General features: G+C 49.8%; 43 protein-coding genes, 1 tRNA gene and 1 pseudogene (1 of these 45 cut by a window edge). 26 read left to right on the top strand and 19 right to left on the bottom strand.

Annotated elements, in window-relative coordinates; all coding sequences use genetic code 11:
• The 10 genes from thrS to accD all read left to right on the top strand — a co-directional run.
• Positions 1-1,865, top strand: the 3' portion of a protein-coding gene (gene thrS, locus HMPREF2865_RS01045) for a threonine--tRNA ligase (protein WP_070645189.1). The gene continues 49 nt to the left of window position 1, outside the view; only the last 1,865 of its 1,914 coding nucleotides appear in the window; its start codon lies off the left edge, out of view; its stop codon occupies positions 1,863-1,865.
• A 17-nt stretch (positions 1,866-1,882) separates the two neighbouring features.
• A complete protein-coding gene (infC, locus tag HMPREF2865_RS01040) occupies positions 1,883-2,404 on the top strand; it encodes a translation initiation factor IF-3 (protein WP_079453677.1) in 522 nt (173 codons plus the stop codon).
• A 142-nt stretch (positions 2,405-2,546) separates the two neighbouring features.
• Positions 2,547-2,744: a 50S ribosomal protein L35 gene (gene rpmI / locus HMPREF2865_RS01035; protein ID WP_003675505.1), complete on the top strand. Its 198-nt coding sequence runs from the start codon at positions 2,547-2,549 to the stop codon at positions 2,742-2,744.
• Positions 2,745-2,756: 12 nt separating this feature from the next.
• Complete coding sequence (gene rplT, locus HMPREF2865_RS01030; protein WP_070645019.1) at positions 2,757-3,116, top strand: 50S ribosomal protein L20; 360 nt, start codon at positions 2,757-2,759, stop codon at positions 3,114-3,116.
• A gap of 248 nt (positions 3,117-3,364) precedes the next feature.
• Complete coding sequence (gene pheS / locus HMPREF2865_RS01025) at positions 3,365-4,354, top strand: phenylalanine--tRNA ligase subunit alpha (RefSeq protein WP_003683075.1); 990 nt, start codon at positions 3,365-3,367, stop codon at positions 4,352-4,354.
• A 104-nt stretch (positions 4,355-4,458) separates the two neighbouring features.
• A complete protein-coding gene (gene pheT / locus HMPREF2865_RS01020; RefSeq protein ID WP_070645017.1) occupies positions 4,459-6,822 on the top strand; it encodes a phenylalanine--tRNA ligase subunit beta in 2,364 nt (787 codons plus the stop codon).
• Positions 6,823-6,936: 114 nt separating this feature from the next.
• Positions 6,937-7,239: an integration host factor subunit alpha gene (locus HMPREF2865_RS01015; protein WP_003680933.1), complete on the top strand. Its 303-nt coding sequence runs from the start codon at positions 6,937-6,939 to the stop codon at positions 7,237-7,239.
• On the top strand, positions 7,223-7,570 hold the full coding sequence (locus HMPREF2865_RS01010; protein ID WP_070645014.1) for a hypothetical protein: 348 nt from the start codon (positions 7,223-7,225) through the stop codon (positions 7,568-7,570). The genes HMPREF2865_RS01015 and HMPREF2865_RS01010 overlap by 17 nt, the downstream gene beginning before the upstream one ends.
• Before the next feature lie 326 nt (positions 7,571-7,896).
• The gene (gene trpA, locus HMPREF2865_RS01005) at positions 7,897-8,682 is read left to right on the top strand and encodes a tryptophan synthase subunit alpha (protein ID WP_070645012.1); all 786 of its coding nucleotides are present in this window, start codon (positions 7,897-7,899) and stop codon (positions 8,680-8,682) included.
• A gap of 75 nt (positions 8,683-8,757) precedes the next feature.
• Positions 8,758-9,624: an acetyl-CoA carboxylase, carboxyltransferase subunit beta gene (gene accD / locus HMPREF2865_RS01000; RefSeq protein ID WP_070585790.1), complete on the top strand. Its 867-nt coding sequence runs from the start codon at positions 8,758-8,760 to the stop codon at positions 9,622-9,624.
• A gap of 63 nt (positions 9,625-9,687) precedes the next feature.
• Here the strand turns inward: accD and HMPREF2865_RS00995 are convergent, their stop codons facing one another.
• From HMPREF2865_RS00995 to HMPREF2865_RS00970, 6 genes are all read right to left on the bottom strand, one after another.
• Positions 9,688-10,134, bottom strand: coding sequence for a GatB/YqeY domain-containing protein (locus HMPREF2865_RS00995; RefSeq protein ID WP_070645009.1), 447 nt, complete (start codon positions 10,132-10,134; stop codon positions 9,688-9,690).
• A gap of 102 nt (positions 10,135-10,236) precedes the next feature.
• Positions 10,237-10,449, bottom strand: a complete 213-nt coding sequence (rpsU, locus tag HMPREF2865_RS00990) for a 30S ribosomal protein S21 (protein WP_003680926.1) — start codon at positions 10,447-10,449, stop codon at positions 10,237-10,239.
• Positions 10,450-10,726: 277 nt separating this feature from the next.
• Complete coding sequence (locus HMPREF2865_RS00985; protein ID WP_036490298.1) at positions 10,727-12,574, bottom strand: lytic transglycosylase domain-containing protein; 1,848 nt, start codon at positions 12,572-12,574, stop codon at positions 10,727-10,729.
• A 177-nt stretch (positions 12,575-12,751) separates the two neighbouring features.
• Positions 12,752-13,219: an FxsA family protein gene (locus tag HMPREF2865_RS00980; protein ID WP_036490296.1), complete on the bottom strand. Its 468-nt coding sequence runs from the start codon at positions 13,217-13,219 to the stop codon at positions 12,752-12,754.
• 165 nt (positions 13,220-13,384) lie between these two features.
• Positions 13,385-14,899, bottom strand: a complete 1,515-nt coding sequence (locus HMPREF2865_RS00975) for a polyamine aminopropyltransferase (protein WP_070645006.1) — start codon at positions 14,897-14,899, stop codon at positions 13,385-13,387.
• A 127-nt stretch (positions 14,900-15,026) separates the two neighbouring features.
• Positions 15,027-16,097: a porin gene (locus HMPREF2865_RS00970; RefSeq protein ID WP_070645004.1), complete on the bottom strand. Its 1,071-nt coding sequence runs from the start codon at positions 16,095-16,097 to the stop codon at positions 15,027-15,029.
• 325 nt (positions 16,098-16,422) lie between these two features.
• Here HMPREF2865_RS00970 and HMPREF2865_RS00965 point away from each other — a divergent pair, with 325 nt between their 5' ends.
• The 5 genes from HMPREF2865_RS00965 to HMPREF2865_RS00945 all read left to right on the top strand — a co-directional run bounded on the left by HMPREF2865_RS00965 (position 16,423) and on the right by HMPREF2865_RS00945 (position 23,676).
• Positions 16,423-18,042, top strand: a complete 1,620-nt coding sequence (locus tag HMPREF2865_RS00965) for an ABC transporter substrate-binding protein (protein WP_070645001.1) — start codon at positions 16,423-16,425, stop codon at positions 18,040-18,042.
• 75 nt (positions 18,043-18,117) lie between these two features.
• Positions 18,118-19,914 (top strand): aminopeptidase P family protein, encoded by a 1,797-nt coding sequence (locus HMPREF2865_RS00960; RefSeq protein ID WP_049331283.1) that lies wholly within the window; start codon positions 18,118-18,120, stop codon positions 19,912-19,914.
• A gap of 231 nt (positions 19,915-20,145) precedes the next feature.
• Positions 20,146-21,066, top strand: coding sequence for an oligopeptide ABC transporter permease OppB (gene oppB, locus HMPREF2865_RS00955; protein WP_036472303.1), 921 nt, complete (start codon positions 20,146-20,148; stop codon positions 21,064-21,066).
• 72 nt (positions 21,067-21,138) lie between these two features.
• Complete coding sequence (oppC, locus tag HMPREF2865_RS00950) at positions 21,139-22,047, top strand: oligopeptide ABC transporter permease OppC (protein WP_003683112.1); 909 nt, start codon at positions 21,139-21,141, stop codon at positions 22,045-22,047.
• Positions 22,048-22,071: 24 nt separating this feature from the next.
• Positions 22,072-23,676 carry an ABC transporter ATP-binding protein gene (locus HMPREF2865_RS00945; protein WP_070645000.1) on the top strand — a complete coding sequence of 535 codons (1,605 nt, stop codon included), beginning with the start codon at positions 22,072-22,074 and terminating at the stop codon, positions 23,674-23,676.
• Positions 23,677-23,754: 78 nt separating this feature from the next.
• Here the strand turns inward: HMPREF2865_RS00945 and HMPREF2865_RS00940 are convergent, their stop codons facing one another.
• On the bottom strand, positions 23,755-25,032 hold the full coding sequence (locus HMPREF2865_RS00940) for an O-acetylhomoserine aminocarboxypropyltransferase/cysteine synthase family protein (protein WP_070644998.1): 1,278 nt from the start codon (positions 25,030-25,032) through the stop codon (positions 23,755-23,757).
• 199 nt (positions 25,033-25,231) lie between these two features.
• Here HMPREF2865_RS00940 and HMPREF2865_RS12300 point away from each other — a divergent pair.
• Positions 25,232-25,442 (top strand): annotated as a pseudogene (locus tag HMPREF2865_RS12300) (IS30 family transposase); the annotation flags it as partial.
• Between the two features lie 246 nt (positions 25,443-25,688).
• Here the strand turns inward: HMPREF2865_RS12300 and HMPREF2865_RS00935 are convergent.
• Positions 25,689-25,779 (bottom strand) — tRNA-Ser (locus HMPREF2865_RS00935).
• 79 nt (positions 25,780-25,858) lie between these two features.
• Positions 25,859-26,638, bottom strand: coding sequence for a peroxide stress protein YaaA (yaaA, locus tag HMPREF2865_RS00930; protein ID WP_070645186.1), 780 nt, complete (start codon positions 26,636-26,638; stop codon positions 25,859-25,861).
• Between the two features lie 170 nt (positions 26,639-26,808).
• Here yaaA and HMPREF2865_RS00925 point away from each other — a divergent pair, with 170 nt between their 5' ends.
• Positions 26,809-27,198, top strand: coding sequence for a RidA family protein (locus tag HMPREF2865_RS00925; RefSeq protein ID WP_003746001.1), 390 nt, complete (start codon positions 26,809-26,811; stop codon positions 27,196-27,198).
• A 70-nt stretch (positions 27,199-27,268) separates the two neighbouring features.
• A complete protein-coding gene (locus HMPREF2865_RS00920; RefSeq protein WP_070644996.1) occupies positions 27,269-28,099 on the top strand; it encodes a symmetrical bis(5'-nucleosyl)-tetraphosphatase in 831 nt (276 codons plus the stop codon).
• A 54-nt stretch (positions 28,100-28,153) separates the two neighbouring features.
• On the opposite strand, the gene HMPREF2865_RS00915 is transcribed toward HMPREF2865_RS00920, so the two are convergent.
• Both HMPREF2865_RS00915 and HMPREF2865_RS00910 read right to left on the bottom strand, forming a co-directional pair.
• Positions 28,154-29,527 carry an FAD-binding oxidoreductase gene (locus tag HMPREF2865_RS00915; protein ID WP_070644994.1) on the bottom strand — a complete coding sequence of 458 codons (1,374 nt, stop codon included), beginning with the start codon at positions 29,525-29,527 and terminating at the stop codon, positions 28,154-28,156.
• Between the two features lie 95 nt (positions 29,528-29,622).
• The gene (locus tag HMPREF2865_RS00910; protein ID WP_070644992.1) at positions 29,623-29,898 is read right to left on the bottom strand and encodes a hypothetical protein; all 276 of its coding nucleotides are present in this window, start codon (positions 29,896-29,898) and stop codon (positions 29,623-29,625) included.
• Positions 29,899-30,406: 508 nt separating this feature from the next.
• Between HMPREF2865_RS00910 and HMPREF2865_RS00905 the strand changes: the two genes are divergently transcribed.
• The 4 genes from HMPREF2865_RS00905 to HMPREF2865_RS00890 all read left to right on the top strand — a co-directional run bounded on the left by HMPREF2865_RS00905 (position 30,407) and on the right by HMPREF2865_RS00890 (position 40,319).
• Complete coding sequence (locus HMPREF2865_RS00905; RefSeq protein ID WP_070461453.1) at positions 30,407-30,889, top strand: FKBP-type peptidyl-prolyl cis-trans isomerase; 483 nt, start codon at positions 30,407-30,409, stop codon at positions 30,887-30,889.
• Between the two features lie 217 nt (positions 30,890-31,106).
• Positions 31,107-35,393, top strand: coding sequence for a 1,4-alpha-glucan branching protein GlgB (gene glgB / locus HMPREF2865_RS00900; RefSeq protein WP_070644990.1), 4,287 nt, complete (start codon positions 31,107-31,109; stop codon positions 35,391-35,393).
• Positions 35,394-35,538: 145 nt separating this feature from the next.
• Positions 35,539-37,524 (top strand): glycogen debranching protein GlgX, encoded by a 1,986-nt coding sequence (gene glgX / locus HMPREF2865_RS00895; RefSeq protein WP_070644988.1) that lies wholly within the window; start codon positions 35,539-35,541, stop codon positions 37,522-37,524.
• A 314-nt stretch (positions 37,525-37,838) separates the two neighbouring features.
• Positions 37,839-40,319, top strand: a complete 2,481-nt coding sequence (locus HMPREF2865_RS00890) for a glycogen/starch/alpha-glucan phosphorylase (RefSeq protein WP_070644985.1) — start codon at positions 37,839-37,841, stop codon at positions 40,317-40,319.
• Between the two features lie 128 nt (positions 40,320-40,447).
• Here the strand turns inward: HMPREF2865_RS00890 and HMPREF2865_RS00885 are convergent, their stop codons facing one another.
• The 4 genes from HMPREF2865_RS00885 to ribBA all read right to left on the bottom strand — a co-directional run bounded on the left by HMPREF2865_RS00885 (position 40,448) and on the right by ribBA (position 48,489).
• Positions 40,448-41,941 carry a surface lipoprotein assembly modifier gene (locus HMPREF2865_RS00885; RefSeq protein ID WP_070461456.1) on the bottom strand — a complete coding sequence of 498 codons (1,494 nt, stop codon included), beginning with the start codon at positions 41,939-41,941 and terminating at the stop codon, positions 40,448-40,450.
• 220 nt (positions 41,942-42,161) lie between these two features.
• Complete coding sequence (locus HMPREF2865_RS00880) at positions 42,162-43,118, bottom strand: Slam-dependent surface lipoprotein (protein WP_070461457.1); 957 nt, start codon at positions 43,116-43,118, stop codon at positions 42,162-42,164.
• A gap of 152 nt (positions 43,119-43,270) precedes the next feature.
• Positions 43,271-46,891, bottom strand: a complete 3,621-nt coding sequence (gene tdfG, locus HMPREF2865_RS00875; protein WP_070461458.1) for a TonB-dependent receptor TdfG — start codon at positions 46,889-46,891, stop codon at positions 43,271-43,273.
• Positions 46,892-47,145: 254 nt separating this feature from the next.
• A complete protein-coding gene (gene ribBA / locus HMPREF2865_RS00870) occupies positions 47,146-48,489 on the bottom strand; it encodes a bifunctional 3,4-dihydroxy-2-butanone-4-phosphate synthase/GTP cyclohydrolase II (protein WP_193388907.1) in 1,344 nt (447 codons plus the stop codon).
• A gap of 195 nt (positions 48,490-48,684) precedes the next feature.
• Here ribBA and HMPREF2865_RS00865 point away from each other — a divergent pair, with 195 nt between their 5' ends.
• Positions 48,685-49,287, top strand: coding sequence for a DUF4230 domain-containing protein (locus HMPREF2865_RS00865; RefSeq protein WP_070644984.1), 603 nt, complete (start codon positions 48,685-48,687; stop codon positions 49,285-49,287).
• Between the two features lie 65 nt (positions 49,288-49,352).
• On the opposite strand, the gene HMPREF2865_RS00860 is transcribed toward HMPREF2865_RS00865, so the two are convergent.
• Both HMPREF2865_RS00860 and tsaE read right to left on the bottom strand, forming a co-directional pair.
• Positions 49,353-50,600 (bottom strand): N-acetylmuramoyl-L-alanine amidase, encoded by a 1,248-nt coding sequence (locus HMPREF2865_RS00860; RefSeq protein WP_070644982.1) that lies wholly within the window; start codon positions 50,598-50,600, stop codon positions 49,353-49,355.
• Positions 50,588-51,058 (bottom strand): tRNA (adenosine(37)-N6)-threonylcarbamoyltransferase complex ATPase subunit type 1 TsaE, encoded by a 471-nt coding sequence (tsaE, locus tag HMPREF2865_RS00855; protein ID WP_063076419.1) that lies wholly within the window; start codon positions 51,056-51,058, stop codon positions 50,588-50,590. Before tsaE ends, HMPREF2865_RS00860 begins: the two co-directional genes overlap by 13 nt.
• Before the next feature lie 171 nt (positions 51,059-51,229).
• Between tsaE and pheA the strand changes: the two genes are divergently transcribed.
• From pheA to prfH, 3 genes are all read left to right on the top strand, one after another.
• On the top strand, positions 51,230-52,318 hold the full coding sequence (pheA, locus tag HMPREF2865_RS00850; RefSeq protein WP_070644980.1) for a prephenate dehydratase: 1,089 nt from the start codon (positions 51,230-51,232) through the stop codon (positions 52,316-52,318).
• A 396-nt stretch (positions 52,319-52,714) separates the two neighbouring features.
• Positions 52,715-53,848, top strand: coding sequence for an RNA ligase RtcB family protein (locus HMPREF2865_RS00840; protein WP_070644976.1), 1,134 nt, complete (start codon positions 52,715-52,717; stop codon positions 53,846-53,848).
• Positions 53,849-53,850: 2 nt separating this feature from the next.
• Positions 53,851-54,489 (top strand): peptide chain release factor H, encoded by a 639-nt coding sequence (gene prfH, locus HMPREF2865_RS00835; RefSeq protein WP_083309534.1) that lies wholly within the window; start codon positions 53,851-53,853, stop codon positions 54,487-54,489.
• An 83-nt stretch (positions 54,490-54,572) separates the two neighbouring features.
• Here prfH and HMPREF2865_RS00830 read toward each other — a convergent pair whose 3' ends face one another.
• Positions 54,573-55,802: an HlyD family type I secretion periplasmic adaptor subunit gene (locus tag HMPREF2865_RS00830; protein ID WP_070644974.1), complete on the bottom strand. Its 1,230-nt coding sequence runs from the start codon at positions 55,800-55,802 to the stop codon at positions 54,573-54,575.
• Positions 55,803-55,890: 88 nt separating this feature from the next.
• Positions 55,891-57,671, bottom strand: a 1,781-nt coding sequence (locus HMPREF2865_RS00825; protein WP_070644972.1) for a type I secretion system permease/ATPase, incomplete at its 5' end; no start/stop codon positions are given.

The following is a 57,671-nucleotide window of genomic DNA, read 5'->3' as shown; positions in this document are numbered from 1 at the left end:
CCGTTACCGTGGCGCAAATTGCAGCGTCTATCGGTGCAGGTTTGGCAAAGGCAACGGTAGCGGGCAAGGTTAACGGTAAATTGGTGGATGCTTGCGATCCGATTACCGAAGATGCTCATGTTCAAATCATTACGCCTAAAGACAAAGAGGGCGTGGAAATTATCCGCCACTCCTGCGCGCACTTGGTCGGTCATGCGGTCAAGCAGCTCTACCCAGATGCAAAAATGGTTATCGGCCCGGTGATTGAAGACGGGTTCTATTACGATATTGCGACTGAAAAACCGTTTACGCCTGATGATGTGGCTGCTATCGAAGCGCGCATGAAAGAGTTGATTGCACAAGACTATGACGTTATTAAAGTAATGACGCCTCGTGCAGAAACCATCAAAATTTTCCAAGATCGCGGCGAAGAGTACAAATTGCGTCTGATTGAAGATATGCCTGAAGTGGAAGCAATGGGTATGTATCATCATCAAGAATACGTCGATATGTGCCGCGGTCCTCACGTTCCCAATACCCGTTTCTTGAAAAACTTTAAGCTGACCAAGCTGGCAGGCGCATACTGGCGCGGCGACAGCAACAATGAAATGTTGCAACGTGTTTACGGTACGGCTTGGGCAAGTAAAGACGAATTGAAAGCCTATATCCAACGCATCGAGGAAGCGGAAAAACGCGACCACCGTAAGCTGGGTAAACAATTGGATTTGTTCCACCTGCAAGATGAAGCACCGGGCATGGTGTTCTGGCATCCTAAAGGCTGGGCTTTGTGGCAAGTGATTGAGCAGCATATGCGTAAAGAGCTGAATGCTGCCGGTTATAAAGAGGTTAAAACGCCTCAGATTATGGATAAAACCTTCTGGGAAAAATCCGGCCACTGGGAAAACTATAAAGACAATATGTTCGTGACCAGTTCAGAAAAACGCGAATACGCGGTTAAACCGATGAACTGTCCGGGTCATGTGCAAATTTTCAATAACGGTTTGCGCTCATATCGCGATTTGCCAATGCGTTTGGCTGAGTTCGGTTCTTGCCATCGCAATGAACCAAGCGGTGCATTGCATGGTCTGATGCGTGTTCGCGGTTTTGTGCAAGATGATGCGCATATCTTCTGTACCGAAGATCAAATCGTTGATGAAGCACGTGCATTCAATGAATTGCTTGTTCGCATTTACAAACAATTCGGCTTCCATGATGTTGCTGTGAAGTTGTCCCTCCGCCCTGAGCAACGTGCAGGTTCTGACGAAGTTTGGGATAAGGCCGAACAAGGTTTGCGTGATGCATTGACCGCTTGCGGTGTAGAGTGGGAAGAGTTACCTGGCGAAGGTGCATTCTACGGTCCTAAGATTGAGTATCATGTCAAAGATGCCTTGGGTCGCTCTTGGCAGTGCGGTACCCTGCAGTTGGACTTTGTATTGCCAGAGCGTTTGAATGCCGAATATGTAACAGAAAACAACGATCGTGCGCGTCCTGTAATGTTGCACCGTGCTATTTTGGGTTCTTTGGAGCGCTTCATCGGTATTCTGATTGAAAACCATGCAGGCTCATTCCCATTGTGGCTTGCTCCGGTTCAAATGGTGATTATGAATATTACCGAGAACCAGGCAGATTATTGTCGTGAAGTGGCTGCCAAATTGCAGGAGGCAGGCTTCCGTGTCGAATTGGATTTGCGTAACGAAAAAATCGGTTACAAAATCCGTGACAACAGCCAATACCGTTTCCCTTATCAAATTGTTGTCGGCGATAAAGAGAAACAAGAAAACAAAGTTGCGGTACGCCGCAAAGCAGAAGACTTGGGTTCTTTGAATGTAGATGATTTTATTGCACAATTGCAGCAAGAAATCACTGATGCCCTCGTCAATCATTAATTTTTATAGGAGTATTCATCATCGCTCAAGAACGCGAAGCACGAATCAATGGTGAAATTACCGCCAAAGAAGTGCGATTAATCAGTGAGTCAGGCGATCAGCTTGGTGTCGTTTCAGTTCGTGAAGCTCTGGCTATGGCCGAAGAGCAAGATGTCGATTTGGTAGAAATTTCCCCGACTGCCAAACCGCCCGTTTGCAAACTGATGGATTACGGTAAATACAAATACCAACAAGCCAAGAAGCGCGACGAAGCTAAGAAAAACCAAAAGCAGGTACAAATCAAGGAAATTAAATTCCGTCCGGGTACTGATGAAGGCGACTATCAAATCAAGATGCGCAATATCAACCGTTTCCTTGCCGATGGTGACAAAGTCAAAGTGACATTGCGTTTCCGCGGTCGTGAGATGGCCCACCAACAATTGGGCGCCCAATTGCTTGAACGCGTAAAAGAAGAGTTGGCTGAAGTGGCACAAATAGAGTCTTTCCCTAAAATGGAAGGCCGCCAAATGGTGATGATGATTGCGCCTAAGAAAAAATAAAGCTATAATACAAGGCTTATTTCGATTGCCGCTCGGAATAAGGTTTAATTAGCGGCAAAAACCGTGGTATTTTGGGTTCCAAGTGTTTGAAATTTATTTCAAAACCCCTTATACCTTATCTAATAACGAATGGAGTTTTCCAATGCCTAAAATGAAAACCAAGTCTAGCGCGAAAAAACGCTTTAAAGTACTGGGTAACGGTGGTGTAAAACGCGGTCATGCGTTCAAAAGTCACATCCTAACCAAAAAAACCACTAAAACTAAACGTCAATTGCGCGGCACCGCTATGGTAGATTCACGCGATTTGGCTTCTGTTGCTAAAATGTTGCCCTACGCTTAAGGAGTTTAGAATATGCCACGCGTAAAACGCGGTGTTACCGCTCGTGCTCGTCACCAAAAAGTCTTCGCGTTAGCCAAAGGCTACCGCGGTCGTCGTAAAAACGTTTACCGTGTTGCCAAACAAGCGGTAATGAAAGCCGGTCAATACGCATACCGTGACCGTCGCCAACGCAAACGTCAATTCCGTCAACTGTGGATCGTTCGTATCAACGCAGGTGCCCGTGAAAATGGTCTGTCTTACAGCAAATTTATGAACGGCCTGAAACGCGCTACTATCGAAATCGACCGCAAAGTATTGGCTGATTTGGCTGTATTCGACAAAGCTGCATTTGCACAATTGGTTGAAAAAGCTAAAGCTGCTTTGGCTGCTTAATTCGATAAGATTATTTAAAAAGGAAGCTTATGCTTCCTTTTTTCTTTTCTTAAAGAAATCCTATGTAGTTGATTTTCTTTCTTTAAACTCTATTTTTTTATACTGATTTGCGATAAAATAGGCCCCTCTTATCAAACGGATTGGCCGCAGTAAGACAAAAGGCCGTCTGAACGGGTTTGCAATCAAATCCAACAGACGGCTTTGTTGTTTCAGGCGGCCTGCCATCAACAAACAGACGATAAACCACTATGGAAAATGTAAACCGTATCGTTGCAGAAGGTATTGCCGCTATTGAAGCCGCGCAAGACTTCAATGCCTTAGAACAAATTAAAGCACGCTATCTTGGTAAAACCGGCGAATTGACCGGACTTTTGAAAACTTTGGGTCAAATGTCTCCTGAAGAGCGTAAAACCATAGGCGCGCACATCAACGAATGCAAAAATCAGTTTCAGACGGCCTTTAATGCCAAACGCGATGCCCTGAATGAAGCCAAGCTTCAAGCCCAATTGGCTGCAGAAGCCTTGGATATTACTTTGCCGGGCCGTGCACAAGAGCATGGCGGTTTGCACCCAGTGACTTTGACTTTGCAACGTGTGGTTGAGCTGTTTCACGGTATGGGTTTTGAAGTGGCGGACGGCCCTGAAATCGAAGACGATTTCCATAATTTCCAAGCCTTGAATATTCCTGCAAATCACCCAGCGCGTGCGATGCAAGATACTTTCTACGTTGAAAACGGCGACGTTTTGCGCACACACACTTCGCCTATCCAAATCCGCTATATGCTCGACAAAAAAGAGCCGCCTATCCGCATTATTGCTCCAGGTCGTGTTTACCGTGTGGACAGTGATGCCACTCACTCGCCTATGTTCCATCAAGCCGAAGGTTTGTGGGTGGAAGAGGGCGTAACTTTTGCCGACTTAAAAGCAGTGTTCACTGACTTTATCCGTCGCTTCTTTGAACGCGATGATCTGCAAGTACGGTTCCGTCCGTCTTTCTTCCCGTTTACCGAGCCTTCTGCCGAAATCGACATTATGGGCGAAAACGGCAAATGGTTGGAAGTCGGCGGTTGCGGTATGGTACATCCTAACGTGTTGAAAAATGTGAATATCGACCCTGAAAAATATACCGGTTTCGCTTTCGGTATCGGTCTCGACCGTTTTGCCATGTTGCGCTACAACGTCAATGACCTGCGCTTGTTCTTCGATAACGATTTGAACTTCTTGAAGCAGTTTAAATAAATTTCAGATGGTCTTTTGATAGGCCGTCTGAAAAAGTGAATAGATATTACTGATTTCGTCTGATAAAAATTTGTTTCAGACGGCCTGATAGTAGAGAAAATAATATGCAATTTCCTTATTCATGGCTGAAAACCCAAGCCAATCCTGATCTTTCTGCCGATAAACTGGAACATCTTTTGACCATGGCCGGTTTGGAAGTGGAAGAAATCGATACTGCCGCCCCTGCTTTCAGTGGCGTGGTTGTTGCCGAAGTAAAATCTGTTGAGAAACATCCTGATGCCGACCGTTTGAACGTTACCCAAGTTGATGCCGGTACGGGCGAGTTGGTTCAGATTGTTTGTGGTGCGCCGAATGTCAAGCCGGGTATTAAAGTGCCGTGTTCGTTGCCGGGTGCCGTTTTGCCGGGTAACTTTAAAATTAAGCCGACTAAAATGCGCGGCGTACCATCAAACGGTATGCTGTGTTCGACCAATGAACTGGGTTTGCCAGATGATGGTGTAGACGGCCTGCACATTCTGCCTGAAGATGCGCCTGTCGGTATCAATATCCGCGAATACTTAGATTTGGACGATACGCTGTTTACGTTGAAAATTACGCCTAACCGCGCTGATTGCTTGAGTGTTAAGGGTATTGCGCGTGAGGTTTCTGCGTTGACTCAATGTGCGTTTACGCCTGTTGAAATTCAGACGGCCTCTATCGACAGTGAGAAAAAACAGGCTGTCCGTATTGATGCACCGGCCGATTGCGGTCGTTTTATCAGCCGCGTTATTGAAAATGTCAATGCGAAAGCGGCTACTCCCGATTGGATGAAACAACGTTTGGAACGCAGCGGTATCCGCAGCATTTCCGCATTGGTGGACATCGGCAACTATGTGATGCTGGAAATCGGTCAGCCTATGCATGTTTTCGATGCTGACAAGCTGTCAGGCAGTTTGATTGTCCGCCGTGCTCAAAATGGCGAGACTTTGGCGTGTCTGAACGAGAAGACGGTTACTTTGGCTGACAATACACTGGTGGTCGCTGATGAAAAAGGTGCGTTGAGCTTGGCCGGCTTGATGGGCGGCGAGGCAAGCGCGGTTTCAGATGACACGCAAAATATCGTACTGGAAGCTGCTTGGTTTGCTCCGGAGATTATTGCGGGTAAATCCCGTCAATACGGTTTTGGTTCGGATTCTTCTTTCCGTTTTGAGCGTGGTGTGGATTACTGCTTGCAAGCTGATGCCATTGAGCGTGCTACCGAATTGGTGTTGCAGATTTGTGGTGGCGCAGCCGGTGAAATGGTTGAAGCACAAGGTAAATTGCCTGAGACAAAACAGGTCGAATTGCGTTTAGGCCGTCTGAAAACGGTATTGGGCGTTGAAATCCCTGCCGAGCAAGTCGAAATTATCTTGCAACACTTGGGTTTGCAGCCTGATAAAATTGCAGAAGGCTTCCGTGTCACTTCTCCTAGCTTCCGTTTCGACATCGAAATCGAAGCCGATTTGATTGAAGAAATCGGCCGCGTTTACGGTTATGAAAATATTCCTGACGACTATACTTCAGGCCGTCTGAAAATGTTGGCTTTGCCTGAAACCAAACGCCCGCGTTTTGCGGTTTATAACGAAATGGCGGCTCGCGGTTACCGCGAAGTGGTCAGCTATGCGTTTGTGGATGAGCAATGGGAGCAAGACTTTGCTGCCAATACCAATCCTATCCGCCTGCAAAATCCGTTGGCGGCGCAGTATGCCGTCATGCGTTCTACGCTTATCGGCGGTTTGGTGGAAGTTTTGCAAAACAATTTGAACCGCAAGCAAAACCGAGTACGCGTGTTTGAAATTGCCCGTGTGTTCAGCAAAGATTTGACTGATCAATTTGTTCAAAACGAACGTATCGGCGGTTTGTGGTATGGCTCCGTATTTCCTGAGCAATGGGGTGAGAAAACACGCAACGTAGATTTTTACGATATGAAAGCCGATGTTGAGAGCCTTTTGAAAAACAAGGAAGTATCCTTTGTTAAGACCGAACACCCGGCATTGCATCCTGGTCGTGCCGCCAATATTGTTTCAGACGGCAAAGTAGTTGGTTTTGTTGGCGAGTTGCATCCGAAATGGCTGCAAAAATATGATTTGCCACAAGCGCCGTTGGTATTTGAAATCGATATGGATGCGGTATTGGGTCGTGAGAAAACCCGTTATCAGTCTGTATCCAAATTCCAACCTGCACGCCGAGATTTGGCATTTGTAATGCCTGAAGCTGTGACGCATGATGATTTGTTAAATGCCCTGAAAGCGGCGACGAACAAGTTGGTTCAAGAAATCAGTGTGTTTGACGTTTACCGCGGTACGGGCGTGCCTGAAGGCATGAAGAGCGTTGCCGTCAAAATCATTTTGCAAGATATGGAAAATACGTTGACAGATGAAGTCATCGAACCTTTGGTTGCGAAAATGATTAAAGCGGCAGCCGAAAAAGGCGCACAGCTTCGCGCTTAAAATAAGATAAAAGTTGTCGCCAAAAATTGCCAATAATATTTGATTTTTTGGTGAGGACTTGATTTTTAAAAGAATTTTGGTAATAATTGCACCAGTTTGAATGAAGGTAAACACATGACACTAACTAAAGCAGAATTGGCTGATATTTTGGTCGACAAAGTCAGCAACGTCACCAAGAATGATGCCAAAGAAATCGTCGAGCTCTTTTTTGAAGAAATCCGCAGCACTTTGGCGCGTGGTGAAGAAATTAAAATTTCCGGTTTCGGTAATTTTCAATTGCGCGACAAACCTCAACGCCCTGGCCGTAACCCTAAAACAGGCGAAGAAGTGCCGATTACCGCACGCCGTGTGGTAACTTTCCATGCCAGCCAAAAACTCAAAGGCATGGTGGAGCATTACTATGACAAACAACAATAATCCGGTTATTCCTGCCAAGCGTTATTTTACGTTGGATGAAATGTGCCAATTGTTGCAAATCAGCCCGGCTCAGTTTGCTCAATGGCAACATGAAAATAATGTTGTGATTGGATACGGTGGCGATCGATATACGCGCTCAGATGTAGTTAAGTTGTTGAAACTGAAAGATACGTTTGAACCGTACATCGATACATTCAGCCGTGGCGCTTTGGATGCAAACGGCAATCCTGCCGCCAATGCGGAAGAAGTTCGTCATGGTCTGATGCAGATTTTGTCTGATTTGGAGCGTCATCTTGGTTCTGAACAACAAAACCACCATGTCGAACTGTAATCGATAGGGAAATTTTGATCAAAAGTGCGAAGGCATACAAAGATTTGCATAATTGATTCTAATAAAGGCTGTTTGAATGATTTTCAGACGGCCTTTATTGTTTTATATTGCTTTCAAAATATCAGAATCTTGATTGCAAATGATTCTACGAAATAGCCGTAAATGTTATACTTAGCCTCTTGTTTGCCGATTGGGAAGAAACAGTCATTAGATAATGCGGATAGATGCCGTCTTTTCATGGCAGACTGAGGTTTTTAAAACAAATGTAACGGCAGAATAAATAGGCTGCCGGACAACATTCAAATCGATGAAATGGATAGCAGAAAATGAGCAGAATCCAACAAACTTTTTCAGCGCTCAATGGCGCAAAAGCACTGATTCCTTATATTACGGTGGGTGATCCCAGCCTTGAGACAACCTTGGCATTGATGCATAGCCTGGTGGCTAATGGTGCTGATATTTTGGAACTGGGTGTGCCGTTTTCTGACCCGATGGCGGATGGCCCGACTATTCAACGTGCGGCTGAAAGGGCGTTAGCAAATCATGTTTCTTTGTGCGACGTATTGGAAACAGTACGCTTGTTCCGCCAAACCAATGATAAAACGCCGGTTGTCTTGATGGGCTATTTGAACCCTGTACATAAAATGGGCTATCAGGCGTTTGCGCAAGCGGCTGCCGAAGCAGGCGTAGATGGTGTGTTGACCGTGGATTCTCCGGTAGAAACCATTGCGCCTTTGCATGAATCGTTGAAAGCGCAAGGTATTGATTGTATTTTCCTTATTGCGCCAACGACAACTGAAGAGCGTATTCAAACGATTGCCAAAGTAGCCGGCGGTTTTGTGTATTATGTATCGCTCAAAGGCGTGACCGGTGCAGCAAGTTTGGATACTGAAGAAGTTTCGCGTAAAATAGAGCTTTTGCGCAAATACATTGATATTCCGATTGGTGTCGGCTTCGGCATCAATAATGCGGAGAGCGCGCGTAAGATTGGAGCGGTGGCGGATGCCGTTATTGTCGGCAGCCGTATCGTCAAAGAGATTGAAAGTCACGCGGGTAGCGAGGCTGAGGCAGTAGGCGCGTTAGTTAAAGAGTTGAAAGACGCAATTCGCTAAATTTTTCCATTCCATTGTTTCAGACGGCCTTACGTTCAACTGGCTGACTGAATTCTGAATCCTAAGGAGTCATTCATGAGCTGGCTAGATAAAATTCTTCCTCCGAAAATTAAAAACCGAAGCAGTTCGTCCAGCGTTCCTGAAGGTCTGTGGCACAAATGTCCGTCTTGTTCGGCAACGGTTTACTCAACCGAGTTGAAACAAAACAGCGAAGTCTGCCCAAAATGTAATCATCACAATCCGCTTTCTGCGCGCGAACGTTTGGACCTGCTTTTGGATGAAGAAGGCCGTGAAGAGATTGCAGCCAATATTAAACCGACAGACCCGCTGAAATTTAAAGACAGCAAAAAATATCCGGACCGCCTTACTGCTGCGCGTAAAGCAACCGGCGAGGACGATGCTTTGGTTGTTATGAAAGGCACCATGAACGGCCTGCCTGTCGTGGTGGCTGCATTTGAATTCCGCTTTATCGGCGGCTCCATGGGTTCGGTCGTGGGTGAGCGTTTCGTGCAGGGTGTGCGCCGTGCTGTTGCAGATAATTGTTCGTTTATTTGCGTGGCGGCTTCCGGTGGTGCGCGTATGCAGGAAGGTTTGAACTCTTTGATGCAGATGACGAAAACCAGCGCGGCTTTGCATTTGCTGACTGAAAAACGTCTGCCGTTTATTTCCGTATTGACCGACCCGACCATGGGCGGCGTATCTGCCAGCTTTGCCTTCTTGGGCGATGTGGTTTTGGCAGAACCGAATGCTCTGATTGGTTTTGCAGGTCCACGCGTTATTGAGCAGACTGTACGTGAAACCTTGCCGGAAGGTTTCCAACGTGCAGAATTCTTGTTGGAGAAGGGCGCAATCGACCAAATCGTCGATCGCCGTTCCATGAAAAAACGTATCAGCGATTTGATTACTTTGTTGCGTCATGAGAGCAAAGTAACTGCTGCTTGATTGGCACAATAAGAAAGGCCGTCTGAAAATAATATTTCAGACGGCCTTTTTAATTATTGATGATTAAGCAGTCAATGCGGCTTTTAAAACCTTGTTGACTTCGCCCATGTCGGCTTTGCCGGCCAGACGGGTTTTCAATACGCCCATGACCTTGCCCATATCTGCCATGCCTGATGCACTGGTTTCTACAATGGCTGCTTCAACGACAGTCTTGATTTCTTCTGCAGACATCATTTGCGGCAGATAGCGGTTGAGGATTTCAATTTCCGCGTTTTCTTTGTCAGCCAAATCTTGACGGCCGGCTTCGGTATAAATTTTGGCGCTGTCTTTGCGCTGTTTTACCATTTTGGTCAGGATAGAGATGACTTTTGCGTCATCGGCTTCGGTGCGCTCATCTACTTCAAATTGTTTGATGGCGGCATTAATCAGGCGGATGGTGCTTAAAGAGACTTGGTCTTTGGCACGCATGGCGGTTTTCATGTCTTCGGTTAATTGTGTTTTTAGGCTCATAATGTTCTCACTTTATATCAATAAAAAGGTGCCGTCTGAAAAACAAAACACACCGCAAAGCTGCCCTTGCGGTGTGTCGTTTATCACAGGGCAGGCCTGTAATTAGTACATTTTAGGAGGCAGTTGTTGGCTGCGCAGGCGTTTTTGCAGACGTTTGGCTGCAGCAGCTTTTTTGCGTTTGCGTTCGGTAGTTGGTTTTTCGTACGCTTCACGGGCGCGCAGTTCGGTCAACAGACCGGTTTTTTCTACGGCACGTTTGAAACGACGCATGGCAACTTCAAATGGTTCATTCTCTTTAACACGAATAGCAGGCATTTTATTTCCTTTAAATTTTGTTCAATCAAACCGTTTTAAGAAATAGAGGACGGTTTGTCATAATGGGGGAGTTGTTGTATCGCTGGTTTGCCTAGGGCAGGGCGGTATACGCGCCGTGATGTAAACATCACCTCCTAACAAGTCGGCTTTTGCCGTTCAAGTGACCTTTTCGGTCAGAAACAATCGGGCGATTATCTTATAAACCCGATAGTCTGTCAAGGTTGTAGGCCGTCTGAACGTTTGATTCTGTCGCACTTTTCAGACGGCATATCGGGTATTAATAACGGCCGGGAACCGTACCCATACGTTGTTTCAACGAAGTTTGCGGTTCGTTGAACAATGACGCGTAATAAGTCGCGTTGGTCATGACTTTTTTCACGTAATCGCGGGTTTCGGTAAATGGGATGGTTTCGGCGTAAATAGCGCCTTCCAAAGGCGAAGAAGCCTGCCAGTTGCGGGCGCGGCCTGGGCCGGCGTTGTAGCCTGCGGTGGCCATCACTTCGTTATTTTGCAGGCGGCGTTTGGCATCTGCCATGTACCACGTACCCATGCGGATATTGCCGTCCATGGTGTAGAGTTCGCTGCTGCTCATGCCGATTTTGCCGGCGATTTCGCGGGCGGTTGCAGGCATGACCTGCATCAGGCCTTGTGCGCCGACGCTGGATTGCGCGCCCATGACAAAGCGGCTCTCTTGGCGAATCAAACCGTAAACCCATGCCGGGTCAACGCCTGCCTGTGTGGCATAGCGGACGGTCAGGTCTTTAAACGGAGAGATATAGCGCAGTTTGTAGTTGAGTTTGTGGTCGGTACGGTCTGCGCTGTTGATCGCCATGTCGTAGAACTGGTTGTCAAAAGCGACTTGTGCGGCAGTCAGCAGGTTGTCTTCGTTGAAGTCGCGGGTGGCAAAACGCCATTCTGCCTGTGCCTGACGGCGCATTTTGGAATCGCCGTTGCTTTGGCTGTTTTTAAACAGAACCAATGCGCGTTTGATGGCGCCGTCTTCGCTCATGCGGCGGACGTCTCTGGCATCGGCATCGGAAACATTGTTGCGCGTATTGATGCGGCGGCCCAGTTCTTCACCAGCCAATACGGCGTAGAAATTGCGGCCGGAAGCAGCGGCTTTTTCATACATTTCTTTGGCTTGGCTGTTTTTGCCTTGTGCGGCAAAGCTGCGACCCAGCCAATATTGCCATGTCGGGTCTTTTTGCAGTTTTTCAGGCATATGCTGAATCACGCTTGCCAATTCGTCCCAACGTTGCAGGCGCAAGGCGGCGCGTGCGTACCATTCCAATTGCTCGTCGGTCAGTTGCTTGCGGTCGGAAACGCGGCCGTAGTAGCTCAAAGCAGTCGGCATGTTTTGGCTTTGTGCATGGTAGTGGCCCAATACGCCCCATGCGAAGCTGCGTTGTTCGCGGCTGAGGCCGGATTCCATGTCGGACAGGGTGGCGGCGGCAGAAGCGGATTTGCGTGCATCTTTGCCGATTACGCTCAACAGGCTGTATTCGGTCGCACCTTGCGCGCCACCTTCAAACGGGCTGCCCAATGCGGTGGCGAGGTTGCGTGCATCCGTGGTTTGGCTGTTGCTCAACAAGCCGCGCACGCGACGCCATGCGTCGTTGGTGTTCAGACGGCCTGAAGCTGCCGTACTTTCAACCAAGCGGGTACAGCCGGCAGGCAGTTTGCCGGTCACGCGAACCAGCTCGGCGGCTTTGCTGTAATTGCCGCTGCTCAAATCGGCATAACATTGCACTTCTTGTGCGACGCCGGCGGCGTTCAATTTACTGAATTCTTGACGGAACAAATCCCACTGGCCGCGCGCGCCCAAGGTTTTCAGCCATTCGTTGCGGACGTTTTCAGCCATTGCGCTGTCGCTGGCTTGGGATAAAAATTGTTGTACCCAAGCATCGTCGCCGCGTTTGGCAGCATCGATGGCGCTTTGGTATTGGCTGTAATCGGACAGGACTTTGGATTCGCTGTCGGCGCGGCGTGAAGGGATAGAAGTGGATTTAGGCTGAACGACGCTTTCGGTTTTCGAAGCAGTCGGTGTGTTTTGGGTGGCGCACGCCGATAAAACAGCGGCGGTAATCAAGCTGAGGGAGAGAGGGAAAAGACGTTGAACGTTCATTGGATACCGTGTCGTTTTTAGAATCAAAATAGCTGCTTATTTTAAATGATTTATGCGGAATAACCGAATTACAAACTGATATTTACATTTTCAAAGCCCGGAAATGACTCAGGCCGTCTGAAATATGAAACACTTTTGAGTATTCCTAATTCAGACGGCCTGTTATGAAGGAAGTCGTCAATCGGGTTTGTGTTCGATATAGTCTTGCGGTTTGTCGGCTTTGCCGGTGCGCGTAACCGTGTATTCGCCTTCGATAATGTCTTCATCATCTTTGGCTGGGCCGTAAGTCTGACGGCTTTGGAAAGACTGTGCAGAAGAAACCGGCGTATTGCCTTTAAACGGAATCAGCAAGAGCAGGGCGACGGCGGTTGAAATAAAACCGGGGCTGAGCAGGAAAACCGCGGCGGCGGTATAGCGAATCGGCCACAGCATTTGATAGAGGGAAATGTTTTGGCCGCTGCGGACGGCTGCACCTGCGAGCAAAAGGCCGGAAATGCCGGTATGGCGCAGCATAAAGATACCGCTGATAAAGCTGACGGCCATCACAAACAGCGTCCAGCCGCCGCCTATCCAGTCGGCAACCCAGACGATGGACATGATTTCCAAAAAGATTAAAACCAAAAAACCGATTCCAAAATACTGCATAAGTGTTTGTTCCTTCATTCAACGGATAGTGTCGATTGTGTTTTATCTAGATAAAGATAAACCTTATTTTTTCAAGCAAATGCTGTGTGAAAAAGGGTAAACGGGTAATGAGGCCGTCTGAACGGAGATAAAAAAGACTGATGTTTCAGACGGCCTTTAGATATTCTATCGCATCACATTGTTCCAATCGCTTTCAAAATAGCTGACGAGAATTTGGTTGTTCAAATAATTTGCTTCAACCTTGCGCCTTGCCATATCGGGCGGAAAACGGAACATTTCGGCGGCGGTTTGGGCATTGAGATAGCGGGTGGGTACGTCGAATTTTTGCGGAATGGGGAAGTTTTGGTCAAACCCTGCCAGCACAAATCCCCATTCGCCAAAGGAGGGGACGTAGACATGATAGGGCGCAGTGTTCAACTTGGCCGCTTCGAGGGTGGCGACGACCGACCAATAGGCGTTAGGGGCGAAATAAGGCGAAGTCGATTGCACAACAATCTTGCCCTGCGGCTCAAGATGGCGGGCAACGAGGCGGTACATGGGGACGGAGTAGAGTTTGCCCAGCGAGAAATTGGAGGGATCGGGCAGGTCGATGATGATGACGTCGAATTTTTCAGACGACCCTTCCAGCCATTTGGCGGCATCGTCGTTGACGACGTGCATTTTGGGATGGGACAGTGAGCCTTGGTTGAGCGCGCTTAAGGTGGCGGAGGTTTTAAAAGTAGCGGTCATGTCGGGGTCGAGATCGACCAAAGTAATATTTTTGACTTGCGGATATTTCAAGACTTCGCGTGCCGCCAAGCCGTCGCCGCCGCCGAGAATCAGGACGCGTTCGGCATTGGGAACCATCTGCATGGCGGGCAGAACGAGTGCTTCGTGGTAACGGGCTTCGTCGCGTGAGGAGAATTGCAGGTTGCCGTTGATATAGAGGCGGGTGTCGTCTTTCCAGCGGGTCACGACCAGCCTTTGGTAGGGCGAGTGGCTTTGATAGACGACGGGATCGCCGAAATAGCTTTGTTCGGCTTTGAAGGAAATGCGGTCGGCGTAGGCGAAGATGACGGCGAGGATGGACAAGACAATCAGCACACGCAGGCGGATGGCGCGGTAGCGTGGCAGTTCGGCTTTAAACACGCGCGCGGTCAGGTAGGCGACGGCGGCGTTGAGGATGCCGAACAATAAGGCGGAACGCGCCATGCCGAGTTTGGGGGCGAGCAGGAGCGGAAATAATAACGAGACGGCAAGTGCGCCCAAGTAGTCGAAGGTCAATACTTTGGAAACGAGTTCTTTAAACTCCGCGCCTTTTTGGTTTAACACGCGCATAACCAACGGGATTTCCATGCCGACAACCATGCCGACAATCAGCACAAAAGCGTAGAGCAGGGTGCGGAACGGTGCGGCGGATAAACCGAAGGCCACAAATAATGCCAGCGCGGAAATGCCGCCGATGACGCCGACCAGAAGTTCGATTTCGATAAAGCGGTGCAATACGTCTTTATCTTTGATGTATTGGGTTAGGTGCGCACCTATGCCCATCGAGAAAAGGTAAAGTCCGATTACGGAGGAAAACTGCAAAATACTGTCGCCCAAAAGATAGCTTGCGAGCGCGGCGATGATGAGCTCGTAAGCGAGGCCGCAGCTGGCGACGATGAAGACGGAGATAATGAGGGTGCGGTGGGCATTCATGATGACGTTTTTGTAGCTTGAGTGTGGGCAATGTAATGATTTTTAAGGTGGGCTGCAAGTTTATTTATAGGATGTAGAAAAGGCCGTCTGAACGAATTGTTTCAGACGGCCTTTAATCTGTCAGGCATTAATAGCGGTGTTTGAATACCATGCCCACTGCGTAAGAAGATTTTTTCGGCAAATCTTCGTCGTATTTCGGATTGACGTTTTCTTTCAACCAGCCGGCGCCGAGTGTGGCGGTTGTCCGTTTGGAGAAGCTGTAATCGGTGCTGACGGCGACGTGTTTGTAGTTTTCGCCGACAGAGCTTTTACCGTAGGCGAAGCCGATTTGAGGTTTGAAATTGCCTACTTTGTATGAGCCGGACACCATAAATTCTTTGGTGTTGTTAATTTCTTTGTCGTAAGAACCGGCTACGTTGCCTGCCGCATCTTTCCATACGCCCCAGCAGCTGAAGCCGTCGCAAGTGTTTTTGGCGTATTGGAACGCGGCATCGACGGAAATTTTGTCTTTGCTGTATCCGGCCATGAATGCGTGGGCTTGGAAGTCTTTGGTTTCGGTTGGAGAGTCGTTGGGTGCGTATTCGGCAGCGTAGTGCGCGTTAAAGCCGTTGTTGGGGTGGTAGTAGTCCACGCCCCAGCCGAAGACCCAGTCGCCGTCACGTTTTTTGTCCGGATTCCAGTCGTTGTTGTTGCGCGCGGCATTGGAACCTGGGGAGACGTTGAATTTGAATTGGAAACCGTTTTTCCAAGGTGACTCATAAGCCATAGAAACGCGGCGTTGGCCGAAACGGGAAATTTTGCCGAATTCCAAAATCGGGCTGTTGGTGTCGAAAGGGTTCAGATAGATGCTGTTCATAGGGGTACTGATGTAACCCATTTTGACGGTGCCGAGGTTTTTGTAGCTGTTGAGCGCAACGTATGAGTCAGCAGTACCCCAGCCGCCCCAGCGGTCGGAATCGAAGTAAATAAAGGAGCCAAGTTGCCATTTCAACCATAAGTCGTTGTTGAGCGGTACTTCATCAGAGAGATAAAGACTGGAACTTTTATCGGAAATGGTTGTAGAGGTTACACCGGTTTTATTGTTGTGTTCGACCTCGGTCATGATGTAGATGGTACCGCTCATTTTAGGTTCGGCGTGGGCGAAGCTTATGGAAGAACCGATGAGGGTAGTGGCAACAAAACAAGATAACTTGTTCATTTTGTTCTCCTTTTATGTCTTTTTTTTAATTTGGGACGGGAAATTCGGATAATCTTATTTGACAAATTATAAAAAATCAATACATTTGTAACTTATCGTAGGATAAATTGAAAAATAGTTTTCAGTTACGTATTTTTGTGTTAATTTGCCGACAATCTTAGACGGCTGCTTTTATTTCGATGGTATAGGTAGTTTTAAACACTATTTTTATATTTAGAAATAGAGGATTTAACTGGGTTTAAAAACCTCAAATATTTGTAGTTAAGTGTAGTTTGAATGATCAGGCCGTCTGAAAAAGAAAAATACCCAAAAGAAGGAATGAAATATGGCCGGAAAAACCTATCCGCTGTTGGCTGCATCATTGGCCGCCGTATTTGCGTTGTCGGCGTGCAGCCGCGATGTCAAACCCGCCCCTGAGTTTAAGCGTACGGATTATGAGCGCGTGGTGGTCAGCAACGGCGTCGAGCCGGGCACGTTGGACCCGCAGATGAGCGGCGATATGGCGGCAGGTGCGATTATCCGCCAGCTGATGGATGGTTTGGTCGGTACGGATGCCGAAGGCAAAACCATTCCTGCTTTGGCGGAAAGATGGGAAAGCAAGGGCGAGCGTGTCTGGACTTTCCATCTGCGTGATGCCAAATGGAGCAATGGCGATCCGATTACCGCCGAGGATTTTGTGTACAGCTTCCGCCGTCTTGCTGATCCGGCTACCGGCGCACCTTTCGGCAGCTATTTGGTCGATGCCCAAGTGGAAAATGCGGAAGATATATTAAACGGCAAAGCCAAGCCTGAGACATTGGGCGTGAAGGCGTTGGACGCAAAAACCCTGCAATTTACGCTGATTGCGCCCGTACCTTATTTCCCCGATATGCTGATTCAGCAATTCACGTTTCCGGTGCACCGCGCCACTGTCGAAAAATACGGCAATAAGTGGACGCAACCCGGTCATTATGTTTCCAGTGGCGCTTATCTGTTAAAGGATTGGAAAGTCAACAGCCACATCAATATGGAACGCAACCCCAATTATTACGATAAAGACAAAGTGGCCATTCCGAAGGCGGTTTTCTTGTCAGGCAGCGGTGAATACAACCGTTATCGCGCCAATGAAATTGACGTAACTTACGGCATTCCCAGCGATCAGGTCAAAGTGGCGGATATTGAGTTTCCGGGACAAGTGAAACGTACAACTTCCTTGTGCAGCTGGTATTTGGAGCCGAACCACGAAGCAGCGCCGTTTAATGATCCGCGCGTCCGCAAGGCGCTCAATATGCTGACGCGCCGCGACATCGTCGTCAAAGTGGGCGGCCGCGGCGATACGCCTGCCTTCCAATTGACGCCGCCGCAAATGCAGGGCGTGATTCCTGTTTATCCGGAGTGGAAGGAGTGGACACCTGAAAAACGCATCGAAACCGCACGCAAACTGTTGAACGAAGCAGGCTACAACGATGAACATCCGCTTGAGTTCGATATTTTGTACAGCACCAGCGAAGCGTCTAAAAAACAAATCACTGCCGTGCAGTCGGTGTGGAAAGCCGCCATTCCGTTTATCCGTCCGACTTTGTCCAACGAGGAATGGAAAACTTATTTGGATACGCGCGCACAAGGCAATTTCAAAGTTTCGTTCAGCGGCTGGTGTTCCGATTTCAATGATGCGGCGGGCATGCTCAATATCTTGAAATCCAACAACTCAAACAATGCATTCCGCTACAAAAGCGCGGCGTTTGATACATTTATGAACAATACGCTGAAAGATGGTGTCAGCAAGGAAGCGCGCAGCCAGCTCTATGCCGATGCGGAGAAGCAGCTTCAAGAAGACGCTACACTGATTCCGTTGTATCATCAGGTTGAAGTGCGTATGGTCAAACCCGATATTATCGGCTATTCCGACAAAGACCCTTTACGGAACTACACAGTCAAGAACTGGTCGTTCGCACCGAAAAAATAGATTGATTATAGACAGCACAAGTTTTCAGACGGCCTTGATGACAGAGGCCGTCTGAAACAACAGGAGACATAACACATGAAATCTGTACAACAACGTTTGTCCGCTTTACGCGAAGCTATGAAAAAACATGGCGTGGACGCGTTTGTCATCCCTTCCGCCGATCCGCACCTTTCCGAATACCTGCCCGAGCATTGGCAGGCACGTCGCGATTTTTCCGGCTTTACCGGTTCGGCCGGTACTTTGGTGGTAACCGCCGATAAAGCAGGCGTGTGGACGGACAGCCGCTATTGGGAACAGGCAGGCCAACAGCTCGCGCCAAACGGCATCGAGCTGCAAAAAATGGGCGTTGATGCGCCTTATACCGAGTGGTTGGCACAAAATCTGCCCGAGGGCGCAGTCGTCGGCGCGCCTGCCGATATGTTCGCACTCAGCGGCGAGCGCGGTTTGAAACAGGCACTTGCCGCCAAAAACATCCGCCTCGAATATCCTGAAACTTTGTTGGACGAAGTGTGGGACGACCGTCCTGCATTGCCGACTCCGGAAATCTACGTTCACCATCCCGACTATGTTTCCGAAACGGCGGCCGAAAAATTGGCCCGTATCCGTGCGGCCATGAAAGAGCAGGGCGCAGATGCGCATTTGGTTTCTTCTTTGGACGACATCGCTTGGATTACCAATCTGCGCGGCGATGATGTACCGTTCAACCCTGTGTTCTTGTCCCATCTGTTTATCAGTCAAGACAAAGCCGTATTGTTTACCGATGCAGGCCGTCTGAAAGCCGAATCTGCCGAAGCCTTGAAAGCGGCAAGTTTTGAAGTTTTGCCTTATGCGCAAGCGGCGGACTATTTGGCAGGCGTTAAGGGCGCATTGCTGATTGATCCGAACAAAACTGCTGTCGGTACTTTGCGCCGCCTGCCTGAAGACGTTCGTTTGATTGAAGCCATCCACCCAAGCACATTCTTCAAATCAGTCAAATCCGATGCCGATATCGCCCATATCCGCAATACCATGGCGGAAGACGGCGCGGCATTGTGCGGCTTCTTTGCCGAGTTTGAACAAATCTTGGCAGACGGCGGCGAATTGAGCGAGCTGGATATCGACGGCATGCTCTACAAACACCGCAGCCAACGTCCCGGCTTTATTTCGCCAAGTTTCGATACCATCGCGGGCTACAATGCCAATGCCGCCTTGCCTCATTACAGTGCGACACCAGAAAACAACAGTAAAATCAAAGGCGACGGTATGCTGCTGATTGACTCCGGCGGCCAATACTGGGGCGGTACGACCGACATCACGCGCGTGGTTCCTGTCGGCAATCCGAGTGCGGCCATGAAACGCGATTACACTTTGGTGTTGAAGGCGCATATTTCTCTGGCTGAGACCATTTTCCCTGAAAACATCAAAGGCCCGATGATTGATGCCATCTGCCGCAAATCGCTCTGGCAGGCACAATGCGATTATGGTCACGGTACCGGTCATGGCGTGGGCTATTTCCTCAATGTGCATGAAGGCCCGCAAAGCATTGCCGTTGCCGCCGTGCCGCAACCGCATCACGCGATGCAGTCAGGCATGCTGACTTCCAACGAGCCGGGTCTTTACCGTCCGGGTAAGTGGGGTATCCGTATCGAAAGCCTGGTAATCAACCGTCCGGTTGAAAACCCTGAGGAAACCGAGTTCGGCAAATTCCTGTATTTTGAAACCGTTACCCTCTGCCCAATCGATACGCGCCTGATTGATACCAAACTGATGACCGGCAGCGAAATCGAATGGCTGAACCAATATCACGCCGAAGTGCGCCGCCGTCTCGAGCCTTTGACAGAAGGCGCGGCCAAAGCATGGCTGATTGAACGCACCGAACCTTTGGCGCGTTAACGTGAAAGGCCGTCTGAAACGGCGGATACAAAATTTCAGACGGCCTTATAACAACAATTATCTAAAAACTAAAAAACCTTACCCGACTCCGAATAAAAACAATAACCCGGTCGGAATAGAGAGAGAAACCGGCGCGGCGACGTTTCAGACGCCTGCTGCCATTCATCCGATTTCCGCTTCAGGTCAGCTTGTTTTCACGAGTCCGGTATGTTCAGACAGGACAGCCTGATTATGTTGAAATTCATCATCAAACGGATATGTGCTTCCATCCCGACCATGCTGGTGTTGATTACCGTATCGTTTTTCCTGATGCGGCTTGCACCGGGCAGCCCGTTCACAGGCGAACGCAACCTGCCGCCTGCGGTCATGGCCAACATCGAAGCCAAATACCACCTTAATGATCCGATGTACCTCCAATATTTCCACTACCTCAAGCAGTTGGCACAGGGAGATTTGGGACCGTCGTTCAAATATAAAGATTTCAGCGTTAATGAGTTGCTTGCCCAATCCCTGCCGGTATCGGCAGAACTTGGCTTCTACGCCTTTTTGATTGCCGCCATCTTCGGTATGTTTATCGGCATCATCGCCGCCTTAAAACAAAACAGTTGGCTGGATTATTCGCTGATGAGCGGCGCGATGACCGGTATCGTCGTTCCCAGCTTTGTGATGGCGCCGGTATTGGTGCTGGTGTTTGCCGTCAGACTGCAATGGCTGCCTGCCGGCGGTTGGAACGATGGCGCACTAATGAACTTGATTTTGCCCGTCGTTACTTTGTCCATCGGTTATGTATCCAGTATCGCGCGGATTACGCGCGGCGCGATGATTGAAGTATTGAACAGCCCCTTTATCCGCACGGCACGCGCCAAAGGCCTGCCCATGAGCCGCATCATTCTGCGCCATGCGCTGCGTCCCGCCATGCTGCCGATTGTTTCTTTCTTAGGCCCGGCATTCGTCGGCATCATCACCGGCTCCATTGTGATTGAAAACGTGTTCGGTATTCCCGGCGTTGGACAATTATTTGTCAACGGCGCGCTCAACCGCGACTACGGCATGATTTTGGGTTTGACGATTTTGGTCGGCATCATGACCATTTTGTTCAACGCCATCCTCGATATTCTGTATGCCATTATTGACCCGAAAATCCGTTATTAATCCCATTTGCGCAAAGGCCGTCTGAAACGTTCAGACGGCCTGAAGAAAGAATAAAAAGCGAGAGAGAACATTATGTTATTCAAAAAGAAGCAGACTCAGGCCCTCGCAGAGGCAGCAGAATACGCCCAAGTACACGGCAAAAGCCTGTGGAGCGACGCATGGCGGCGTTTTAAACAGAACAAAGCGGCGGTGTACAGCATTATTATCCTGTTGCTGATCAGCATTTTTGTGATTGTGGCACCATGGATTGTCCGCTACACCTACGACTTTACCGACTGGGACAATATGCAGATTCCGCCGTCCTTTTCTACCCATCACTATCTGGGTACGGACTTGCTCGGCCGCGATTTGTTGTCGCGTGCGGCAACCGGCGGACGTATTTCCTTGCTGGTCGGTGTGGCCGGCGCATTGGTGGCTGTTGTCATCGGTACGCTTTATGGTGCGATTGCCGGCTTTATCGGCGGTAAGCTCGATTCGCTGATGATGCGCTTTTTGGAAATTTTGAACGCGTTTCCGTTTATGTTTTTCGTGATTCTGCTGACCACGTTCTTTGGCCGCAACTTGCTTTTGATTTTTGCCGCCGTGGGTTTGGTGTCTTGGTTGGACGTGGCGCGTATCGTGCGCGGTCAAACCTTGAGCTTGAAGCATAAAGAGTTTGTCGAAGCGGCGCGTGTGAGCGGCGTGGCAAAACGTAAAATCGTGACGCGCCACATTATTCCGAATGTTTTGGGCGTGGTGATGGTGTATGCCTCTTTGCTGGTGCCGGGCATGATTATGTTTGAATCTTTCTTGAGCTTCTTGGGCTTGGGCGTACAAGAGCCGATGACCAGTTGGGGTTCGATGCTGCAAGAAGGCGCGATTTCGATGGAAGCCGCACCATGGCAGCTGCTCGTGCCGAGTTTCTTCTTGGTAACCACTTTGTTCTGTTTCAACTTTATCGGCGACGGTCTGCGCGATGCGCTCGACCCGAAAGACCGCTAAACCGCAACCAAAAGGATAATCAAAATGACAAAACAGTTACTGGTTGTAGAAAATCTGGACATCAATTTTGAATTGCATGAAAAAAACGTGCACGCCGTGCGTAATGTCAGCTTTAAAGTGGCAGAGGGCGAAACATTGGCTTTGGTCGGCGAATCCGGCTCGGGCAAGTCCGTAACCTCCATGTCCGTTATGCGCCTGCTGCCTGAGAAATTTGCCCGATACAGCAAAGATTCGCGCATTACTTTTGACGGCATTTCCATTTTGGATGCCGATGAGAAAACCCTGCGTGATTTGCGCGGCAACCGCATCAGCGTGATTTTCCAAGAGCCGATGACCTCGCTCAATCCGTTTATGCGTATCGGTGCGCAACTGATTGAAGCGGCGCGTGTGCACAATAAAAAGCTCGGCAAAAAAGAAGCAGGACAAAAAGCATTGGCATTACTGGAACGTGTGGGCATCAAAGAAGCCGAGCGCCGCATGAAACAATATCCTCACGAGTTTTCCGGCGGTCAGTTGCAACGCATTATGATTGCCATGGCGCTTATTAATGAACCTGACCTGCTGATTGCCGACGAACCGACCACAGCTTTGGATGTGACCATTCAAGCCGAGATTCTCGATTTGCTCCATGATTTGCAACAGCAAATGGGCATGGCGATTATCTTCATTACCCACGATTTGGGTTTGGCGGAACACTATTCCAAAACCGTCTGCGTCATGCGTAACGGCGAAATTGTCGAGCGCGGCAAAATCAAAGAAGTATTTGCCCATCCGAAACACGAATATACCGCCGAACTCATCAATGCCATTCCCAAGGGCATGAAAGAGCCGGAAGAAACCAGCGCCGGAGTGTTAATCGATGCCGATAATGTCAATGTTTCTTTCGTATTGAAGCAAAACTTTTTCGGCAAGCCGCTCAAAACTTTTGACGCCGTCAAAGGCATCAGCTTCAAAATTAAAGAAGGCGAAACATTGGGCGTCGTCGGCGAGTCCGGTTCCGGCAAATCCACGCTGGGCAAAGCCGTCATGCAGATGCTGCCTTATACCGGCCATATCTCCTTTGAAGGCAAAGACCTGAAAAACTATACCGCCGAAGAAGCACGCCGTCTGAAATCGCAACGGCAAATTGTGTTCCAAGATCCGTTCGGTTCGCTTTCCCCACGCCTGACCGTTGGTGAGATTATTGGCGAAGGTTTGACGGTTCATCATCCTGAAATGACCAAAAAAGAACGTATCCAACGCGTTTTGGAAGTCATGAAGGAAGTGTCCCTGCCGCTTGACGCGCTCAACCGTTATCCGCATGAATTCTCCGGCGGCCAGCGTCAGCGTATCGCTATTGCACGCGCCGTTATCCTGCGCCCGAAATTTATCCTTTTGGACGAGCCAACCTCTGCACTTGACCGCTCCGTACAATCCAAAGTGGTCGAACTTTTGCGCGATTTGCAGAAGAAATACGGCCTGACTTATATGTTCATCAGTCATGATTTGTCTGTCGTGCGCGCTGTCAGCGATAATGTGATCGTGATGAAGCAGGGCGAAATGGTTGAGTACGGCAGCGCGGATCAGATTTTCCACCATCCGCAAAACGATTACACCAAACGTTTGATTAACGCCGCATTTGATTTGTAGAAAAGGAAAGGCCGTCTGAAAAGAAATTTTCAGACGGCCTTTTTAAGCGGAGGCTTTTTTCATCTAATGAGCGATTGCTTATGCCTGTACGGCATCTAATGCCTGCGCCAAGTCGGCAAGCAAATCGTCGATATGCTCGATACCCACGCTCAGGCGTACCATGTCGGGGCTGACGCCTGCTGCGGCGAGTTCTGCATCGTCAAGCTGACGGTGGGTCGTTGTGGCAGGATGGGTAGCCAGCGATTTGGCATCACCGATATTCACCAAACGCAGGAAGAGTTGCAGTGCGTCAATGAACTTCGCGCCGCCTTCACGACCGCCTTTAATACCGAAACTCAGCAAACCTGAGGCTTTTCCGCCGTAGTCGCGGTCAATCAAGGCTTTATACGGACTGTCGGGCAGGGCAGGATAGTTCACCCATTCGACCCGCGGATGTTTCTTTAAGAATTTGGCTACTTTTAGGGCGTTTTCGCAATGACGTTCCATACGCAGGGCGAGGGTTTCCAAACCTTGAAGCAGTAAAAATGCGCTGTGCGGAGACAGGGCGGCACCGGTATTACGCAATGGGACGACGCGAGCGCGGGCAATGTAGGCGGCTGCACCAAAATGTTCGCAGTAGTTTATGCCGTGGTAAGACGGATCAGGCTGATTGAAAGTTTTTTCAAAGCGCGGATTGCCTGCCCATTGGAATTTGCCGCCGTCGATAATGGCACCGCCAATCGTTGTACCGTGACCGCCGATGTATTTGGTCAAGGATTGGATAACGATGTCGGCACCGTGCTCGATCGGGCGGAACAATGTGGGCGTAGCAACGGTGTTGTCCACCATCAGTGGCAGCCCTTGAGCGTGCGCGGCTTGTGCGAATGCTGGAATATCAACGACATTGATGGCGGGATTGCCGATAGATTCGCAATACACCAGTTTGGTGCGGCTGTCGGTATTGGCAGCAATTTCTTCGGGTTTGGCCGGATCGATAAAGCGTACTTCTATACCTTGGCGCGGCAGGCTGTGGGCAAAGAAATTGTAAGTGCCGCCGTAGAGCGTTTTGGTTGCGATGATGTTGTCGCCTGCTTCAACCAAGGTTTGAACGGCATAGGTAATTGCCGCCATACCGCTGGCGACAGCCAATGCGGCGATACCGCCTTCCAAACGGGCAACGCGTTCTTCCAAAACGGCAGTGGTCGGATTCATCATACGGGTGTAGATATTGCCCGCTACATCAAGATTGAACAAGTCTGCGCCGTGTTGCGTGTTGTCGAAAGTGTAGGAAGTGGTTTGGTAAATGGGGACAGCAGCGGATTTGGTAGTCGGTTCGGATTGATAGCCTGCATGCAGGGCAATGGTTTCCCGTTTCATTTAAATATCCTTGTAGCGATTAAATAATGATAAATAGAGGCCAGCAGATTCGGATTTGAAGGGCAAACTTTACATAACGGAAAAAGTCCTAGATGCAGCAGCATACTGCCTTTCCTACAAGAAAGATTACCATGAACTACTACACGCAACTGACCCAAGAAGAACGATACCACATTCAAGACCTGTCCTACCACCACACCATCATCGAATGACACTCCATCACGACACCGTTTGCCGCAACCTCCTCCAAGATAAAAGCAAGGGCGGTACTTTGTGGCAACAGCTCAGAATATGCAGCAAACCCTACCGCAAACGATACGGTGGCACACGGCTCTGAGGCAAAATGCACGATCGCGTCGGCATAGGAAAAGCCACGCATGGTTGAGCAAAAATTCCGCATTGGTGATAGGTAGGCTGATACCCTTGACGGCAATGATCAGAAAAGCAGGGACATTTGCAAAAATCCCCCAAATCTCTAAATGTCTGGGTAGGACTTTAGGAATTTGGGGGAATTTTTAAAGGTATTAGGCCGTCTGAAACTGCGTCATAGAAAGTTTCAGACGGCCTTTACGGGATTCTTTGGATTCGAAAATAAAAAAAGACTTGAATCATCAAGTCTCGCATTTCATTTTCACTAGATAAAAAAATATCAAAAATGGCGGAAGCGGTGAGATTCGAACTCACGGAGGGCTATCAACCCTCGACGGTTTTCAAGACCGTTGCATTAAACCGCTCTGCCACGCTTCCATTCTTGAAGTCGTAATATTAATGGAACTTACGGTCTTTGCCAAGAGGTATTTTAGAAAAAATATCTAGGATTCTGTTTTTATTTAGATTGTTCTTCACGCATGAATACCCATTCGGCTTCGTTTGAAGCTGCTTCATTGAATGAATAGCCTTCGTAGTCGAAATTTTTGAGCATTTCAGGATCGGTAATGCCGTGTTCTGCCGCGTAGCGCACCATCAAACCGCGCGCACGCTTGGCGTAGAAGCTGATGATTTTATATTTACCGTTTTTCTCATCTTTAAAAATCGGCGTAATCAGGCGTGCGTTGAGTTTTTTGGTGTTGACGGATTTGAAATATTCTTGTGAGGCGAGGTTGATTAAAACGTCGCTATCGGCCTGCTCCAGTGTTTGGTTGAGCAGGTCGGTGATTTTATCGCCCCAAAATTCGTAGAGGTTTTTACCGCGCGTGTTGGCAAAGGCCGTACCCATTTCCAAGCGGTAGGGTTGCATCAAGTCGAGCGGGCGCAGTATGCCGTATAGGCCGGAGAGCAGGCGGACATGTTGTTGCAGATAGTCGATTTGTTCCGGTTTGAGCGTATCGGCGGCGATGCCTTCATAGACGTCGCCGTTGAACATAAATACGGCTTGTTTGGCGTTTTCAGGCGTAAATGGTGTGTGCCATGCGGCATTGCGTTCGGCGTTGAGCAGGGCGATTTTGTCGGAAACATGCATCAGCTCGGCGATTTGTTGGGGGGCAAGCTGACGCAACTCCTGCATCAGGATTTCTGCTTCTGGCAGAAGGTCGGGCAGGGTAAAGCTGCTTACGGGGGAGGGGTCTTTTTCGTTGAGGTTTTTGGCTGGGGATAAGACAAAAAACATAATAATTTCGGCTTTGAAATGAATAATGTGTGGGATTGTAGGTTTAAAATCGAGGAAGAACAAGACGGGCTAAACGCATTAATTGAATGCTTTTATTGAAACGTATTTCTGTTGAAAGTAAAATTCGAAGCTTCCACCTGATTCTGACATTTCTATTTGAGGAGAATATCATGTCTAAAACCATTATCCATACCGACAAAGCCCCTGCCGCGATTGGTGCATACAGCCAAGCAGTCCGCGCAGGCGATACGGTTTATATGAGCGGTCAGATTCCTTTGGATCCGGCTACGATGACTGTGGTCGGCAATGGCGACTTCCGCGCCGAAGCAGTGCAAGTATTTAAAAACCTGCAAGCCGTAGCCGAAGCAGCAGGCGGTTCTTTGAACGATATCGTCAAACTCAATGCTTATTTGACTGATTTGGCCAACTTTGCCGTGTTCAATGAAGTGATGGCTGAATTTATCGAACAACCTTTCCCTGCGCGTGCGGCGGTTGGCGTGGCCAGCCTGCCTAAAGGCGTTCAGGTTGAAGCAGAAGCAGTATTGGTTTTAAATGCATAATTGATGTTTTCAGACGGCCTGGGCTGGGCTTGAGGCCGTCTGAAAATAATAACAACGGAAAACAATAATAATGGCACATTACGCAATCGGAGATATTCAAGGCTGTTTTGACGAGCTGACTTTGTTGCTTGCCAAAATCGGCTTTAATCATGGTACGGACACCCTTTGGCTGGTCGGCGATATTGTTAATCGCGGCCCGAAGTCCTTGGAAACCCTGAGATTTGCCAAAGAGCATGACAGCAGCGTGCAAATGGTTTTGGGTAATCATGATTTACATCTTTTGGCCGTCGGTTGCGGTGAAGGAACGCTCAAGCGTAGTGATACGGTTGGGCCGATTTTGACCCATCCCGATAGTCATGCCATGCTTGACTGGCTGCGTCATCAACCGCTTTTGGTACGCGGCGACAGGCATGTGATGGTGCATGCCGGTATTTTGCCGCAATGGTCTGTTAATAAAGCCGAAAGCCTTGCCCGTGAAGCTGAGGATGAATTGCAAGGTAAAAAGTACAGGAAATTTTTTGGCAAAATGTACGGCAACAAGCCGACCGAGTGGACGGACGATTTGACAGGCTATGAGCGCCTACGCATGATTATCAACGTCTTTACCCGTATGCGTGCGCTGACGTACAAAGGCGAATTGGATTACGAATATAAATCCACTTTGAAAAAAATGCCGCTTTACCTGCGCCCTTGGTTTAAAGCACCCGATAGGCAGAATTTGGATTATATTACCGTGTTCGGACATTGGTCGTCATTGGGTTACGTTAATACCGATCAGGTTATTGCTTTGGATACCGGCGCGTTGTGGGGCGGAGAGCTGACAGCGGTCAATTTGGATACCAACGAAGTGATACAGGTACCATCCTTGGGCGGATTGGATTGGAAAACGGCATTGAAATAGTTTGGATAAAATAAAAAGGCCGTCTGAAATGTTTCAGACGGCCTTTTGTATTGGTTAATCCAAAGAAGGCAGGAGTTTGTCCGGATTCATAATGCCATAAGGGTCAAGCTGATTTTTGATGGCATGCATCAGAACGAGTTCGGCCTTTGTACGTACGCGGGGCAGCCAATGTTTTTTGATGATGCCTACGCCGTGTTCTGCGGCAATCGTACCGTGGCAGGCAAGGATGTTTTCATAAACAATGGTATTGACGGCGTCTTCGTATTGGTAGGCTTCATTGCTCAATACATTGGGCAGGAATGTATTGTAATGCAGGCTGCCGTCGCCTAAATGTCCGAAGCAGACAATTTGTATGCCGGGAAAGCGGGTTTCCAAGGCAGGGGCGCATTGGCGGACAAAGGCGGCTACTTGGGCGATAGGGACGGCGATGTCGTGTTTGATGCTGGTGCCGAGTTTGCGTTGGGAAGCGGAAATATTTTCACGTAAGGTCCATAAGTCGGAACGCTCTTGCTCGGATTGCGCCAAGATACTGTTTTCCCATCCGTTTTGATAGAGAAATTCGGCAAGTTTTTCATCCAAACCTGCGTCGGGAACGGAGTCGGCAAGTTCAATCAAAATATGCCATTCCGCGTCGGCAGGCTTTTTGAGTTGGCTGAATTCCGAAGATAAATCGAGGGCAAAGCGGCTGATTAGCTCGAAGCTGGTCAAGCGTTCGGCAAAATGGCCTTGCACCGCAGTTAAAAGCGAGATGGCGGATTCAATATCGTCTAAACCTACCCATGCGGTCGCTTTGGTTTTGGGCTGGGCAAAGAGTTTGAGTGTGGCGGCGGTAATGATGCCCAATGTTCCTTCGCTGCCGATAAAAAGATGGCGCAAGTCGTAGCCGGTCGTGTTTTTGTGTAGGGGCTGAAGGTGGGAAACCAGTTCGCCGTTTGGTAAAACGACTTCCAAACCCAATACCAAATCACGCATGCTGCCGTAACGCAAGACATTCAAACCGCCGGCATTACAGGCGATATTGCCGCCGATTTGGCAAGAGCCTTCGCTGGCAAGGCTGAGCGGAAACAGTCGTCCGGCTTCGGCTGCCGCCTTTTGAGCATTTTGCAAAATCACGCCAGCTTCAACCGTCATGCTGTTGTCAGCAAGGTTGATATCGCGGATGCGGTTGAGCTTGGAGAGATTGAGCAGTACGCCTTCGGTGGTTACCGTTGAGCCGCATAATCCGGTATTGCCGCCTTGCGGGGTTACGCGGATGCGGTTTTCAAAACAGAAACGCATGATTTTCTGCACGTTTTCGACAGAGTTCGGCTGTAAGACAATATCCGGCGAAGAAACAAAACGGCGGCGTTGGTCATTTAACAAGGCCGGAGTGGCTTCGATAATTTCAGAGACGGAAAGAAATTCAGTAAAACGGTCGTGAAGGTGCATGGCAGTCGGGCGGAAAAGTTGGGAAGTGGAGTGTGAGAAATGTAAAAAAGCAGGATACGCAATGGTATCCTGCTTTTCTTATATTCAAAAGAATATTATTTAGCAGCTTCAGAAGCAGCAGAAGCAGCGGCTTCAGCAGCAGATGCAGCAGCTTCAGTAGCAGATGCAGCGGCTTCAGTAGCAGATGCAGCAGCTTCAGTAGCAGCAGCTTCGGTAGCTTCAGCAGCAGAAGCAGCAGCTTCAGTAGCAGATGCAGCGGCTTCAGAAGCAGCAGATGCGGCAGAAGCAGCAGTTTCAGCAGCTTTATCAGCACCGCCACAAGCGGCCAAAGCTAAAGACAACAAAGCAGCAGCGAACAGAGATTTTTTCATTTTTGAGGACCTTTTTTTAAATCGATTTAAACTAAAAATAGCCGTCAAACGGCCTGTACAGTAGAAATTCATTGCTGAATTTTCGTTATTATGCCCCACGGGGTTGGTCAATGCAACGTTGCTTAACCGTTTGCATACTAAAATCAATACAAAATTAGCGAAAATAATGTAAATCAGGAGGGCAGGTAAAAAATCATCTAAAAATATTCATAATTAATGAAAATTTTAAAAATCATTTTTATTCAATGGCTTGATTATTTTTAACTGTTGTCGGTTTTAAGGGTTTGGAATGTTTTTGCGTTTGGGGAGTTTTTTGTAATTTAGCAACTTTGTGTTGTGAAAAAGCAACTTTTATGGATTAGAATCATTCAATTTTATTTTTTATATGGACTTTTTCGGTTTTGTTGTGTTCGCCAAAAGTATTTGTTTAAGGTAAACCGATTGTTTAGTTACAGCTGTGATAGAATAGCCTGAACCTGACTTTTAAATATTGATTAAGGACGACATGATGTCTATTGTTAAAAATTCCGTAGTTTCCCTGCATTATGAAATGTACGATGCAAACAACCAATTGTTGGACAAAACCGAAGAGCCGATTGCTTACCTGCATGGCGGTTATGACGGCATTTTCCCTTTGGTGGAAGAAGCGTTGCATGGCAAAAATGTAGGCGATACCGTTGAAGTGGCTTTGTCCCCTGAGGATGCTTTCGGTGAACAAGATCCTGAGCTGGTGCGTATTGAAGATGTAAGCGTATTTCCTGTTGAAGTCGAAGTCGGTATGATGTTTGAAGCCGATGATCCGGAAACTGGCGATGTATTGATTTATCGTGTAACCGATGTTGCCGACGGTAAAGCTGTAGTGGATGGCAACCATCCTTTGGCCGGTATGAAAGTATTGTTCAAAGCGACTGTTGAAGGTGTGCGCGATGCGACTGAGGAAGAAATTGCCCACGGCCACGTACATGGCCCGCACGGTCATCACCACCACTAATCAGGCTTGAAACATGATAAAGGCCGTCTGAAAAGGAATGAAACCTTCCTTTTAAGACGGCCTTTAAGTTTTTACAAGACAGATAAATAGGAAATTTTGGCGCAGGTCAAATCAAACAGGGAAATATGGATTTTGTTAGAGACTACAATGAATTACATATAACGGTGCGACAAAATCTGTATTAAGATTCAGATATTGGTAAAACAGGCAGAATGCAATGAGTGAGACATTGGAGCAGCAGGCTCTAGAGGCTGGTATTGATTTAGGCTACCACGACATCAACGGTACATATCATGTAACCAAACCTGAAGTTTTGGAATCGATTGTTGCTATTTTGGACAAAAGCAAACCGGATTCAGACGGCCTTTATCTGAATACGATGGTCGCGCATGAAAACGGCGAAGAATCTTTACAGATGCCGTCTGAATTTCATGGTGTGGAAGCGGTCGTATTGATTGATGAGGCGGATGAGTGCCAGAGCTTGACTTTATATCCGGGCGATAATGATATGCTTTGGATTAAGCTGCCCCGATTGGCTTGCGGTTATTACACTTTGTCGGCCGAGACCGGCGGCAAAAGTTGCCTTGTACGCCTGATTGTTGCGCCTGAATCGGTTTACCAACCCAAACTGCTTGCCAATGGCGGACGGATGAATGGTTTGACTATGCATTTGTACAGCCTGCGTTCCGAGCGCAACTGGGGCATAGGCGACTTTACCGATTTACTGAACCTGATGAAATATGCGGCGGAGAAAAAGCTGGATTTTGTCGGTATCAACCCTTTGCACGCCTTGTTTACCAGCAAACCTGCCTTTGCCAGCCCGTATAGCCCTTCTTCGCGCGAATGGCTCAATCCGATTTATTTGGATATCGAGAAAGTCGGTGCGTTTACTTATAACGAGCAACTGAAAAACTGGCTGGAACAACCGAAAATCCGTCAGCGTATTGCCGCTTTACGTGTTACAGAAACGGTGACTTATACGGCGGTTTGGGCATGCAAACGTGATGCGCTGCAAATGGCGTTTAATGCATTTGAACAAGATACTTGTGAAGCCGCGGAAAATGAGCGCGCTGCATTTGAAGCATTTGTATTAGAAAAAGGCGAGGCTTTGCAGGGCTTCGGTTTGTTTGAGGCTTTGGACCAGTATTACAGCCGTCCCGGACAAGTGGGTTGGCAATCATGGCCGTCTGAATTTCATCAACCTGATGGCGAAGCAGTAGAAAAATTCGCGCGCAGTCATGATCGGGAAATCCGTTTTTATATGTGGCTGCAATGGCTTTGCGCGGAGCAGTTGCAAGAAGTCAACCAAGCCGCTGCCGAATACGGTGTCAAACTCGGTATTTACGGCGATTTGGCGGTTGGCGTGGCGCGAGGCAGCGCGGATACTTGGTTAAACCGTCAAGATTATTGTATGGACGTATCGGTCGGTGCGCCGCCGGATCCTTTGGGGCCGACAGGGCAGAATTGGAATTTGCCGCCGCTTAATCCGTCGATGTTGAAACATACGGGCTATGAAAAGTTTGCTCATCTGTTGCGCGAAAATATGCGTCTGTATGGCGTGTTGCGGATTGACCATGTGATGGCATTGTGTCGTTTGTGGTGGGTGTTAAACGATAAAACAGCAGATTTCGGCGCATATGTGCATTACGATGCCGAAGTGACCTTTGCCATTTTGGCATTGGAAAGCCAGCGCAACCGTTGCGTCATCATCGGCGAAGATTTGGGTACGGTACCCGATCAAGCGCGTTATCTGCTTAACCTCTATCAAGTGTTCTCCTACAAAGTGATGTATTTCAGCAAGGGCTGGAATGGTTTTCAATTACCTGAAGAATACCCCGAGCAGGCGATTACGGTCATCAGTACCCACGATGTTGCGCCGCTGGCAGGTTATTGGATAGGCAAAGATTTGGATACGATGTTCAAACTCGGTACTTTGCCAGATGCAGCCGCTTTTCAGACGGCCTTGGACGAGCGAGAACACGATAAAGCAGATTTGCTGGACAAATTGAAAGATACCGGCTGTCTGGGTGCGGACGTACAAATGCCGGCAAAAGCCGATGAAACCTTGCTGGCGGCTTTGCACAAATACGGCGCATTGAGCCGCAGCAAACTTTACGCCGTACAACTGGAAAACCTGCTGGGCATCATCGACAATCTGAATGTCCCGGGTGTAACTGAAGGCTATCCGAACTGGGCGCAAAAAATGCCGGTTTCTTTGGAAGATTTCCTACAACACCGCCTCATGGGCGGCCAACTTGCCATTATTGACGAGGTACGCATGAAAACAAACAGCCAAATCAAGACTTATCATGAACTTGACCAAATCGAGCGCGATACGGTCGAAAGCCTGTTTCTTGCCACCCATAGCGATGTGTTCGCTTATTTGGGACGACACCGCCTTGCAGAGGGCGATGAAGTAGTGCGCGTTTTGATTCCCGGCGCAGTGAGCGTGGATATCGTGAACCGCCGCAGCGGCGAACTCATCGTGCCGTCTGAAAAAATTGATGAACGCGGTTTCTTTGTGGCTGTTTTGCCCGATGATGCGCCCGATTACGCTTTGCGTATCCGTTACACCGAAGACTCCGAGCCTGTGATTGAAGAAGACCCTTATCATTTCAGCTCTGCGTTGCAAGACATGGATTCCTGGCTGTTGGCCGAAGGTAAGCACCTGCGTCCTTATGAGACTTTAGGCGCGCATTTTGCCGAGTTGGACGGCGTGAAGGGCGTACGTTTTGCCGTATGGGCGCCAAATGCGCAACGCGTTTCCGTTATCGGCGAGTTCAACAACTGGGACGGCCGCCGCCATGTGATGCGTTTTCACCGCGACAACGGCATTTGGGACATCTTTATTCCTGCCGTCAAACTCAATGCCCTCTACAAATTTGAAATCCGCGATGCCAACGGCGATGTGCGCGAAAAAGCCGACCCGTATGCTTTCGGTGCGGAACTGCGCCCGACCACGGCATCTATCGTACGCGGTTTGCCTGACGAAGTGGAAGAACCGGCCTTCCGCGCCCGTGCCAACGCCATTGATGCGCCTATCAGCATTTATGAAGTGCATTTGGGTTCGTGGAAACGCAATCCGGAAAACAATTTCTGGCTGACTTACGAAGAGCTGGCCAAAGAATTGGTCGCATACGTCAAAGACATGGGCTTTACCCATATTGAGTTCCTGCCTGTTTCCGAATATCCGTTTGACGGCTCATGGGGCTATCAGGCAACCGGTTTGTATGCGCCGACCAGCCGTTTCGGTTCGCCGGAAGAATTGCGCGCCCTGATTAAAGCCGCGCACGACGAGGGTATCAGCGTTATCCTTGACTGGGTGGTCGGCCATTTCCCGACCGACGATCACGGCCTGGCCAAATTCGACGGCACTGCGCTGTACGAACACGCCGACCCGCGCGAAGGCTACCACCAAGACTGGAACACCCTAATTTACAACTTTGGCAGAAACGAAGTGAAAAACTTCCTGCAAGGCAATGCTTTGTATTGGATAGAGCGTTTCGGCTTTGACGGTATCCGCGTTGACGCGGTTGCCTCCATGATTTACCGCAACTACTCGCGCAAAGACGGTGAGTGGATTCCGAACCAATACGGAGGCCATGAAAACCTCGAAGCCATCGCTTTCCTGCGTGATACCAACACCATGTTGAAAGAGGAAGTTCCTGCTGCGACTGAAATCGCCGAAGAGTCTACTTCATTCGCCAACGTCACCCGTCAAGAAGGTTTGAACTTCAGCTTCAAATGGAATATGGGCTGGATGAACGATACTTTGCGTTACATGATGGAAGACCCCATCAACCGCAAATATCACCACAACAAAATGACCTTCGGCATGATGTACCAGTACAGCGAAAACTTTGTCCTGCCGCTTTCACACGATGAAGTCGTGCACGGCAAACGCTCGCTGCTCGGACGTATGCCCGGCGACTGCTGGCAACAATTTGCCAACCTGCGTGCCTACTACGGCTTTATGTACGGCTTCCCCGGCAAAAAACTTTTGTTTATGGGCAGCGAGTTTGCACAAGGCCGAGAGTGGAACTACAACGAAGGACTGGATTGGTTCCTGCTGGAGCAAGAGGGCGGCTGGCACAAAGGCGTACAAGACTTCGTGCGCGAATTGAACCATGTCTATAAAGACACCGCGCCGCTTTACCAATTAGACCAATGGCCTGAAGGCTTTGAGTGGTTGGTTGCAGATGACGGCGACAATTCCGTATTCGTTTTCGAGCGCCGCGACCGTGAAGGCAACCGCGTTATCGTCATCAGCAACTTCACGCCAGTAGTACGCGAAGGCTACCGTTTCGGCGTGAACTCTGCCGGCGAATACCGCGAAATCCTCAATTCAGACGACCTGCATTACAAAGGCAGCGGCGTTTCTGCCGGCGCAACGGTGGAGACAGAAGAAGTTTGGTCGCATGGCAAACCAAATTCCCTGTCTGTTACCGTACCGCCGTTGGCAACCGTTTACCTGTATCAGGCGGCAGTCAAAGAAGAAGCGTAAATCAACTTTGAGGGTGGGCATCATGCCTGCTTAATCAGCTGAAAATTAAAAGATAGTGATATCAATATGACTCAAGGCCGTCTGAAAGATTTTCAGACGGCCTTATATTGGACACGAAACCAAATACATACCAAGGAATCATTCTATGACTGCCAAATCATGGCATATCGAGGAAGGCAAGCCTTATCCCATGGGCGCAACCCTGACAAGCAAGGGCGCGAATTTCACCTTGTTTTCCATCAATGCCGAAAAGGTCGAATTGTGTCTGTTTGATAAGGATAAAGAAATCCGTTTGGAGATGCCTTCGCGGCGCGGTTCGGTATTTTACGGATTTGTGCCGGATGTTAAGGCAGGGCAGCGATACGGTTTTCGCGTGTATGGACGTGAAAACGCAGAATACGGCTCATGTTTTAATCCCAACAAATTGCTGATTGACCCGTATTCCAAAAAAATTGACGGCAAACCAAGCTACCGTACCGCCGAAGAAATGGCATGGTTCAGGCCGGAAGATGAACGCGACAATGCCGCCGTTGCGCCGAAAAGCGTCGTGATTGGACGCAGCCGATTCAATTGGGCCAAAGATTGCCGTCCGGAAATACCGTGGGGCAAAACCGTTATTTATGAAGCCCATGTCAAAGGGTTTACCAAGCAGTTCCCCGATTTGAAATATGCAGGTACTTATAAAGCCTTGAGTGATAAACGGGTTTTGGCCTATCTGCAAGAGTTGGGGGTGACGACGGTCGAGCTGCTGCCGATTCATTATCATCTGGACGAATACCATCTTCAGCAGATGGGCTTGAGCAATTATTGGGGCTACAACACTTACTCCCATTTTGCCGTTGAGCCGTCTTATGCCGACAATCCCGAGCGTGCGGCGGCGGAGTTTAAACAGGCGGTCAAAGCCTTGCATCAGGCTGGTTTGGAAGTGATTTTGGATGTCGTGTACAACCACACGGCAGAGCAGGACGACAAAGGACCGATGCTGTGTCAGCGCGGTATCGACAACACCTTATGGTATTGGCACACCCCTTACGGCAATTATGAAAACTGGTCGGGTTGCGGCAATACGCTCAATATTGTCCGGAGAGACGTTACCCGTTGGGCGGCAGACAGCCTGCGCTATTGGGCTGAAGAGTTTCATATCGACGGCTTCCGTTTCGACTTGGGAACCGTATTGGGACGCGAACCTGATTTCCAATCGTACGGCCGTTTTTTCCAAGTCCTGTATCAAGACCCGGTTTTGGCCGGTTTGAAACTGATTGTCGAAGCATGGGACATCGGCGAGGGCGGCTATCACTTGGGCAATTTCCCGCAACCTTTTGCTGAATGGAACGGCCGTTTCCGCGATGATATGCGCGCGTTTTGGTCATGGGAAAGCGGCAATTTGGGCGCATTTGCCGAACGCTTGGCCGGGTCGTCCGATATTTTCAACCACAGCGGCCGCCACCCGTCTGCCAGTATCAACTTCATCACTGCACACGACGGCTTCACTCTGCGCGATTTGGTCAGCTACAACGAAAAACACAACGAAGCCAACGGCGAAAACAACCGTGACGGGCATAATGAAAACATCAGCTACAACCACGGCGTAGAAGGCGAAACCGATGATGAAGAGGTTTTGCTCAACCGCGAATACACCTCCAAAGCGTTGCTTGCCTCCTTATTTTTATCCAACGGTACGCCCATGCTGTTGGCCGGCGATGAGTTCGGCAACAGTCAGCAAGGCAACAACAACAGCTACTGCCAAGATAATCCGATTACATGGTTGGATTGGCAAAATGAGTCCCATGTATTGCAAAATTACACTCAAGAGTTGATACGTGTTCGCAGCCAAATCAAGCTGCTGACAGATGATTGTTGGTGGGAAAAAGAGCGTGTGCAATGGCTCAATGCCGATAGCAGCCCGATGACCGAATATTGTTGGCACAACAGGGGCAGTAAGGCGATTCAGATTATTTTGGACGATGAATGGCTGCTGCTGGTCAATGCCAAACGTAGTCGTCAGTTATTTAACCTGCCTCAAGGCAAATGGGAAATTTCTTGCGTACCATCTGAGAAATTTAATTACGAAGAGGCTGGGAAATGTGTTGTTGAGCATATGGGGATTTGGATTTTACATAAAACAAATTAAATGAGAATTAAATTATTTGTTGATTAACTCTTTGATATTTTGTCAGTATTTCCTGATTTGTAGCTTAGTAGTATAAATTGAAAATGCCAATAAGATGATGAATGGTTTAATTGTTAATTAAATGTTTTATAAAGAAAAATATATCCTTTTTTTGAATCTTTCCGCTATAATCTCCTTGGTTTGTAACAAATCTACGCACCATTCCTTTCAGACGGCCTGTTGCTGTTGTCAGGCCGTCTGAAAACCGAGTTTCGTTGTTTTTAATAAAACCATCAGGCGCGTTGTCCAGTGCCTCACGCTAGAGAAAGGCTTCCATGGCTAAGAAAAAACTCCCCATCTCCGGTTACGATTATGTAATGCCTAAACCAGACGCCGAAACCATCCGTAAATCCATCGTTTACAAGCTGATTTTCATCTTGGGCGTAGATCCGAAGGAGGCAACTTCACACCAATGGCTCAACGCCGCCATGCTTGCCGCGCGTGACCTGATTGCGGAAGATTTCCTCAAAACACGCCGCGCCCACATCGACAACAGCAAACGCATGGTTTATTACCTGTCTATGGAATTCCTGCTCGGCCGTTCGTTTGTCAACGCGCTGATTAACGAAGGCGTTTATGCCGAGTTTGAAGAAGCCTTCAAGCAACTGGGCAAAGAATTTGCCGATGTCTGCGAACAAGAAGAAGATCCGGGTTTGGGTAACGGCGGTTTGGGCCGTCTGGCCGCCTGCTTCCTCGACTCTTTGGCAACCCTGCGCATTCCGGCCATGGGCTACGGCATCCGTTACCAATACGGTATGTTCAAACAAGAAATCGTGGATGGCCAACAAGTTGAAAAACCTGATTTGTGGCTCGACCAAGATTTGGCATGGCAGTTTGCCCGTCCGAACAAACAATATTCCGTCCGTTTCGGCGGTCAAGTGTTGAACTTGGGTGATAAAAAAGAATGGCAGCCAAGCGAAGAAATTTCCGCTTGGGCATACGATGAAATCATTCCTGGCTATGGCGGCGAATGTGCCAACCCATTGCGCTTGTGGACTGCACACGCAGGCAACCTGTTTGACCTTGCCGACTTCAACCGAGGCGACTATGCCTCTGCCGTTCGCGCACAAAACAGCGACGAAAATATCTCACGCGTTCTGTATCCGAATGACTCTACCGATTCCGGCCGCGAATTGCGCCTGAAGCAAGAATACTTCTTGGTTTCCGCTTCCGTTCAAGACATCGTCGCCCGCCACAAATGCCGTTTCCCAAGCATCCGCACTTTGGCGGACGAAGTCGCCATCCATTTGAACGACACCCATCCGGTGCTCGCTATTCCAGAATTGATGCGTATCCTAATTGACGAAGAGGGCATCGCATGGACCGAAGCATGGAATATGTGCTGTAAGATTTTCTCTTACACCAACCACACGTTGATGAGCGAAGCCTTGGAAACCTGGCAGGTTGACCTGATGGGCCGTCTGCTGCCGCGCCACTTGGACATCATCTTTGAAATCAACGCCTACTTCCTCAATGCCTTACGCGCCATCGGCAACTTCGACGACGACTTTGTCCGCCGCGTATCCATCATTGACGAAACCCACGGCCGTCGCGTCCGCATGGCATGGCTTGCCGTAATCGGTTCGCACAAAGTCAACGGCGTGGCCAAAATCCACTCCGATTTGATGACCACATCCATCTTCGCCGACTTTGCCAAAGTGTTCCCGGAACGCTTTACCAACGTAACGAACGGCGTAACCCCGCGCCGCTGGATCAACATCGCCAACCCGGGCCTGACCAAATTCTTGGACAAACATTTGGGCGACGAAGACTGGCGTCTGCATTTGGACAACCTGACCAAGCTCAACGACAAAGTGGACGATGCCTCCGTACAGGCAGAATTCGGCGAAGTGAAAAAAGCCGCCAAAGAGCGCCTTGCTAAATACATCGACACCGAGCTGGGCATCAAAGTTAACACCGATGCACTTTTCGACATCCAAATCAAACGTATCCACGAGTACAAACGTCAAGCATTGAACGTGATGCATATCGTCGACCGCTACAACAAAATCCTGGAAAACCCGGATTTCGATTGGCAGCCGCGTGTGTTCATCTTTGCTGGTAAAGCCGCTTCCGCCTATTACATGGCGAAGAAAATCATCCGATTGATTAACGACGTTGCCAAAGTCATCAACAACGACACCCGTATCCGTGACCTGATTAAAGTCGTTTACATCCCGAATTACAGCGTCAGCCTTGCCCAAATCATCATCCCAGCCGCCGATTTGCACGAACAAATTTCACTGGCAGGTACAGAAGCATCCGGTACCAGCAACATGAAATTCGCCCTTAATGGCGCGCTTTGCATGGGTACGCTGGACGGCGCGAACGTTGAGATTTTGGAAAAAGTCGGCGCGGACAACTGCTATATCTTCGGTAACACCGTCGAGCAAGTCGAAGAAATCCGCCGCAACGGTTACGACCCGTTGAGCTATATCGAGCGAGACAGCGACCTGCGCCGCGTCGTCAACCAAATTAGCCAAGGCACTTTCTCTCCGGAAGAGCCAAACCGCTACAACGACGTGTTGCAACCATACGGCGACTTCTATCAACTGATGGCCGATTTCCGCAGCTACATCGACACGCAATACAAAGCGGACGAACACTACCGCAACGTATCCGCATGGCGCAAATCAGCCTTGATCAACATCGCCAACATGGGCTTCTTCTCATCCGACCGCTCCATCGCCGACTACTGCCGCGATATTTGGTACATCAAACCATTGAGCGAAAAAGAATTGCCCGGCAAAAATTAAGCGTTGAGCAGATAGCGAAAGCCGATACATCGGGAAGGTGTATCGGCTTTTTTCAGACGGCATGATATAGAAACGAGTAAAACAGTATGGTTGTATCGCTGTTTTAGGGTATTGCTAAATGACTCAATTTAAAATCGGTATTTAAAATTTAGTAGCCATTCATTCTGACGGTAGCGGTAATGTGCTGTATTGCTATGGGAGATTGAGCGTCTAAAACGAAATTCAGGATACACACCTTTAAGGTTCCACTGCGGAAAGCCTACAGCGGCTATCATGATGTATTGATTGTCGCGCCGCCGTCTGTTGTCGCTGACAAAACTTGCAGCGTCATAAAGACTGCGGCGATGGAGCAGAATGGCGTTGAGATAAGTACCGCTTGAAAAAAAACTATATGCGCCCAGCCGTGTTGCATATTCCTTGCTGGAAGAAGATTTTTCGGGATAGGCTTTGCGTGTTGCATCAAAATTGGCGAACAGACCGCTTTGGGGTGTGAGAGAAAATTCTGCCCCTACGCCCAGTTCGTATTGCTTATAGTCGGCAAAATAATCTTTGTTTTGCCCACTGTATCCGGTCTTTTTTGCTCCGGCATGTGAGTTAATGCGCCAGCGAGGGGAGAGTGTGCGTGACCAGTCAACATCCGCGCCCCATGCGCGGTAGTGGGTGTGGCGGTTGCGGAAGTCGTATTCGAAATAGGGCAGCAGGGAAAAGGAGGAGCGTGCGTCGGCATAGGCGTATCCCGCGTACAGCGAACCGTTGTGATAGCCGTAATCCGGCATGGCCGCCGAATCTTTGTCTTTTTCCGTGTAGCGGTTGCCGTACAGCACACTGCGCACCTGTACACCGTGATGCCCTTTGAGCGGGACGGTTTTTTCGGCGGTCGCGCTATAGGATAAGAAGGTCGAATCCGTTGGCGCAGGCAGGGTGCGCTCCATCAGGCACATGCCCGCGATTTCCCACACGCATTGGTTGATGCCGTTGCCTTGGTTTACATTGCTGTTGTAGCCGTAGCCTAGACCGATTTGGCCGTGCCAGCGGCGGCGTTTGCCCAGTTCGGACAGGTAGTTTTCCACGATGGGGCGGGTTTCAGCAGGAATATCTGTTTTCAGAACTTTTTCAAATGCGGCGGCGGACTCTTTGTTTTGGTTGTCTTCGGCATAAAACCGCCCCGCTTCGAGCAGCAGGCGGGGGTTGTCGGGTTCGGCTTCCAAGGCCGTCTGAAAACTGTTCTCCGCCGCGCGAGAATCCCCTTCGGCCCGTTTTTGCAGTGCATCGGCCAAATAAATCAGCGCAGGTTTGTGCTGCGGCAGTTTGGCGTAGCGGGCGGCAAACTGTCGCACCTTGTACCACTGCCGCGCGTTGAGGGCGTGGTAAATCGCACTTTCCAGTTCTTCCGCCGTATCGCCGACTTGGTAGATTTCACCATCTATCGAAATATAGCCGTCGTTTTCTTCCACTTTCTCGCGGGCCTGTTCCGTGTCCAGCCAGTCACTTTCTCGATATTGCTGCGTTTGGCGGCTGCCCTCGTCCAGCAGGCGGCGGCGTTCGTCTGCGGCATCGTCGGACGGGGCGGCAAAGCAGACCGTACAGAGCGGCAGGAAAAGCAGGCAGAGGCGGTGGGTCATGTGATGGGGTCCTTTGGGGCGGGGAGGCCGTCTGAAAGAAGTAAAAAACAGAAATTCCGCAAGGCAATACAGGTTTGTACGGCACTTCGGAAACAGGTCAGCCGCAGTATATTTATGCCTACTGCGGCTGCGGTTAAAAAACGGCGGTTTTCCTGATTGCGGGAACGTACGGCCAAACGCCGAAAACACCGGCATTCCCTAATCGCGTAAGCGGACAAGGTTATTTTTTCGCGCCGCCGAAGGCTACGTCGTCGCCTTTGTTGTTGTCAGTTCCGCGTTTGGCATAGCCTGCCATGGCTGCCGCGCCATTGCCGTAGAATTGTCCGGTAATGCCTTCGTTATTGCGGCCTGGGATGCTGTTGAATGTACCTTTTGAATTGGTAATTTCAACACCGTTAAAGCTCAAATCCCTATCGCCCGCGCGTTTCAGTGCGCCGCTCATAGAACCTTTGTCGCCCGTACCGAATGTGGCTTTGATTTCACCGGTATAGAAATCGTTTTTGCCCGGCGTGTGCTTGTTGATACCGACAACGTTATAGGTAGCCGCAGCCAAGTTTCTGGTGTTTTTGGTCGGATTCTCACCCACGAACCAAACCGTACGGTTGCCGTCGTTCATATTCAAATCCGTGCTGTTGGCGATCTGATTGCTGTTGCCTTTGCGCGGTGCCCATTCGCCGAAGAAGACGTTGGTTGCCGCAGTCGGCACTTTGGCAAAGGTCATGCCGCCGAATTTCGGTGCAATCGGTAACTTTGGGTCGGCCATTTGGCGTACGCTGAACACTTCGGTGTTGTTGGCACGTTTTTCATACCACACTTGGGCGAGTTTGGTTTTCGAGAACCAGCCCGCAATCGGGTTGATGTCGCCGGGTTGCAGGTATTTCGGATTGGCCGTGCCATTTGCATTGGCGTTCTGATTGCCGCCGTTGATGGGCGTATTGCCGTATTTGTTGCGGATGCGCTGCGCGGGTCCGGCTTCGAGGTTGATGGAATTCGAATAACGGTTGTTTCCATCGCTGTCTATACTGATACCGGCACGGTTTGCACCAAACGGCAGCGCATCCGATTTTTGAGTTTTCACACGGTTTGTACTTGATTCTCCATATATATTCTCTACAGCCAAGGCAGAACCAAAAGCACCCATCAAAAGGGCGGCTAAGACGGTTTGACGCACATTCATGTTGAGACTCCTAAGAAATTGAAAAAAGCCTGCTTATCTTTGAAATATAGATGGCGGCAGAAAGCAGAAAAAAGACCGTCATATAAAAATAATATTGATAATCAATATTATATATACTAATTTGTTTTTGACAATAGGTCTGATTGAAAATTTTAGAATTTCGCTTTTAGGCCGAAGGTAACCGTCCTACCTGGGCCGGGAACGGGGGTGCTGGACATCGGGTCTAGATAATAGCGGTTGGCGAGGTTAGTAACGCCGAAATTCAAGTCTATATGTTTCCCTATGCGGTAGCGGGCATAGGCATCTAAAAGGGTGGCGGCATGCCAGCCGTAGGGTTTGCCGTTGCGCTCATACACCTGCCCCGCGCCGTCGGCAATCAGCTTGTCGTAGTTTTTCCGCTCCGCCTTGCTGTGATGGATGGCGCGCATGCCCAATTCCAGTTTTTTGTTGAAGAAGCGCGTGCCGACATCAAGGGAAAGCGAATATTTCGGCTGCAGGGACTGGAAGAAGCGGCTGAGGCCGAAGCCGCCTTCCAGGCATTCGGGTACGCGTTGCAGGTAATAGTCGAATTTGAAGGCGATTTGTTTGTCGCAAACCGCGTGTTTCAAGCGGTAAGTACCGCCGAAGGAGGCGAAGAAGCGGCCGCTGTCGAGGCGGCTTTGCAGCTCCACCCCCTTGCTGACTGCCCTGTCGTATTGGATCATGCCGCCGTCCATATTGGATGTGTCGATTTGGTTTTTGATTTTATTGCTGTAGTAGGTGAGGCGGAGGTCGCCTTGGCGCAGCTTGGTGAAATGCGGGGCGAAATTGAAATTGTAGCCGACTTCCCAGTTGGTGCTTTTTTCGGGTTTTAGGTCGTATTCGGCAACAACTTCCCTGCGGAGTAGGGCGTTGCTGCTGACTCCGGTCAATTCATACAGGCTGGGGAAGCGGCTCATGCGGGCATAACGGGCAAAGAGGCGGTGGTTGTCGGCAAGATCGTAGCTGACCGCCAGCATGGGCGACCAGGAATGCGCGCGTTGCTCCTGCGGTATGCGCCAGCGGTCGGCTTCGCCGAATTGATGCCTGACCCAAGCAAGGTTGTGTGGATGAGCTAACCGGTCTCTAGCAAAATCATTATCGTCTTCCGGTGGTGTCTGATTTGTATTGGCCAGTGCTTGCGATTCGGTAATCTGTCCGGGAGCAATATGTAAATTCGCCCCCGGAATATAGCGGCGGTGGCTGCCGCCCTTGCCTTGCGGATTATTTACCATTTCGCGGTATTTCTCGGGAGCAAGCTGTACTTTGCTGTTGTCGAATTTTCCCGAAACAATTGGGATAATCTGTTTGCGGCGTAGGACATATAGCACATCGGTATTTTTATCGCCATGTGTATATTCAACAAGCTGTCCATTTGGTTTGGCATACAAGCGTGTTTCCTGATCAACGAGAGTATCATGCGGATCAAAATCGTAACCGTTTTTTTCCTTAAAACGGCGGTTAAGGTCTTGATATTCTGCAACCTGTCCTCCGATTCTATCAGGGTTATAAAGCTGCAACATTCGCTTTTGGTTGGCAATATCTTCTTCATCCGCCAATTCAAAATACGGCATCATCAGGCCGGTAACATAGCTGTCCGAACCCAGGCCATACTGATACCAGGGGTTGCGTGCGGCACGCTGCCGCGCCAGTTCGATATTGCGTCCTTTAAAGTTCTGATAGCGCACGCCCGCCTGTATGTTCAGGCGGGAAGTCGGTTTCCAGTCGAAGACCAGGTTCGCGCCCCATTCGCGCTTTTTCGCCGACTGCGGGCCGCCCAAGGCCGCCATGCGAGTCAGTACGCCGAAAGTATTCATCAAATCATTGCTGTCGGCGGTATCGGTGCGTTCTTCCAGTGTTTCGCGCTGGTAGTCGGCGGCGAGGGTGAGGCTGAGTTTGTCGGAAAGGCGGAAGCGGTTGCTGAGGTTGAAGCCGTTGCGGACGACGTCGGTACGCTGCCGCGCACCGGGAACGATGATACGGTCGGGATGTTCGATGTAGTAGCGTTCCTGATTCAGCTTTTGCTTCAGTTCGGCCAGGTTCATCAGCCTGCCCAGATGGTTGGTCTGGTCGGTCATCACATTTTTATCGGCGGGCGTGATGGCGTAGTAGCCGCCCGTATGCCCCATCCAGCGGTCAGTAATCGCACGGTTGTTTTCATCGTATTCTGCCAGCTTGCGGGCGATTTTGTCGGGCGTGTCTTCTATCATGCGCAGCACTTCTTCATGGGTTCGCGCCGAACCGTAGGTGTTCGACGTCATCGCGCTTTCGCAGCTTTCCCCCCGCAGGTTAGGTGAGGGCTGTTTGCGTATGTTGCACCAATACCAAAGGTCGTACTCATAGTCGGGCGTAATGACGCCGACGACGGGGCCGCCGCTCTGATGGCGGTTGCTGTCGGTCTTCACCCGCCACATATCGGCCTGAAAATCTATCCATTTGTTGTTTTGCGGCTTCCATTCGTAGCCGATTTTGTAGGTTTTGCTGTCGATTTTCGTCCCTATGCCCGGTGCCTGCTGCGCAGGTTCGTCTAGGGATTGTTCGGCGAAACCGAGTATCCATGCCGTTATCAGGGGGTTGATTTCGCCGAAGCCGATTTTGTTGTCCATATATTGCAGGCTGATTTTTTGGTTGCCCGGCAGATACCAGTTGTTTTTCAGCAGCAGGGTTTTGGTGTCGGTGTGGCTGTTCATGATTTCTTCGCCCGGCCTGAACAGGACGGCCATATTCGGCACCAGGCTGGCGGAAGATTTGCAGAGTATGTCTTTTTCCCGTGGCGATTTGTCGGGATACTGGTCGTAACAGGCATCTGCACCGTAAATGGGGTTGTTGAGGTAGCTCTGATAACCGCGTTTGCCCGCGTAGTAGTTGCCTTTTTGGCGGTGGCTGTATGCGGCAAGGCCGTCTGTAATGTCGGTTTTGAAGGCGGCGGACAACATCAGCTGCCTGTCGTCTTTGAAGTTGGTGTGGCTTTTGCCGCCCGCATACTTGGTACCCGCGATGCCTTCGTCCAACAACAGGGCGGTGGGGGAAGGTTTGCCGGTATAGCCGGTCAATACATCGGGCATACCCGATACCCCGTCCGCCGTCGCGCCTATGGGCGAGAGAGTGCGGTAGTCGCGGCCTAAGAATTGGCGCAGGTCGTTTTTCTGCGCCACGGTGTTGCCGGAAAACTCGGTTTTGACTTCGATTCCCCAGTTTCTCCCTTCGGGGATGATGTCGGAAGGTTCGATGGTGCGGATAGACATCGCGCCGCCGACGCCCGATTTCACGCCGCGCGTGAGGGCCGGGCTTTTTTCCACCGCGATGCTGCGGAACAGGGCGGGGTCGAGGTAGTTGCGGTCGCCCACGCCGTAGTTGTTGAGCCAGACATCGACCGTCTGCTCCGTACCGTCCAGCGTTACGGGGATACGGCCTTTGCCGGTGATGCCGCGTATGTTGGGCGTAATCGCGCCGCCGGCGGTGCGGGTGTTCATGTTGTACACGCCGTTTAGGCCTTTGAGCACGTCGCCGGCGGATTGGACGCGGTAGCGTTCGAGGTATTCTTTGCCGACATAGGCGTTGGAGACGTTTTTGTAATACACGTCGTCCGCGCCTTTTTGGTCGTTGGTACGTTTGCCACTGACAACAACGGTATCCAATTCCTGGTATTGTTCTGGTCGAGCTGAGGTTTCGATGGTATTGGCAACGGTTAATGTACTGAACGCGCTGGCAAGGCTGAGAATGATTATTTTGGGTTTGGGAGTAAAAGCAGACATAGTTTCTCTTTGTTAAGAACTTAATATAATAGGTTAAAATACTCTTTTATATAAAAAATATAAAATTTTTAAATATTATTAATATTTATATCATAATTGATTATTCTTATCATTATTGAAATAATTTAATAAATAGTCGTTTTTATCATAATTTTATTTGGATAATATTCAGATAAATAGAGAGATGAAAAGGCCGTCTGAAAATTTTCAGACGGCCTTTTATTTCATTTGCTTTGAGAATCAATCAAGCAAGATTATTTCTCAGCTTCTTCAAAACCGACGACTTCGAGGCCGAAGCCGGTGAGGCCGGTGAAGGATGAAGGCTGGCCGAGGACGCGCAGTTTTTTGACGTTGAGGCCAGCGAGAATTTGTGCGCCTATGCCGTAGCTTTTGCTGTCCCATTTGTAGGCTTGGTTTGCGCCTTTGGGCAGGGTGCGGTCGAGCAGGGTGGCGCCGTCTTCGGTACGGTGCAGGAGGATGACTACGCCGCTTTCGGCTTGTTGGATGCGCTCAAGGGCTTTGGGCAGCGACCATGAGTGGCGCGGGTTGGCTTGGATGAAGTCCATGACGCTGAAGGGTTCGTGGACGCGGACGAGGGTTTCTTCTTCGGCGGAGGGTGTGCCTTTGACGAGGGCAAGGTGGGTTTCGCCGGAGAGTTTGTCGACGTAAACGTGTTGTTGGAACTCGCCCCACGGGGTTTGTACGGGTGCGTTGCCCATGTCTTCAAGCAGGCTTTCGGTACGGCTGCGGTATTCGATGAGGTCGGTAATGGTGCCGATTTTGAGATTGTGTTCTTCAGCGAACTTCATCAGTTCGGGCATACGCGCCATGGTGCCGTCGTCGTTGATGATTTCGCAGATGACGGCGGCGGGAATCAGGCCGTTCATTTGTGCCAGATCGACGCCGGCTTCGGTGTGTCCGGCGCGGACGAGTACGCCGCCTTTTTGGGCGCGCAGTGGGAAGATATGGCCGGGTTGGACGATGTCTTCGGGTTTGGCGGATGGGGAAACGGCGGTTTGAATGGTCAGGGCACGGTCGGCGGCGGAAATGCCGGTGGTAATGCCGTGGGCGGCTTCGATGGAGACGGTAAAGTTGGTGCCGTATTGCGCGCCGTTTTTCTGGGTCATCATGGGCAGGCCGAGTTTTTCGACCATTTCGCCGTCCATCGGCAGGCAGACCAGGCCGCGTGCGTTTTTGATCATGAAGTTGATGGCTTCGGGGGTAACGAATTGGGCGGCCATCAGCAAGTCGCCTTCGTTTTCGCGGTCTTCGGCATCGGTGATGATGACCATTTTGCCGGCTTTGATGTCTGCTAGGATTTCGGGGATGGTGGAGATGTGGGACATGGTATTTCTTTCTTGGCTGATGGTGGGGGCGTGGCGGTCTTGATGGTCTTGATCCAGCCACATGTCGGGCATATTGGCTGCCTGCTCGATTTTTCGGGCTTTTTTCTCGCCGAAAGATTTGTTTTTCAGCAGGGCGGACAGCTCGCCTTGGTTGATGGCGATGGCTTGGGCAAACTTGGTTTGCTGGCCGTTGTGGTGTTGTGTTATCCATTGCCGTAGATTGTGGCGGCGCAGGTCGGTGGTATTCATGATGAGATGAAATTGAATTGTGTGTAATGGATTGTAGTCTTGTCTTTACCAAAAGGCAAACTTTGTTTGTGGGGATTTTTTATTACTTTTTGGTAATGAAATTTATTGTTTCAGACGGCCTGGGTATGGCTTGAAATTGACGGTTTTGGGAGAATATGGGGAATGTTTTGATGATTATTTTAACGGGGGATATTTGAAATGAAAATGTTTGGGCGCGGATTGACCGTGCTGGTGTTGTGTGCACTGACGGCTGCGGGCGGCTGGTTTTATGCCCTGCATGGTCAGAACGAAGAACATCAGGTTTTGTCCCGTGAGGGGGTTTTGATGCAGATTAAGCAGATGAACCGCTTGGAAAGTACGGCATTTTATATCGATACGATTATCCGTACGGAGAAAAAAGGGGATTGGCGCAGGCTTTGGCAGGATTCGCAAAGCGGTATTTTTATTGTGCGCGGTAAGGTGTTGGCCGGTTTGGATTTGGACAAGTTAGGCGCGGGCAATGTCAATATTGTGGACGATAAAGTATTGATCAGCCTGCCGGCGGTGGAAATCTTGAGCGTGGATTTGGAAAATATCGAAGTGTACGATATTCAGACCGGCTCGTTTAATTTGCTGCCTATGGATAAGTCGGTATTCAAGACGGTGCAGGAAGAAGCGAAACGGCAGGTATTGCAAAGCGCGTGTAAGGCTGAGATTTTGGAACATGCCAACCGTCAGGCGCAAATGCAGTTGGAAAACCTGTTTGCATTGACGCAGACGAAGGTGTCCGTTTATCCGGCTGCGGTAGGGAAATGCGGTTAAATGGATTGCTTGAAAAGATAAGGCCGTCTGAAAAATTTTCAGACGGCCTTTGTTTCTTATAGCCATTAACCGCGTCGTAAAACGGCGGTATTGATGTATTTTTGAATACCGGTGGCAATGGCTTGGGCGCATTGTTGGCGGAAGGATTCGCTGCCGAGTAGCCGCTCTTCGGTAGGGTTGGAGAGGAAGGCGGTTTCCACCAAAATGGACGGAACATCCGGCGCGCGGAGGACAGCGAAGTTGGCTTCGTCAACGCGGCCTTTGTGTAATTGGTTGAGTTTGCCCAATTCGGTCAAGACGGAATGGCCGAGTTTGCGGCTGTCACGCAGGGTCGCGGTTTGGGTCATGTCCAAAATCGTGTTGTCGACATTGGGGTTGCCGCTGGTTTGTACGCCGCCGATGGCGTCGGCGTTGTTTTGGGTTTGGGCAAGGAATTTTGCCGCCGAGCTGGTCGCTCCTTTGGTATTGAGCATATATACGCCGGTACCGCGAGCGGACGGGCTGGTAAAGGCATCGGCGTGGATGGACACGAATACGTCGGCATTGCGTGCACGGCCTTTGGCAACGCGTACGCCCAATGGGATAAAGATGTCTTCGTTGCGCGTCATGAATACGTTGTAACCCAAGGCTTCGAGGCGTTTTTTGGTTTCGCGTGCAATGGAGAGTACAACGTTTTTTTCTTTGAGACCGCTCGGGCCGATTGCGCCGGGGTCTTCGCCACCGTGACCGGGGTCGATCATAATCACGGGACGGCGGTTGCCACCGCTGCCGCGATTGTTTTTAGGGGCAGGGGTGTCATATGCGATATTGGTATTTTGAAGTTGTTTGGGAACATTGCCGTTGAGCAAGGCCATCATCGGGTCGTTGGCATCTGCGCCGTGCGGATAGAGGTCGATAACCAAGCGGTTTCTGAAGTTGCCGACGGGGGCGAGCGCAAAGACTTGCGGATGGGTGCTTTGTTTGAGGTCGATGACGATACGCACGGTATTAGGCGTATTTTGACCGGCGCGAATGCTGCGGATAAAAGGGTCGTTAGACAGCACTTTGCTGGAAATGCCTTGCAGGACGCTGTTGATTTCCGCGCCTTGAATATCCACGACCAACCGGCTGGGGTTGTCCAACATAAAATGTTGGTATTTCATTGAGTGGTTGCTCTCAAGGGTAATGCGTGTGTAGGCATTCGCCGGCCAAATGCGGACGGCAAGGAATTGCGCAGGAGAGGCCGGTTTGGCCAATGCGGCACCAACGGGCGTGAGGGTGAGAAACAGTCCTGTGCCTTGACGGAGAATGTGTCTTCTAGTTAATTTGACCATGATTCTAAACTTTTTCGGCCTTGGTTTGTGTGGGCGGAAAAGGTGCAGGTTCTGCCCTTATCGGTGTACGTCAATGTAATGGTAATGTCTGCCGGAGGCGTGAATTCCCCACCTTGCTGCGGCCATTCGATGAGGCAGATGCTGTCGGGCGCAAACAATTCGTCCAAACCGGCATCTTCCCATTCCTCGGGCATGGTAAAGCGGTAGAGGTCGAAATGGTGGAGGGTGAATGTATCCAGCGGATAAGACTCGACAATGGTGTAAGTCGGGCTTTTGACTGCGCCCGTATGCCCCAGTCCGCGCAAAATCCCGCGTGTCAGCGTGGTTTTGCCTGCACCCAGTCCGCCTTCAAGATAGATGGTCAGCGGAGCGGAAAGCTGCTTGCTCCATTCTTCACCTAGTTTCAGGGTTGCTTCTTCATCGGGCAGAAAACGGGTGTACAGTCCGTTTGAGTGCATGGAATAGGCCTTGTCGTTCAAAAGGCTTAATTATGATGGAATTGGCGGCGTTTGCAAACCTGATAGACGATAAAGTTAGATAAAGATAGTGTTGAGGCCGTCTGAAAACGGAATTCAGACGGCCTTTAATGTTAAAATGAAAATATCCCTCACAAAATTGCGAGACAGCTTATGCCTTTATCCATAGACGAACAATTGTTGCCGCACCGCAATGCCATCGACAGCATCGATGCGGAAATCCTCCGTTTGCTCAATGAGCGCGCCGGTCATGCGCATGCTATCGGCGAATTGAAAGGGACAGGCGCGGTGTACCGTCCTGAACGGGAAGTGGCCGTTTTGCGCCGGATTCAGGATTTGAACCGCGGCCCTTTACCTGATGAATCAGTTACTCGGCTGTTTCGCGAGATTATGAGCGAATGTTTGGCGGTAGAGCGTCCGCTGACGATTGCTTATTTGGGTCCGAAGGGGACATTTACCCAGCAAGCTGCCATCAAACATTTCGGCCACGCTGCACACACCATGGCGTGTACCACCATCGACAATTGCTTCAAACAAGTTGAAACGCGCCAAGCCGATTATTTGGTGGCGCCGGTAGAAAACTCGACCGAAGGCTCGGTGGGGCGCACTTTGGATTTGTTAGCAGTAACCGCTTTAAAAGCCTGCGGCGAAGTGGTTGTCCGCATTCATCACAACCTGCTGCGTAAAGACAGCCACGAAATCGGCGGCATTACTAAAGTTTTCGCTCATGCCCAAGCCTTGGCGCAATGCAACGACTGGCTTGGCCGCAACCTGCCCAATGCGGAACGTATCGCCGTAGCCAGCAATGCCGAAGCAGCACGGTTGGTTGCCGAGTCTGACAGCCCGAATGTGGCCGCCGTTGCCGGACGTATCGCCGCGGAAATTTATCAGTTGAGCTTTGCCGCCGAGTGTATCGAAGACGAACCGAACAACACCACGCGCTTCTTGGTGATGGGCCATCAAGAAACCGGCCGCAGCGGCAACGATAAAACCTCTTTGGTCGTCTCCGCACCCAACCGTGCCGGTGCCGTTACTTCGTTGTTGCAACCTTTTACCGAATTAGGCATTTCCATGACCAAATTTGAAAGCCGCCCAAGCAAATCGGTTTTGTGGGAATACCTGTTCTTCATCGATATCGAAGGCCACCAAAGCGATGAAAATGTCCAAAAAGCCTTGCAGCTTTTGGGCGAACGCGCTTCCTTCGTGAAAGTTGTCGGCTCTTATCCGACCGTTGTTTTGTAAGGATTATTAGGCATCAAAGGCCGTCTGAAAAGTTTTCAGACGGCCTAAATTATGTTCTCAATAGTTGCCATTTATGCAACATTATTGGCAGATTGATGTCAGTAAGTTTGCATGATTGGAAATGAACACTCTATAATCCGAACGTTTTTAATATTTTCATGCAAAGAAAGGAGCAAGCCATGACATGCAATACTTCAATCCGCTCAATCACATTCTTTGCAGCCCAAGCGTCGGTCTGACTTTCGGATAACGCTTTCGCATTCCATGTCGCCCGCTTCGGGCTGCTTTCCCTACGATTATCGGCTAGAAACCAGGCCGTCTGAACATTTCGCAGACGGTGGATATTTATTGTCATCAGTTGCCGGTTTCTATCCGTTTTAAAGAAAGCATAAACACATGGGCAATTATCCCTATCATATTCAAATTATTGCCGATTCAAATACATGGATTGAAGGCAACGCTGTCGCACAGCTCGAAACCACCGCCCGATTACCGCATATGCTACGCGTTGCCGGAATGCCGGATTTACACGCAGGGCGCGGTTATCCGGTTGGTGCGGCATTTTTCAGCGACCGTCATTTTTATCCTGCCCTGATTGGGAACGACATCGGTTGCGGCATGGCGTTTTGGCAGACCGATTTACGCGCAGCCAAACTCAAACCGGCCAAACTCGCCAAACAGCTGGGCAATATCGATACGCCGTTGGATAAAGACGAACAGGTCGATTTATTAGACGACGCTGTCGATATACGCCAATTTTCAGACGGCCTTGCCGTAGGTACGATTGGCGGCGGCAACCATTTTGCCGAGTTGCAAACCGTTGATAACGTTTATTGCGCCGATTTGCTTCCGACAGATTTCGATGAAAACCATCTGCAACTGTTGGTGCATAGCGGTTCGCGCGGATTGGGCCAGCAGATTTTGCAACGCCATATTGCCGCCTTTGGGCATCAAGGTTTGGCGGAAGAGGGCGAAGCGGCGGCAGCCTATCTTGCCGAACACCAAGCAGCCCTTGAATTTGCCAGCCTTAACCGCCGTTTGATTGCGGCCAGAATGCTTGACCGTTGGCGTGCAGAAGGAACATGCCTGCTCGATGTCCACCATAATTTTTTGGAGCAAACCGAGATTGACGGCATAACCGGTTGGCTGCACCGAAAAGGCGCAACGCCCACTGATAAAGGCTTGGTCATGATACCCGGCTCGCGCGGCGATTACAGCTATCTGGTTCGACCTGCCGAAGACTGCCAAATTTCTTTGAATACCTTGGCTCACGGCGCAGGTCGGAAGTGGCAGCGCGGCGAATGCAAAGGCAGGCTGTCGCACAAATATACTGCCGACAGCCTGCGCCAGACCGAATTCGGAAGTGTGGTCGTTTGTCAGGATAAGGCCTTGATTTTTGAAGAAGCACCGCAGGCTTATAAAAGCATCGACAGCGTTATTGCCGCCATGAAAAATGCAGGTTTGATTGAATTGGTTGCGCGGTTTAAACCTGTTTTGACCTATAAAACCGGCGGCGAGTGTGGAGCGTAAAGATGAAACAGAATACACCATTGATTTATCTGCAAATTTCCACCGCGCAAGGGCCGGCAGAGTGCCGAATATTTGCCCGTTTCGTCTTGGGCAAGCTGCTTGCCGAAGCTCAAGCCAAAGGCATTGATGCCGAACTTGTTACCGAAACCGCCGATAAGTACGGTATTTTGTCGGCAACACTCAAATTGGAAGGGCAGAAAGCCGAAAGCTTGGTGCAAACTTGGCAGGGGACGCTCCAATGGATATGTCCTAGCCCTGTCCGTCCGAAACATCCGCGTAAAAATTGGTATATAGGCGTTTTTCGCTTGCCCGATATGCCGCAGATGTATGAAATGCCGTCTGAAAACGGAATCGAGTTTCAAACCTGCCGCTCAGGGGGCAAGGGTGGGCAACACGTCAATAAAACCGAAAGCGCCGTCCGCGCCACCCATAAAGAAAGCGGTATTTCCGTGCGGGTCGAGAGCGAACGCAGCCAGCATGCCAATAAGAAATTGGCGGTCATGTTATTGGCGCAAAAGTTGGCGGAGCATCATGCCGGACAAGCTGGAAATTTTGCGCAGGAGCAGCACGCGCAACTCTATCAAGTTGAGCGCGGCAATCCGAAAAGGACGTTTGTCGGAGCTATTTTTAAGGAGAAGTAATTTGCCTGTCGGATAAACAGGCATAGTGAAAACATAAACCAAAGGCCGTCTGAAAATATTCAGACGGCCTTTTATCGTTTTATCTAGCGTTCGCTCAACGCTTGTTTCATACGCGTGATTGGTTTGATCAGGTATTGGAAGATGGTTTTTTCACCGGTTTTGATGTCTACCGTTGCAACCATGCCCGGAATAATCGGCATCGGTTTGCCGTTTTTGTCTTTCAGGGAGTTGTTTTCGGTTTGGACAAGAACACGGTAATAGACTTGGTTCGGGTCAAGTTTCAGGTCGTTGGCACGGTTTTGCATGGAGTTGCTGACGGTATCGGCACCAACGAGGGTAACCTTGCCTTCCAAACCGCCGTAGATGGAGTAGTCGTATGCGCTGACTTTAACCAATGCAGGTTGGCCTGCGCGGATAAAGGCAATGTCTTGCGGACGGATATAGGCTTCGACCAGCAGTTTGTCGTCAACCGGGACGATTTGCATGATGTCTTCGCCTGCGTTCACAACGCCGCCGATGGTCGTGACTTTTATGCCTTTGACGATGCCGCGCATAGGTGCACGGATTTGCGAGCGTTCAACCGGGTCGGCACGCATGGCAACGTTTTCTTTGGATTGAGCCAGCTCGGATTCGGCTTGCAAGAGTTCGTTGTTGGCATCGGCTTTGTAGCGGTTGCGGCGTTCGGAGATTTGGGTGGCCAAGTCTGCGGAATCGCGGCGCATTCTTAAAAGTTCGACTTCGGAAACATAACCTTCGGAAACGAGAGGAGCAGTAATGGCAATTTCTCGATCAAGTGCAGCTTTACTTTGGGATAGGCCGTTGATGGCATCCACCATGACTTGGCGTCGTGCTTTGTAGGCGGCAATTTCGCGACGGCGAAGCTCAGGGCTCACGCTGTCTGGGAAGGAGAGCTTGGTTCCGTAGGCTTCAGCTTTAAGGCGGGCAATAGTGGCTTCGAGGTTTGCGACTTTGGCTTCGCTTTCGCGCAAAACGGCGGAGCTGCGTGTGTCGTCGAGTTTCATCAGAATCTGATCTTTCTCGACCATATCGCCTTCTTTAACCATGATTTCGGTTACGATGCCGGGATCCAGGCTTTGGATTACTTGCTCACGGCTGCTGGGAATGATATTGCCGTTGCCGCGAGTCACTTCTTCGACAGGGCTGTTGTATGCCCAGACGACGAAGACAACCAGGAAAAGGAAGAATAGGATGATGACCCAAAATTGGCCGCTGTGTTTTTCTTTTTGAAGGGCGGCATTGAGGTCGTTGATGAGGTGTAGGTCTTTGGATTTGACGTTGTTTTCGCGGCTCATAATCGTGTATCTTTATTGTGTTTGGTGGATTTTAACCATTAGGGCAGGCCGTCTGAAAGAGTAAGTAGGTTTCAGACGGCCTTTTGCTTTATTGTGCTGCCGATTGAGGGGCTGCGGCAGCCTGTTGCTGTTGTTGTTTGATGTTGGCTGCTTTGGCCTGTTCGTTTTGCATGAGTTTTTGCAATACCAGGTCGCGTGGGCCGTCCATCACGACTTTACCATTGTCCATCACAATGATGCGGTTGACGATTTGCAACACTTGCGGACGGTGGGTCACCAAAAGCATGGTGCGGTTGCGACCCCATTGGGCGATGGCATTGAGCGCCATACGCTCAGTGGCTTGGTCCAAGCTGGTGGTCGGCTCGTCCAGCAAGACGACTTTCGGGTTGCGCAAGGTCATACGTGCCAGAGCGATGATTTGTTTTTGACCGCCGGACAAGCCTAAGCCGTCTTCACCCAGAGGCATATCTAAACCACGCGGATGGTTGCGGATGATTTTGTCGAGGCCGAAGCGGTTGAGCGCAGTCAGTAAGTCTTGGTCGGTAGAGTAGCTACCGGTACGTGCCAAGTCCATGTTTTCACGCAATGTGCCGAGGAACAGGCGTGGCGATTGGCTCAACAGCAGGACTTGATCGCGCAGGAAGTTGGGGTCAAGCTGGCGCATATCGACGCCGTCAAGGGTAACGTTGCCTTTTTCAGTGTCGTACAGACCGCTGGCCAGTTTGAGCATGGTGCTTTTACCACTGCCGATACGGCCCAAAATACCGACTTTTTCGCCCGGTTTGATGGTCAGGCGCAAGTCTTCGACAGCGCTGTTGTTGTCGGCTTGATATTTGAACGATACGTTTTCAAAGGTAATGTTGCCTTGTACGTTGTCCAAAGTAATGTATTTGCGTTCCGGATTACGCTCGATAGGGCGGGTAACAATATCGTTTACGCCTTTGAGGGCAAGTTTGGCCTGTTGGAAGCGGGTGGCCAAACCGGCGATTTGTGCCAATGGAGCTAAAGCGCGGCCGGACAGAATCACGGAGGCAATCAATGCACCCATGGTGATGCGTTCCGCATGGTTGTCGGCATGAATCAGATAGGTACCGACGACGACCAAGAAGACGGTATTGAGCTGCTGCATGGCAACGGCAAAGTTGACCATGAAGTTGCTGGTGTCTTTGACTTTGATGGAAGAAGCGGAAGTTTTGGCGGTGTATTCGTCCCAACGTTGTTGCGCCCAAGATGTGGCGTTGTTGGTTTTCAGGGTTTCGATACCTTCGATGGCTTCAACAGCAAGACCGGAACGTTGCGAACCTTCTTTCATTGATTCGTTGATGTGGCGAGAGAGTGGGCGTTGTACGACAAAACCGACAATCACGACAATCGGAATGATGGTCAAGGGAACGAGTGCCAGTTTGCCGCCGACCATGGAAATCACGAAGATAAACAGCAACAGGAAAGGCAAGTCGACAATAGTCAACAAGCTGGCACTGGTCATGAACTCGCGCACGGCTTCAAATTCGCGCAGGTTGCTGGCGTATGAACCGGAAGATGCAGGACGGTCTGCCAAACGTAATGCCATCACGCGGCGGAACAGGGCGGAGCTGATGATCAGGTCGGCCTTTTTACCGGCAATATCGGTCAAATGACCGCGAATCATCTTGGCGGCAAATTCAAACAAAATCGCCAAGACCACGCCGATGCTCAATACCCACAAGGTTTCATAGGCTTGGTTGGGAATCACGCGGTCGTACACGTTCATCACATATAAAGAGCTGACGAGCGCAAGGAAGTTGATAATGATGGTGGCCAAGATGACTTGGTAGTAGTAGCTGCGGAAACGCCAAATGACTTTCCAAAACCATGCTTTGGGCAAATGGT

The sequence above is a fragment of the Neisseria sp. HMSC073G10 genome, assembly GCF_001812605.1.
Classification (GTDB): Bacteria; Pseudomonadota; Gammaproteobacteria; order Burkholderiales; family Neisseriaceae; genus Neisseria; species Neisseria subflava_A.
This window is presented reverse-complemented; position numbering and strand designations above follow the sequence as displayed.

Bases quoted from the DNA above. Each gene is read 5' to 3' on its own strand.
- rpmI (WP_003675505.1), top strand. From the start codon at position 2,547: ATGCCTAAAATGAAAACCAAGTCTAGCGCGAAAAAACGCTTTAAAGTA.
- rplT (WP_070645019.1), top strand. From the start codon at position 2,757: ATGCCACGCGTAAAACGCGGTGTTACCGCTCGTGCTCGTCACCAAAAA.
- pheS (WP_003683075.1), top strand. From the start codon at position 3,365: ATGGAAAATGTAAACCGTATCGTTGCAGAAGGTATTGCCGCTATTGAA.
- pheT (WP_070645017.1), top strand. From the start codon at position 4,459: ATGCAATTTCCTTATTCATGGCTGAAAACCCAAGCCAATCCTGATCTT.
- HMPREF2865_RS01015 (WP_003680933.1), top strand. From the start codon at position 6,937: ATGACACTAACTAAAGCAGAATTGGCTGATATTTTGGTCGACAAAGTC.
- HMPREF2865_RS01010 (WP_070645014.1), top strand. From the start codon at position 7,223: ATGACAAACAACAATAATCCGGTTATTCCTGCCAAGCGTTATTTTACG.
- trpA (WP_070645012.1), top strand. From the start codon at position 7,897: ATGAGCAGAATCCAACAAACTTTTTCAGCGCTCAATGGCGCAAAAGCA.
- accD (WP_070585790.1), top strand. From the start codon at position 8,758: ATGAGCTGGCTAGATAAAATTCTTCCTCCGAAAATTAAAAACCGAAGC.
- HMPREF2865_RS00995 (WP_070645009.1), bottom strand. From the start codon at position 10,134: ATGAGCCTAAAAACACAATTAACCGAAGACATGAAAACCGCCATGCGT.
- rpsU (WP_003680926.1), bottom strand. From the start codon at position 10,449: ATGCCTGCTATTCGTGTTAAAGAGAATGAACCATTTGAAGTTGCCATG.
- HMPREF2865_RS00985 (WP_036490298.1), bottom strand. From the start codon at position 12,574: ATGAACGTTCAACGTCTTTTCCCTCTCTCCCTCAGCTTGATTACCGCC.
- HMPREF2865_RS00980 (WP_036490296.1), bottom strand. From the start codon at position 13,219: ATGCAGTATTTTGGAATCGGTTTTTTGGTTTTAATCTTTTTGGAAATC.
- HMPREF2865_RS00975 (WP_070645006.1), bottom strand. From the start codon at position 14,899: ATGAATGCCCACCGCACCCTCATTATCTCCGTCTTCATCGTCGCCAGC.
- HMPREF2865_RS00970 (WP_070645004.1), bottom strand. From the start codon at position 16,097: ATGAACAAGTTATCTTGTTTTGTTGCCACTACCCTCATCGGTTCTTCC.
- HMPREF2865_RS00965 (WP_070645001.1), top strand. From the start codon at position 16,423: ATGGCCGGAAAAACCTATCCGCTGTTGGCTGCATCATTGGCCGCCGTA.
- HMPREF2865_RS00960 (WP_049331283.1), top strand. From the start codon at position 18,118: ATGAAATCTGTACAACAACGTTTGTCCGCTTTACGCGAAGCTATGAAA.
- oppB (WP_036472303.1), top strand. From the start codon at position 20,146: ATGTTGAAATTCATCATCAAACGGATATGTGCTTCCATCCCGACCATG.
- oppC (WP_003683112.1), top strand. From the start codon at position 21,139: ATGTTATTCAAAAAGAAGCAGACTCAGGCCCTCGCAGAGGCAGCAGAA.
- HMPREF2865_RS00945 (WP_070645000.1), top strand. From the start codon at position 22,072: ATGACAAAACAGTTACTGGTTGTAGAAAATCTGGACATCAATTTTGAA.
- HMPREF2865_RS00940 (WP_070644998.1), bottom strand. From the start codon at position 25,032: ATGAAACGGGAAACCATTGCCCTGCATGCAGGCTATCAATCCGAACCG.
- yaaA (WP_070645186.1), bottom strand. From the start codon at position 26,638: ATGTTTTTTGTCTTATCCCCAGCCAAAAACCTCAACGAAAAAGACCCC.
- HMPREF2865_RS00925 (WP_003746001.1), top strand. From the start codon at position 26,809: ATGTCTAAAACCATTATCCATACCGACAAAGCCCCTGCCGCGATTGGT.
- HMPREF2865_RS00920 (WP_070644996.1), top strand. From the start codon at position 27,269: ATGGCACATTACGCAATCGGAGATATTCAAGGCTGTTTTGACGAGCTG.
- HMPREF2865_RS00915 (WP_070644994.1), bottom strand. From the start codon at position 29,527: ATGCACCTTCACGACCGTTTTACTGAATTTCTTTCCGTCTCTGAAATT.
- HMPREF2865_RS00910 (WP_070644992.1), bottom strand. From the start codon at position 29,898: ATGAAAAAATCTCTGTTCGCTGCTGCTTTGTTGTCTTTAGCTTTGGCC.
- HMPREF2865_RS00905 (WP_070461453.1), top strand. From the start codon at position 30,407: ATGTCTATTGTTAAAAATTCCGTAGTTTCCCTGCATTATGAAATGTAC.
- glgB (WP_070644990.1), top strand. From the start codon at position 31,107: ATGAGTGAGACATTGGAGCAGCAGGCTCTAGAGGCTGGTATTGATTTA.
- glgX (WP_070644988.1), top strand. From the start codon at position 35,539: ATGACTGCCAAATCATGGCATATCGAGGAAGGCAAGCCTTATCCCATG.
- HMPREF2865_RS00890 (WP_070644985.1), top strand. From the start codon at position 37,839: ATGGCTAAGAAAAAACTCCCCATCTCCGGTTACGATTATGTAATGCCT.
- HMPREF2865_RS00885 (WP_070461456.1), bottom strand. From the start codon at position 41,941: ATGACCCACCGCCTCTGCCTGCTTTTCCTGCCGCTCTGTACGGTCTGC.
- HMPREF2865_RS00880 (WP_070461457.1), bottom strand. From the start codon at position 43,118: ATGAATGTGCGTCAAACCGTCTTAGCCGCCCTTTTGATGGGTGCTTTT.
- tdfG (WP_070461458.1), bottom strand. From the start codon at position 46,891: ATGTCTGCTTTTACTCCCAAACCCAAAATAATCATTCTCAGCCTTGCC.
- HMPREF2865_RS00865 (WP_070644984.1), top strand. From the start codon at position 48,685: ATGAAAATGTTTGGGCGCGGATTGACCGTGCTGGTGTTGTGTGCACTG.
- HMPREF2865_RS00860 (WP_070644982.1), bottom strand. From the start codon at position 50,600: ATGGTCAAATTAACTAGAAGACACATTCTCCGTCAAGGCACAGGACTG.
- tsaE (WP_063076419.1), bottom strand. From the start codon at position 51,058: ATGCACTCAAACGGACTGTACACCCGTTTTCTGCCCGATGAAGAAGCA.
- pheA (WP_070644980.1), top strand. From the start codon at position 51,230: ATGCCTTTATCCATAGACGAACAATTGTTGCCGCACCGCAATGCCATC.
- HMPREF2865_RS00840 (WP_070644976.1), top strand. From the start codon at position 52,715: ATGGGCAATTATCCCTATCATATTCAAATTATTGCCGATTCAAATACA.
- prfH (WP_083309534.1), top strand. From the start codon at position 53,851: ATGAAACAGAATACACCATTGATTTATCTGCAAATTTCCACCGCGCAA.
- HMPREF2865_RS00830 (WP_070644974.1), bottom strand. From the start codon at position 55,802: ATGAGCCGCGAAAACAACGTCAAATCCAAAGACCTACACCTCATCAAC.